The sequence below is a fragment of the Rhodococcus opacus genome, from assembly GCF_012396235.1.
In the GTDB taxonomy this organism is placed as follows: Bacteria; Actinomycetota; Actinomycetes; order Mycobacteriales; family Mycobacteriaceae; genus Rhodococcus_F; species Rhodococcus_F opacus.
Genome location: NZ_JAAXPA010000009.1, coordinates 115,344 through 173,014, shown reverse-complemented (window position 1 = coordinate 173,014; position 57,671 = coordinate 115,344). Strand labels below are relative to the sequence as shown.

Genomic DNA, 57,671 nt, shown 5'->3' with positions numbered 1-57,671 from the left:
CGAGACCCTCATCTGCGCGGTCGCCGAGGCGGCGCGGGCGCACCTGGACGCGCGATGGGTCGCGTTTGCCCTCGCCGACGGCATGCTGCCCGACGCCGGCCCACGCCGGCTCGTCCTGGGCCCGGACGCGACGCCGTTCCTCGTCGACAATGTCGAGGGCCCGCCGCTGCCGGACGAGGTCGTGACGTGTCTGGCCGACATCAGGTCCGCGCGCACCGGGGGCGCTCCCGTCATCGACGCGCACCATGCCTTCGTGCCGATCGTCCTCGAGGGTGGCGTCGTGGGAGCCTTCGCGGCCTGGACGGCCGAGCACCGCACGCTCGACACGACCGACGGCGCGGTCCTCAGCATCCTCGCGAGCCAGACCGCCGTGGCTCTGCAGAATTCGGCGCTCTACCAGCGGGGCCAGCTGCTGCTCGAGCGGGCCGAGCACGCATACTCGGAGGCGCGTCGTACCGCCTCCGATCTCGCGGTGCGCAACGCCGAACTCGAATCCACCCAGCGTCAACTCGGAGCGGCGCACCGGCACCAGGTCCTCGACGAGGAACGACACCGGATCGCGCGCGAACTCCACGACAGCGTGACGCAGGCGGTGCTGTCGGCGGGGATGCAGATCGAGGTGTGCCGGAGCGGTGTCCCGGACGACGAACGCAGCGAGAGGCTCGATCTTGCAAAGGAATTGACGCGCCGCGCCGTGGAGCAGTTGCGCTCGGCCATCTACGCGCTCAATCACTCCGGCGGCTCCGACCGGACGTCCCTGCCCGAGATGCTCGAGCAGCTCGGGGTGGTGCACATGCCCGACGAACTCGCGGTCACCGTCCGCGTCGGCGGCACCCCCGCCGAGCTGTCCAGCGACCGGGAACACGCGCTGCTGAGGATCGCCGGCGAGGCGCTGTTCAACGCGGCGGTCCACGCCAACGCGACGCGCGCCGTCCTGCGGCTCACGTATTCGGAAGATTCGGTGCTGCTCTCCGTCGCCGACGACGGAGACGGAGACCCCAAGCGGATGCGCCTGATGCTGCGGATGGCGGCGAACAACGACCTCGACGGCCACCACCGCGGGTTGGCGAACATGCAGGCCCGGGCAGCCGAATTGGGCGGCACTCTCGAAGTGGCGCGGGCCAGGATCGGCGGAGTCCGGGTGGCTGCCCGGATCCCGTTACATTCCGACAGTGAGGTGGACCGATGACCATACGAACCTCGGTGCGTGACCAGGCCGGGTCCGCCCGCCCCACCTCGGTGGTGAAGCTCGTGCTCGTCGACGACCACGCGATTCTCCGCCAGGGTCTGCGTTCGGTCCTCGAACGGGAGCCGGATCTCGAGGTCGTCGGGGAGGCGTCCTCCATGCAGGAGGCGCTGGCCGTCGTCGGAGACGTCGCGCCGGACGTCGTGCTGATGGACCTGAAGCTGTCGGCGGCCTCCGATTACGAGGGGCTGGCACTGTGCGCCCAGCTGTCCGCCGCGGACGGCAAGATGGGTCTGCTCGTGCTCACGACGTTTCTCGACGAGCAACTCGTCGTGCGCGCCATCCACGCCGGCGCCCGCGGATACGTGGTCAAGGACGTCGACACCACCGAACTGGTGCGCGCCATCCGCGCCGTGTCCCGCGGTGAGAGCGCGTTCGATTCACGCAGCGCGTCGGCCGTGATCCGCTCGCTCAACGGGCAGACGACGCCGCGGGACGGGCTCACCGAGCGTGAACTCGAGGTCCTGCAACTCCTGGCCAAGGGTCTGTCGAATGCGAAAATCGGTGAGCGGCTGTTCATTTCGGCTACGACGGTGAAGTTTCACGTCAGCAACATCATGCGCAAACTCGACGTCGGCCGCCGTGCGGAGGCCGTGTACGAGGCGGGCAAACTCGGTCTGATCTGATCCGGCCCCGTCGCGGCCGGGGCCGCGGAACCCGTCGTGGCCACCCGCGAACCGGCGTAGCGTCCCCATCATGGCTGCGATCTCGGTGGAGAATCTCGTCAAGACGTTCGGGCCGACCCGCGCACTCGACGGCCTCGACCTCGAGGTGGGGACGGGGGAGGTGCACGGATTCCTCGGCCCCAACGGGTCCGGCAAGTCGACAACCATCCGGGTACTGCTCGGCCTGCTGCGCGCGGATTCGGGTAAAGCCCGCCTCCTGGGTGGTGACCCGTGGCGCGACTCGGTGTCGCTGCACCGGCGGCTCGCCTACGTTCCCGGTGAGGTGAACCTGTGGCCCAATCTCACCGGCGGTGAGGCGATCGACCTCCTCGCGGGGTTGCGCGGCGGGCTGGACGAGCCGCGGCGCGCGGAACTCCTCGAGCGGTTCGAACTCGATCCGACGAAGAAGGCGCGCACGTACTCGAAGGGCAACCGGCAGAAGGTCGCACTGGTTGCCGCGTTCGCGTCGGACGTCGAACTGTACGTGCTCGACGAACCCACATCCGGGCTGGATCCGTTGATGGAGTCGGTGTTCCAGGACTGCGTCGAGGAGATGTCCGACGCGGGGAAGACGGTCCTGCTGTCGAGTCACATCCTCGCGGAGGTCGAGGCGCTGTGCGATCGGGTGAGCATCATCCGCGAGGGCCGGACGGTGGAGACCGGCACCCTCGCGGAACTGCGTCACCTCACGCGCACGTCGATCACCGCCGACACACAGCGGCCGGTGACCGGACTCGACGCCGTCGAGGGGGTCTACGACGTGCGAGTCGACGGCCTGCACACCCGGTGCGAGGTGGACACCAGCGCGATCGACGGGGTGCTGCGCCATCTGCTGACGTTCGGGATCACGTCGTTGACGTCGACGCCCCCGACACTGGAAGAGTTGTTCCTCCGGCACTACGGGGACGAACTGGCCCGGGAGGGCGAGAACCACCGGCGGGCCGAGTCCGGGACGCGGACGCCATGAGCACGGTGACGGCGCCGGCGACGGCGGGCCGCGGCCAGTATGCGGGGACCGCCCGGCTCGTGCGGCTCGCCCTGCGCCGCGACCGAATCCAATTGCCGGTGTGGCTGCTCGCTCTCGCAGCGCTGCAGGCATTCTCGGCGTCGAGCGTGCTCGGCCTGTATCCCACGGAGCCCGACCTGCGCAGTTTCGCGATGGCCACCGCGGCGTCGCCGGTCGCGCTGGCCACCAACGGTCTCGTGTCGGGGTACAGCGCCGGCGCCGTGCTCGCCTGTCAGATCGTCATGCCCCTGTCGCTGGCCGCCGGCCTGATGACCACCTTGCTGGTCGTGCGGCACACCCGCCAGAACGAGGAGACCGGCCGCGCCGAACTCGTCGAGGCCGCCGTGGTGGGCCGGAAGGCACTGCTCACCGCGGCCCTGGTGGTCGCGGTCGGAGCGAACCTCGCTCTCGGACTGCTCAACGTCGTGGTGCTGGTGGCGGCGGGTCTGCCACTGGACGGGTCGGTGGCGCTCGGCGCGGCCGTCGCCGGTGCCGGTATCGCGTTCGCGGCGATCGCCGCGGTGACGGCGCAGGTGACGGACAGTGCCCGCACCGCGAACGGACTCGCCGGGGCCGCCCTGGGCGTGGCATTCCTGTTGCGCGCGGTGGGGGACATGACGGGGACCGTGACGGACAACGGCACTCGGGTGGTGAGTGGCTGGCCGACGTGGGTGTCGCCGATCGGCTGGGCCGAGCAGGTCCGTCCGTACGACGACAACGCCTGGTGGGTGCTGGCGTTGCCCGCCGTGTTCGCACTCGCGGTCGGCTCGGTCGGCTTCGCCCTCACGGAGCACCGGGACATCGGCTCCGGGCTCGTGCCGACCCGCCCGGGCCCCGCCCGCGCATCCCGTTCGCTGCCGACGGCGGTCGGATCGGCGTGGCGGATGCAACGGACGATCCTGTTCTGGTGGGCATTCGGAATCGTCGTCCTCGCCGTGGTGTACGGCGCGATCGCAGACCAGATCGACGACTTCCTCGGCGAGGGCGAGCAGGTGGCCGACATGATGGAACAGCTCGGTGGCGGCACGACGAACATGGTCGACGCCTACTTCGCCGCCATCTTCGGCATGATGGCGATCGCGGTCGCGGGCTACGCCGTACAGGCTTTACTGCGGATGCGCGGTGAGGAATCGGCGGGGCGACTCGAACCCGTTCTCGCGACAGCGGTCTCGCGTCCGCGGTGGATGCTGGCGCACATCGGCCTGGTCACCGTCGGCATCGTCGTCCTGCAGGCGCTGACCGGGGCGGCGACCGGTCTCGCGTACGGTCTCGTGACCGACGACGTGCCGGGAAAGGTCGTGAACCTCACGGGGGCCGCCCTCGTCTTCGTACCGGCGATCGGGGTGGTCGCGGCATTGGCGGTGTTGGCGTTCGGCGGCGTTCCCGCCTGGGCGGCCGGGCTCTCCTGGGGTGCGCTCGCGGGCTGCCTGATCTTCGGATTCCTCGGATCACTGCTCGGGCTGCCTCAGGCGGTCCGCGATCTGTCGCCGTTCACACACGTCCCTCCTGTTCCCGCCGCTGAGGTGACGGCCACTCCGCTGGTCTGGCTGGCGGTGATCGCCGTCGTCGTGGGTGCGGTCGGAGTCGTGCTGTTCCGCCGGCGCGACCTCACGAATTCGTAGCGGCACAGGGAGGCTGGGTCGACGGTCGGCGCCGCAGGTCGGTGTCCAGCATGCGGATCAACTCGCCGACCCGTCCACCGCCACCCGGTGCCGCCGGAAAGCGTTCGAGCACGTCGACAACGACCGGTGTCGCACGATGCACCGCTTGTTCGACGTGTCCGGCACCGACGGTCCGGTCGTCACCGGCGACGAGCTCGGCCGCTCTGGCCGCGTGAGCGCCCGCCCCGAGAATGTGTTTGACCTGGGTGGCCTTGGGCAACGGATGCAAATAGGCGGCGCCTGCCGCAGACATCGCAGCCCACGCTGCGTCGCGCGCAGCCGCAGTGTCCGTGCCCTTGGCTGCCTCGAGCGCCGCCCACGCTGTGTCGCGCAGAGATTTCCCACGCTCGCCACCCCGCGCGAACTCCCACGCAGCAGTGATCGCGGCGCGGGGCCGCGAGTCGTGCGGCTGATCGGCCTCGAATACCGCGAGCACCACCTCCGCACATGCCGCGGCGAACGCGACGACCTCACGAAGTTCATGCTTGCTCAGAACGATCTCGCTCGCTTTCCCTGCCATGGTTCCATTTTCGACCATCGGGGCCCGTGCCGTTCCGCGCTTTCACGCTGTGCCGTCCCCGAACAGGGGCCGCACCTCGGCGACGACGTCGTACTCGGCAACCGCCGCCGAGAGCATTTCCGCGCCTTGCTCGTCGCTCGGACCGCTGCCGCGGAAGGTTTCGACCGCCGCGTGCGACTCCCAGCGCTCGAAGACGTTGATGCGACCGGGGTCGACCAGGTTGGCGGTGATCGCGAAGTCGAGGCAGCCTGCTGCGCTGCGTGCCTGTTCGACGACGCTCACGCAGCCTGCGAGATAGGACTCGCGCTGCTGGGGTGCGACGGTGATGTGTCCTGCGACGATGACCATGGGTTCGCTCCTCTTCCAGGCGTCTTCCTGTCGAGCCGGTCGGGTGTACTTCGAGCCGGGACTGTCTTCGCCACAGCACCTCTCATCCAGTACAGACTGCATGCGCGCGCGAAACTCATCGCGGTCGTTGTCGCCCCAGCACAGCAGATGTGACATGTCGGCCGCGTTGGGGGGCGACTAGCATGCCGGGCATGGGGTGGACTGACGATCTCCGCGGGCGGATGGATGAACTACTCGACGAGCACCGTGCCGCTCTGCGCGGCAGTCTCGACGGTCTGGACGACGAGCAGGCGCGCCTGCGTCTGGTGCGCTCGAAGACGACGCTGCTCGGATTGGTCAAACACGTCACCTACGTCGAGGGCGTGTGGTTCGACCAGGCGGTGACCGGTCGCTCGTACCGGGAGATCGGCATCGCGAGGACCCCCGACCAGTCGTTCACCCTCACCCGGGCCGACACCATCGCATCCGTGCTCGACGCCCACGCCGAACGCTGTGCCGCATCCCGGCGGACCATGGCCGGTCTGGCGCTCGACGACACAGTCGACGGCCGAGGCGAGCGCACCGTGTGGGCGCTGTACCTGCAGGTACTGCGTGAACTCGCCCAGCACGCCGGTCACGCCGACATCCTGCGCGAGCAGATCCTCACCGACCACATTCCGTGATCGCTGATGGTCGTGTGCACTACTGGGGGCGGATCGGATTGCAGCCGACGCTGACGTAGGTGACGATCCCCTCTTGCAGCCCGCAGGTAGTGAAGGCGCCCGTCGAGACGCCGGCCTCCCGCCACGGGGCACCGATCCCGCCGACGCACGATCCGGTCGACGGTGTCCTCGTCGGCACCCACAGGCCATCGCGGCGATAGCCCTGAATCCACGGAATGTGCGAGACACCTCCGGGTCCCGGAATCGCTCGTGGCGTCAGGCCGAAGCACTCGACGGTCCCGACGTGGACCGTGGTCCTGCCGGCGGGCACGTCGTACGCCGTGCAGTGCGAGGTGCCCGATGTGGGCGTGGTGCCGGTGTGACAGTCGGCCGAGGGTTCGGCCTGGGCGGGTGCGGCGGCCACCGCGACCACCGCGGCGGCGAGGGCGGATGATGCGGCCGCTCCGGCGAGGAACCTGCGGATCCTGTGGGTCATCGGATACTCCTTCGGGTCCGGCGGCCCCGCCTGACGATCGGGTCCGTTTGTTGCTTCTGTCGGTGCGGCATCGGATTTCGTTAGCTGAACCTTCGTGGCGCCGACTGTGAGCGCCGACCCGGGCGAAAGGGATCGAGGTTGGCGGACCCACCGGAGGAGGCGTAGGGGCGGGTGACGAAGTCCGGAGCGGTTCGACGGACCTGTCGGAAAGCGTCTATTGCTCGGGTCGCGTTCGGTTGCTAGAATCGAACAAAGTTTCGAACGGCCTTGGGGGAGGTTGGTTGTGGGGGAATTGGTTGCAGCGGATCTGGACGAGTTGCGTGCGTTCACGGCGCGGCTGCGATGCGTCGAGGTGGGTGGGGACGCGGGGTTGGGGATCGAGTGGCTCGATGCGATCGAGGCGTTGAAGTCGGTCGGGTGCGCGGTGCAGGCGGTGATCACCGATGGTGTCGCGACGAGTATTCGGGCGGACCGCAGGGCTCGGGGGTTGCCACGGGTGGAGTGGGACCGGGGTATCGCCTCGCAGATTGCTTTGGCGCGCAGAGAGTCCCCGAACCGAGGCGGGCGACATCTGGGTTTCGCGCAGGCTCTGGTGCACGAGATGCCGCACACCCTGGCCCTGTTGCGGTCGGGTCGGTTGAACGAATGGCGTGCGACGTTGCTGGTGCGGGAGACGGCGTGCCTGTCGGCGGTCGATCGGGCGATCGTGGACCGCCGGTTGTGCTCGGACCCGGCCATTCTCGACGGCGTCGGGGACCGCGGGCTGATCGCACGCGCGAAAACGTTGGCGGTGGAACTCGACGCCGCGGCGGTCGTGGCCCGGCACCGCAAGGCGGTGTCCGAGCGTCGGGTGACGACACGGCCGGCGCCGGATTCGATGGCCTATCTGAGCGTGTTGATGCCGATGGAGCAGGCGGTGTGTCTGCAGGCGACGCTGGGGCGGGATGCGGACAGTGTCATCGCCACCGGCAACAGTGGTGGCCGGACCCGCAATCAGCTGATGGTGGACCTGTTGTTCGACCGCGGCACCGGGCGGGCCGCTGCTGGTGGTGTTCCGGTGGCGGTGAACCTGGTGCTCTCGGACGAGGCCTTGCTGGCCGGCGGGCACGAGGCGGCACAGCTCCAGGGGTTCGGGCCGGTGCCGGCAGGCATCGCCCGGCAGTTGGTGGCGGACGCCGTCGATGGAGATACCGAGACGTCGTTGCGGCGGGTGTATTCGTGCCCGCAGTCGGGGGCGCTGACCGCGATGGAATCGCAAGCCCGCACGTTCCCGAAAAGCCTGCGAAAGCTGATCGACCTGCGGGATCGGACGTGTCGAACCCCGTGGTGCGATGCGCCGATCCGGCATCATGACCACATCCGCTCACGGCGGAGGTCTGGTGAGACAAGTGTGCACAACGGGTCCGGGCTGTGCGAGGCGTGCAACCATGCGAAGGAAGGCTACGGGTGGTCCGCCCGCCCCGTACACAACCCTGGCCGCACCCATCTCATCGACGTCGGCACCCCGACCGGGCACCACTACCGATCAACCGCGCCGCCGCTCCCGACCTCGGCGCATCTGTGGGCGTCGTGAGGTGGTCAGCAGTCGATGACGAGCCATCCGCCGTGGTGTTCGAACACCTCGAAGGGGCGTCCCGTCGATTCACCGAGCTTCGTGAGCGACGGAGTGTCGAAGGTGCGAATGTGTCCGTGGCAGGCCGTTGCCTCGTCCTCGTAGGGGACGGCGACGACAACCCTGTCGCGGGCAACGCGGAGGGCCTCGGATATCACTGCGGCCCCGATGTTTTCGTCGACATGTTCGAGGAGGTGGATTGCGGTGACGGTGTCGGCGCTGTCGTCGGGAACCGGCACGTGCGCGGCGTCGCACACGAGGGTGCGCAGATCGAGTCCGAGTCCCGGTGCCACGGCGTCGAGGAGGGTCATGGTGCCGGGCAGGATGTCGGTCGCCGTGACGGACCGGCCGGCGCGGGCGAGTCGGAGGGGAAGGAATCCGAAGCACGACCCGAGGTCGAGGACGGAGTCATGGACCAGTTGTTCTGCCTTCTCGTGGATCGGTGCGAAGTCGGCGGTGCCGTCGAGCAGTTCGTTCAGGGAGTTGCGGTAGTAGACGGTCCACGCTTCGAGCGCACCGTCGACGGTGGAGCGGACCAGTCCGACCATGGTCGATTCGAATTCGTCCTGACCGAAGTCGGCGTCCTCGATGGACGTGGTAACCGAGGCGACGAGTCGTTCGCTCAGATCTTCGGGTGTCAGGGCGTGCGTCACCCGCAGCTGCTCGCCGTCACGGGTGAGTGCGAGCGGCCCGGCTGCGACCCGCTCCACCGTGACGTGACCATGTGACCACAGCCCGGATTCGCACGGTGCGAGAGAGTCGAACGCGGGTGTGTCGAGAGTGGAAGTCATTCGAGGCAACCTTGCCGAGAGGTGATGGCGGGAGTGGGTCAGGTTCGGGAGTCGGGCTCGCCGAGGGAACTCAGCCCATCGTAGAGCGATTGCATTCCGCTGGCGAGTAGTTCGTTCAGTTCGAGCGAATCGTCGTCGAGCCACTGCTCGTACGCCGACATCGCAACGCCGAGTAGAAGATAACCGACTGTCCGCGGAACATGGTCGGTAGGTGAGGTTCCGAGCCGGCTCGCGACGTACTCGGCGATGACGTTGCGCCACCCTTCGTACATGACCACCGAATACGCCTGCAAGGCCGGGACTCGCAGGATCAGCCCCATGCGCTTGCGGTGGTTGATTTCCTCGCTCGCGGGGAACGCGTTGAACTGCAGGAGTGCTGCGGTGAGTCCGTCGACGATAGGGATGTCGTCGGGTTGCGCTGCGAGTTGGGCACGCATTTCGGCGAGGTGAGCGTCGAAGTCACCCCACGGGATCGCGTTCTTGGACGGGAAGTAGCGGAAGAGGGTGCGCCGGGCGATGCCGGACGCTTCGGCGACTTCGTCGACGCTGGTGGCGTCGAACCCCTGTTCCGTGAACAGTTCGATCCCGACGGTACTGATCCGATCCTGCGTCGTGGACGGGCGTCGCCCTATCCGACTGGATGGTTTTCGACGACTTCTCAATCTTCGTCCCCTCCTGATCTGTCATTCTGCACTCGATGCCATTACAGTGGTGAGGCGAGTCACAGGGACGGTCTCCTATGACGGGGAACATCCCTCCGGCTCGCGCCGTATCACCGAACAGTAGGAGGAAATCATGTCGGATCGCGACAACAACGTGCTGGAAAACGACTTGGTCGAGGAATCCCTGGTGGAAGAGGTCTCGATCGACGGCATGTGCGGCGTGTACTGATCATGTCCGCTCCAGCTTCTGCTTCAGTGGCCGGCAACGCCGGTATCGATCTCGATGTGGGCTGGAAGCTTCATCCGCAGGTGGCGCTGCGTCCCGAACCTTTCGGGGCGCTGCTCTACCACTTCGGGACGCGCAAGTTGTCGTTCCTGAAGAACCGCACGATCGTCGCGGTGGTCGAAGCGCTTCCCTCACACGCCGACGCCCGGTCCGCACTGCGGGCGCAGGGTATCGGGGACGACACTGCCGCGCAGTATGCGCGCGCGCTCGGCACGTTGGCCGAGTCGCACATGATCGTCCCCGCCTGACCAGCTCTCTCCACCCGACCAGAGGACACAGCCCATGACCTCCATGCTCGAAAGGCCTTCCGCCCCGGTCGGCCGCCTCGTCGACCAGTTCGAACTCGGTCTCGACGCCCCGATCTGCCTCACCTGGGAGTTGACCTACGCGTGCAACCTGTCGTGTGTGCACTGTCTGTCCTCCTCCGGCCGGCGTGACCCGCGGGAGTTGAGCACCGAGCAGTGCAAGTCGATCATCGACGAACTGCAGCGTATGCAGGTCTTCTACGTGAACATCGGCGGCGGTGAGCCGACGGTTCGCTCGGACTTCTGGGAGCTGGTCGATTACGCGACCGCCCACCAGGTGGGGGTGAAGTTCTCCACGAACGGGGTGAAGATCGACAAGAAGGTCGCCGCCCGGCTCGCGGCCAGCGACTACGTCGACGTGCAGATCTCCCTCGACGGTGCGACGGCCGAGGTCAACGACGCCGTCCGTGGTCCGGGTTCGTTCGCGATGGCGGTGCGGGCACTCGAGAATCTGTCCGAGGCTGGTTTCAAGGACGCCAAGATCTCCGTGGTGGTCACCCGGCACAACGTGTCCCAGCTCGACGACTTCAAGGCCCTGGCCGACAAGTACGGCGCCACCCTGCGTATCACCCGGCTGCGACCGTCGGGGCGTGGCGCGGACGTGTGGGACGAACTGCATCCCACGCAGGCGCAGCAGCGTGAGCTGTACAACTGGCTGGTCGCCAATGGCGAGGGCGTGCTCACCGGAGACTCTTTCTTCCATCTGTCCGCCTACGGCGATGCGTTGCCCGGTCTGAACCTGTGCGGCGCCGGACGGGTGGTGTGCCTGATCGACCCGATCGGCGATGTCTACGCCTGCCCGTTCGCGATCCACGAGCAGTTCCTTGCGGGAAACATCGTGGCGGACGGCGGTTTCCAGAAGGTGTGGCAGACGTCGGAGCTGTTCCAGGAGCTGCGGTCCCCGCAGACCGGCGGCGCGTGCAGCAAGTGCAACCACTACGACTCCTGCCGCGGCGGATGCATGGCCGCGAAGTTCTTCACCGGGCTGCCGATGGACGGCCCGGACCCCGAATGTGTGATCGGCAACGGCGAACTGGCGTTGGCTGCCGCGGGGGAGATCCCGAAATCCAGTGTCGACCACTCCCGCACCGGCCAGCGCCGGACTCCGCGGGCGCCGGTTCCGCTGACGCTGATGGTGCGTCCGCCGGCCAAGATTTGTGACGAGAACCCGCTTGCGGGCATGGACCAGACGTAAGTCGTCTGCCAGGTACGAGAGGTATTGCCATGGGTAAGAATCCGTTCTTCGAGACGGTGGCGGAGGCTCAGCGTCGCGCGAAGAAGCGCCTGCCGAAGTCGGTGTACGCGGCGCTGATCGCCGGTTCCGAGCGGGGCGTGACGGTCGACGACAACATCGCGGCGTTCGCCGAGCTGGGGTTCGCCCCCCACGTGGTCGGTCTGTCCGACAAGCGTGAGCTGTCCACGACCGTGATGGGACAGCCGATTTCGCTGCCCGTCGTGATCTCCCCGACCGGTGTGCAGGCGGTGCATCCCGACGGTGAGGTCGCGGTCGCCCGCGCGGCGGCGGCACGCGGAACGGCGATCGGTCTGAGTTCGTTCGCGAGCAAGTCGATCGAGGAGGTCACGGCGGCCAATCCTCAGACGTTCTTCCAGATGTACTGGGTCGGTACCCGGGACGTGTTGATCCAGCGGATGGAACGCGCCCGTGCCGCCGGGGCGACCGGACTGATCATCACCACCGACTGGTCGTTCTCGTACGGACGCGACTGGGGCAGCCCGGCCATCCCCGAGAAGATGGACCTCAAGGCGATGCTCCAGTTCGCCCCCGAGGGCATCAGCCGTCCGAAGTGGTTGTACGAGTTCGCGAAGACCCGCAAGATCCCGGATCTGACCACCCCGAACCTGGCGCAGCCCGGTCAGGAACCGCCCACGTTCTTCGGTGCCTACGGCGAGTGGATGCAGACGCCGTTGCCGACGTGGGACGACATCGCGTGGCTGCGCGAGCAGTGGGGCGGGCCGTTCATGCTCAAGGGTGTCATGCGGGTCGACGACGCGAAGCGCGCCGTCGATGCCGGGGTGACCGCCATCTCCGTGTCGAATCACGGCGGCAACAACCTCGACGGCACTCCGGCGCCGATTCGAGCGCTGCCCGCCATCGCGGAGGCCGTCGGCGACCAGGTCGAGGTGCTTCTCGACGGCGGTATCCGCCGTGGCAGCGACGTCGTGAAGGCCGTCGCGCTCGGTGCGCGGGCGGTGATGATCGGCCGCGCGTACCTGTGGGGCCTCTCGGCGAACGGTCAGGCCGGCGTCGAGAACGTCCTCGACGTCCTCCGTGGCGGTATCGACTCGGCACTGCTCGGGCTGGGTCATTCGTCCATCCACGACCTCACGCCGTCCGACGTCGTGATCCCGCCCGGATTCGCCCGTGTGCTCGGCGCCGAATCCTGACCGACGAACGGCGTAGATGTCTGCGCAATTGACAGACCCGATCACCCTGGCCGGACGCCACGCCCGGTCCAGGGTGCTTCTGGGTCCGCATACCACCAATCTCGGTGCGGGAAGAACGCTTTCACCGCGGCACGTCGCGTACTACGAACGTCGGGCGCGTGGTGGCGCGGGGATCGTCGTCACCGAGGTGGCGTCGGTTCATGCCTCCGACTGGCCGTACGAGCGCGCGCCGCTGGCGTCCGACTGCGTCGGCGGCTGGCGGGACGTGGTCGCGGCGTGCCGTCCGCACGGCACGCTGGTGCTGGCGGGGCTGGGGCACACCGGACTGCAGGGGTCGAGTGCGTATTCGCAGGCGGTGCTGTGGGGACCGTCGGGGATTGCCGACGTGATCTCCCGTGAGATGCCGATGCAGATGGGGCAGGCGGAGATCGACGGGCTCGTCGAGGGCTTCCGTGCCGCGGCATCCGCGGCCGTGTCCGCGAACGTGGACGGTGTCGAGCTCGACGCCGGACCGAGAGGGCTGCTGCGACAGTTCCATTCGAACCTCACCAACATGCGCGAAGACGGATACGGCGCCGACCCGCTGCGCCTCACCCGCGAGGTCCTCGCAGCCGTCCGCGACGAGTTGGGTCCCGGCCGGGTCCTGTCCCTGCGCCTGAGCTGCGACGAGGCGACGTCCTGGGCGGGGATCACGCCGTCGATCGCCGTCGGGCACGCACGGGAACTCGCCGGGGCTCTCGACCTGCTCGTGGTGGTCCGGGGCGGGCCGATGACGCCGAACGCCTACCGCCCCGACTTTCATCGGCAACCCGCGTTCAACACCGAACTCTGCCGGGACATCCGCGTTGCCGTCGCAGGCATGGTCCCGGTCGTTCTGCAGGGCAGCGTCGTCGATCCGGCCGATGCCCGGCGGGCGCTCGACGAGGGTGTCGCCGACGTCGTCGAGATGACGCGCGCCCAGATCGCCGACCCCGACCTCGTCGTCAAGATCCGTCGCGGTGCGGTGCCGCGGCCGTGCGTCCTGTGCAATCAGACGTGCCAGGTGCTCGACCCCCGCAATCCGGTCGTCACCTGTGTCGGTAATCCGACGGCCGGACACGAGACCGTCGATCCTGCCGAGGACAGCACTGGTGGGGCCACGGGCGCGGTGCTGGTGGTCGGCGGCGGTCCGGCCGGTCTCGAAGCGGCGCGAGTGCTGGCCCTCAACGGTCACAGCGTGACCGTGGCGGACGCGTCGGCCCGGCTCGGCGGGATTCTCCGGGCCGCCGCGGGTGCGCCGCACCTCACGGCGTTGGCCGACTGGCTCGAGGACGAATGCCGCAGGCTCGGAGTCGAATTCCGTCTCGGTACCGCTGTCTCGGACGCCGAACTCGACGCCGCGGAAGGTGAGGGCACGAGGATGATCCTCGCGACCGGCAGCAGGCCTCGCGCGTTGCCGTTCCCGGTCGAGGGGAGCGTCCGGTGTGTCGGCGTCGCGGACCTGCTGGACGCCGACGCGTCGACGGAAGGGCCGCACGTCGTCTTCGACCCGGTCGGCGGACCGGTCGGCGTGGCAGTCGCCGAATGGCTCGCGGCGCGGGGCCGGGAGGTGAGCATCGTGACCCAGGATTCCGTTGCCGGCTCACGACTCGGCATGACCGGGGACCTGGCCGACGCCAACACCCGTCTGCAACGAGCCGGGGTGACGCGCCACCTCGACAGCCGCATCGTGTCGATCGGCGACGAAGGTGTGCGCCTACGAAACCGGTACACCGCCGAAGAGTCGGTGGTGCCGTGCGCCGTGCTCATCGACTGCTCGCATCGCCTTCCCGAGGACACCCTCGGCTCGTCGCACACGGATGCGGTGCGGGTCGGCGACTGCGTGGCACCCCGCACACTGCTCGAGGCGGTCCGTGAGGGTCGCGCCGAGGCGCTGACCTGGACCGCACACGGACAGAACGAGTTCGACCACCATCCGTTCACCCTCGTCAACGAGAGATAGGACATTTCATGGGACAGTTCGACGACAAGGTCGCGTTCATCACCGGGGCTGCCCGTGGGCAGGGGCGGACGCACGCGGTGCGGTTGGCGCGGGAAGGTGCGGCGATCATCGCCGTGGACATCTGCGGGCCGGTGTCGGAGTACAACAGCTACGAGCCTGCGACGCCGGACGCCCTGGCCGAGACGGTGCGGCTCGTGGAATCCGAGGGCGGCAAGATTCTCGCCGAGCAGGCGGACGTGCGGGACAGTGCGCAACTGAAGGCTGTCGTCGACCGGGGAGTCGAACAGTTCGGCCGGCTGGACATCGTGATCGCGAACGCCGGGATCTGCAATTGGAGCCGCTTCTGGGAGATGCCCGACGAGCAGTGGGAGACGCTGATCGACGTGAACCTCACCGGCGCGTGGAAGACGCTGAAGGCTGCGGTCCCGGCGCTGATCGAGGGAGGTCGCGGGGGTTCGATCATCGTGATCAGCTCCGTCGCGGGTATCAAGCCGCTTCCGGGGCAGGCGAATTACGCCGCCTCCAAGTTCGGGCTCGTCGGACTCACCCAGACCGCGGCGAAGGAACTGGGCGAATACGGCATCCGGGTCAACTCCATTCATCCGTACGGGGTGAAGACTCCGATGGGCACCGATCCGGGCAGCCTCGTGATACTCGAGAAGCACCCGCACTATCTGTCGAGCTTCGGCACCATCCTCACCGACCACCCGCTGGCCGACACCGACGACATCACCGACGCGGTGCTGTGGCTTGCCGGCGACGGTTCGCGGAGGGTCACGGGCAGTCAGGTCGCCGTCGACATGGGCAACACCAAGGTGTGAGCACCTCCGCGTACCGCCACCTGTTCACCCGATTGCGCCTGGGGCCGCTGACCCTGCGCAATCGGGTGGTCTTCTCCGCGCACCTCACGGGGTACGCCGTCGACGGCCTGCCCACCGCGCAGCACGCCGCCTACTATGCGGCGCGCGCGAAGGGCGGTGCGGGCCTGATTATCTCCGAGGAGCACGCCACCCATCCGGGGGACTGGCCGTACGAGAAGGTGATTGCCGGCTACCGGCCGGAGGTCGTCCCGGGGTACCGGCGGATCACCGACGCGGTCCACGAGCACGGTGTCCCGATCCTGGCTCAGGTCAACCACAACGGCGGCCAGGGATCGAGCATGTACTCGCGGCGGCCGCTGTGGGCGCCGAGCGCCGTCCCCGACCCACTGTTCCGTGAAGTTCCCAAGGCGGTCGATCGGCGGGAGATCCGGACCCTCGTCGACGGGTACGCGCGCGTGGCCGAGCACTGTGTCCGAGGCGGATTCGACGGGATCGAACTGCAGTGCTCCCACTCGTCGCTGGTGCGCAGTTTCCTGGCCCCCGCCACGAACCAGCGCACGGACCGGTACGGAGGGTCGCTGGAGAACCGTGCCCGGTTCCTCCTCGAGGTCGTCGAGGCCGTGCGTGCCGCGATCGGTCCGGACCGCGCACTCGGGGTGAGACTCGCGGGGGAGGATCTGTTCGACGGTGGAGTCCGCCTCGACGAGGCGGTGGAGGTGGCCGCTCTGGTGGAGGCGGACGGCCGGGTCGACTACATCAACACGTCCATCGGCATGGCCACCGAGACGCTCCACATGATCGAGGCGTCCATGGCCGTCCCTCGCGGGTACGCGCTGTTCGTCCCGAACGCCATCCGGCGACGGGTCGGTCTTCCCGTGGTCGGTGTCGGCCGATTCTCGGATCCGCACCAGGCCGACCAGGCTCTGCACGAGGGACACTGCGACCTGATCGGGGTGGTGCGCGGCCAGATCGCGGACCCGGACTTCGCGGCGAAAGCCCTGGCCGGCGAAGAGGGAAACATCCGAACGTGCCTGGCGTGCAATCAGGAATGCATCGGACGCATGGGGCTGGGCCGGTGGCTCGGATGCGTTGTCAACCCGCGCGCGGGCAGGGAAGCGGTCCCGCTGCCCGAACCGACCGTTCGCGGCAGGCGGGTCTTCGTGGTCGGCGGTGGACCGGCCGGGTTGAAGGCCGCGGCGACCGCGGCGCAGCGGGGCCACGACGTGACGCTGTTCGAACGCGCGACTGTTCTCGGCGGCCAGGTCCGGACGGCCGCCGTCGTCCCGGGTCGCCGCGAGTTCCTCGACCTCGTCGTCGATCTGGAATCGGAATGCGTTCGGCGCGGTGTGGACGTGCGGACGGGCACCGACGCGACCGCCGAGACCCTGGTGCGGGGACGTCCCGACGTGGTGGTGCTCGCGACCGGGGCACGTCCGCGCCGTCCGCACTGGGCGGGTGCGTCGGGGCGGGTGGTGGACGTGCGGGACGTGCTGGAGGGTCGCGCGTGTCCGTCCGGGACGGTGCTGGTGGTCGACGAACTGGGATTTCATCAGGGCACGTCCGTCGCGGAGTTCGTCGCCGACGACGGGTGTGCCGTCACGATCTGCACTCCGGGGATGATCGTCGGCCAGGACCTGGGCATCACGCTGGACCTCGAGGGATGGAACCGGCGGGCGCACGGCAAGGGCATCACGCAGGTGACGGACGTGGTGCCGACCGGGTGCGACGTCGTCGACGGCGGGCGGCTCGAGGTCACGCTCCTGCATCACCCGACCGGTGAGCCGCGGCAACTCACCGTCGACTGGGTGGTCTCCTCGGCGCATCAGCAGCCGGAGGACGGGCTCTGGAAAGAGCTGGCCGACAGCGGTATCGAGGTTCATCGCATCGGCGACGCCCTGGCTCCGCGCCGCGCGCATTCCGCCGTCATCGAGGGGGAGCGGGTGGCGCTCGCGCTCTAGTGCGAGCAGCAGCCGGTTCCGCGTCGCCTAGCATCGGGGGATGCCCCATTCCGGACACCTCGACGACGCGGTGTGGCCCGAACTCGCATCCCGTGTGTCGACGGTCGTCGTCCCGGTCGGCTCGCTCGAGCAGCACGGACCGCATCTGCCGCTCGACACCGATACCGCCATCGCCGACGCCGTGTCCCGCGCGCTGCCGCACGTGCTGGTGGCACCCCCGATCGCCTACGGCGCCAGTGGCGAGCACGAGGGGTTTCCCGGGACCGTGTCGCTCGGGGCTGAGGCGCTGGAGGCCGTGTTGGTCGAGTACGGCAGGTCCGCGTGCCGGTGGGCCGACCGTGTGCTGTTCGTCAACGGGCACGGCGGAAACGGGCCCGCATTGGTCAAGGCTGTCGCCTTGCTTCGGTACGAGGCTCGCGATGTGGCCTGGGTGCCGTGTGCGGTTCCCGGGGCGGACGCCCATGCCGGGCGTACGGAAACGTCCTTGTTGCTACACCTTTCACCTGGTCGGGTGAGGTTGTCCAGGGCTGAAGTCGGTAATACGGAACCTGTTGCGAGGTTGATGCCAAGACTGCGCGAAGGCGGTATGGTCGCCGTGTCGGCCAACGGCGTGCTCGGTGACCCGACGGGCGCAACGGCCGCGGAGGGGGCGCAGATCTTCGGCGTACTCGTCCACACAGTCACCAAGGCACTGGCCCGGTGGGAACCGGGCCCCGATGGAAGGCTCCGGTGGGAACCGGGCGCCGATGGGAGGCTCCGATGACCCGCACGGGCGTCCTCGAGTTGCCGAGGGCGGATTTCCGGCATGCCCACGCGACTAATTTCCAGCATGCCCTGCCAGCGCTCTCCGATCCGCATACGATCGACTGATGCGCCAAGCTCGACTTCCCGATGGATTCGGGATCCGAATCGACCCCAAGGTACGCGCATATTCCGGAGGTCGAGTGTTGATCGGCGGTTCGCCGACTCGGATGCTGAAGCTGGCGCCCACCGCGGCGGCCATGATCGGAGACGGCTACCTCGAGGTCGTCGATCCGCAGTCCGCGGTCGTCGCACGCCGCCTCCTCGATTCGGGGGTCGCCAACCCGCGCCCCATGAGTACTCCGTCCCCCCGGGATGTCACCGTTGTCATTCCGGTGAAGAACAACGCGTCCGGGCTGCATCGGGTGCTGGCCTCGCTCCGCGGACTCGAGGTTGTCGTCGTCGACGACGGCTCCGACGTCCCGATCGTCGCCCCCGCGCTGCAGAACGGGTGTGGTGGCCACGTCACCGTCCTGCGCCACGAGACTGCCAAGGGGCCGGCCGCTGCCCGGAACACCGGTCTGCGTTACGCCGCAACTCCGTTCGTGGCGTTTCTCGATTCCGACGTCCTGCCGCGCACCGGCTGGATCGAGGTCATGCTCGGCCACTTCAGCGATCCCGCCGTCGCACTCGTCGCTCCGAGGATCGTGGCGCTCGAACCCGAGGCGAGCACACTCGCGCGGTACGAGCACGCCCGCTCCTCCCTCGACCTCGGACGCAAGGAGTCCGCGGTCCAGTCCGGCGGCCCGGTGTCATACGTCCCGAGCGCTGCGATGATCGCCCGTCGCGAGGTGCTCGACGAGTTCGGCGGCTTCGACGAGTCCATGCACGTGGCGGAGGATGTCGACCTGTGCTGGCGACTCCAGGAGTCCGGCTGGCGACTGCGATACGAGCCCGTGGCCCACGTTGCGCACGATCACCGTGTGACGTTCGGAAAGTGGTTCGACCGCAAGCTGTTCTACGGCACCGGTGCGGCGCCGCTGGCGGCGAGGCACTCGGGCATGGTTCCCCCGCTGTCGATGTCGCCGTGGACGTTCTTCGCGTGCCTCGCCGCCGCCACGTGCACCCGGCTGGGCCTGCTCGGCGCCGTCGCCACAGTCGCGATGATGGTGCTGCGCCTGCGCCGCATGTTCACGGGCCTCGACCAGCCGACCCGCATCGCCGCGATCCTCGCGGCGCAGGGCTTCGCCGGCGGTGCCTGGCAGCTGGCGTCCGCAATGTGTCGTCACTACTGGCCCATCACCCTGCTGGCGGTGCTGCTCTCGAAACGGATTCGCCGCATCGCGCTCGCGATCGCCGTCGCCGAGGGCGTCGCCGACTGGGTGACTCACCGGGAGCCCGGAGGGCTGGGACCCGTGCGGCACACGGTGTTCAAGCGGATCGACGACGTCGCGTACGGCGCCGGGCTCTGGAAGGGCGCCATCACCGCCCGCGACCTCGACGCATTGAAGCCCCGGTTGAAGTCGTAGTGGCCGATCCGATTCGCGCCGCCGACGTCGTAGTCGTCGGCGGCGGTTCGAGCGGATGTGTGGTGGCCGCTCGGCTCAGCGAGCATCCCGGACGATCGGTCCTGCTCCTCGAGTCCGGACCCGGCTACCGGTCGGTGGCCGACTGTCCCGTGCTCGACTACCGGACACTGCCGGTCGGTCCGGGCAGCGCGTTCGCGGAGACGTACGGCGTGGAGTTGGCACCGAGCGTTCCCTCGGCCATGGTGCGTGGGCACGTCCTCGGCGGTTCGGGCGCCGTCAACGGCGCCTACTTCGTCCGTGGGACGGAAGCGGATTTCCGGCACTGGCCCGCGTCGTGGTCGTACGAGAACGTGCTGCCCGTCTTCCGGGCGCTCGAGCGTGACGCCGACTTCGACGATTCCCGGCACGGCACGACCGGGCCGATGCCCGTTCGCAGGCAGCCCGCCGAACGGCTGAGCGAGATCAGTGCGGCATTCCGCGCCGCGGCCCTCGGCGCGGGACATCCCGAGGAACCGGACAAGAACGGTGCAGGCGTCGGCGGGATCGGTCCGGTGCCCCTGAATGTCGACGGCGGCCGCCGTGTCAGCACGGCGGTGGCGTACCTGCTGCCGGCGTGGGAGCGGCCCAATCTGACGGTCGAAGCGAATTCCGACGTCATCCGAATCCTGTTCTCCGGTAACGAGACCATCGGAGTGGAGGTGGAGTCGGACGGCGTGCGGCGCACGGTCCGCACCGGTCGGGTCGTGCTGGCGGCAGGTCCCGTCGAAACCCCGGTGCTGCTGATGCTTTCGGGAATTGGTCCGGAAGAACACCTGAAAGACAACGACATTCCTGTCATACTCGACGCGCCCGGGGTCGGCAGCGACTTCAGCGACCACCCCGAAGTGGCTCTGCCGTACCGTATCCGGGACACGCTCCGTCGCAGCGACACCAGTCCGGTCGTCGAAACGGTGCTGAATGTCGGCGACCTCGAGATCCGTCCGTACACGGCGCCGTTCGACGTGCTCGTCCCCGGATCCGGGCAGCCCGACCCGGTCCTCGGGATCGGGCTCATGGTGACGGACAGCCGGGGCGACATCCGGCTCACGTCGCGGCACCGCCGGGACCGTCCCCGAATCGAATACCGCTACGCGCAATCGGCCGCCGACCGCCGGGCGCTGCGCGAGGGGCAGGCCATCGCACTGGAACTGCTGTGTTCGCCGGAGCTCGGTCCGTTCGTCGTGCCGCTGTCGGAGGAGGTGTCCGACCGCTCGGTGCTCGCGCATCTGGGGACGTCGCTGCACCTGTGCGGCAGTTGCCGGATGGGCGGACGCGACGACGAGGGGGCGGTGGTGGACGAGTGGTGCAACGTCCGCGGAATTGAAGGGCTGACCATCGCCGACACCTCGGTGTTCCCGGTGGTCCCGAGCCGTGGGCCGCACGCCACGGCGGTGATGGTCGCCGAGCGCGTCAGTACCTTCCTGGGGGAGTGACCGAGGGGGCGACACGGGCCCGTGTGATGTGGGTTACAGTAGGCAGAGACGCCGTGGAGGAGTTCGATGCAAAGTCAACCGCCCACAGGGGGCAATCCGTGGGTCGCCGTGCGCCCGGGAGACGACGTCGCGATGCTGGCACGCAGGGTGTCGTCGGCGCATCAGTTGTTCGTCGAGCGTCACGCACCCTCCGGTCGTGCCCCGGACGGTGAGGGAAATTCCGTCCGTTCCGTCATCCTCGACTCGTGGATGCGCAGCACCAGCAAGGGAGTGAACCCGGACGGGTCGGCCCGCGCGGTCGATCTGGCGGCCGCGGATCTCGCCACGTACCGGGCGTCGCACCCGATGTCGATCATCCGCCCGGTGGTCCGCAAGCTTCTCGTCGAGGACGCCGCCGACACGGGGCTGCTCGTGGCCATCACGGACGAGAAGGGCCAGCTGCTGTGGGTCGAGGGCGATTCGTCCGCCAAGGACCGCGCACTGGAGATGAACTTCGTCGAGGGCGCCGACTGGAGTGAGGACACCGTCGGCACCAACGCCCCGGGTACCGCGCTGGCGCTCGACCATTGTGTGCAGATCTTCGGTGCCGAGCATTTCAGCCGCTCGGTGCACGACTGGAGTTGTTCGGCGGCGCCCGTCCACGACCCCGCGACCGGGCTGATCGTCGGGGCGATCGACATCACCGGTGGTCCGCGGGTGGCGGTGCCCGAGGTGCTCTCGCTGATCAGGGCGACCGTCGCGGCCGCCGAGGCGGAGTTGCGACTGCACCAGCTGCGTTCACCGCACCCGCTCGTCGAGACGGTACTGCGGTTGGAGGTGCTGGGATCGGGACGGCCGACTCTGGTTCGTGGGCCCGAACGCATCCCGCTGTCGCAGCGGCACGCGGAGATTCTCCTGCTCCTGGCGGAGCACCCCGAAGGCCTGAGTTCCGACCGCCTCGCGGTGCTGCTCGACGAGAACGAACTCGACGCCGTCACGATCCGTGCCGAGATGTCGCGCCTGCGTAAGGTTTTCGGTCCCGCAAACCTCGGTTCGCGGCCCTATCGGCTGCTCGCCGAATTGACGTCGGACGTCCGGCAGGTCCGCGGAGCCCTGGATCGCGGCGAGCTCGCCGCCGCCCTCGACGTCTACTCGGGACCGGTCCTTCCCGGGTCGGAGGCGCCCGGGGTCGAGGATCTTCGCGACGAGTTGCGGGCACGCGTCCAGGCGGCGCTGCTGCGCGAGGGTGATCAACGGTTGCTCGCCAAATGGACCACGTCCGTCCACGGCCGCGAGGACGTCGCCGCATGGGAGGCGTATCTGGCAGGCCTCGACCCGCGTTCGCCCCTGTATTCCCAGGTCAAGTCCAGGATCGATCTGTTCGATCAGCAGTACGCAACGTAGTTGCAACGGTACGGTCCCTAGTGTTGTGAGTCACACCCAGTTCCACCCGAGTTTCACGACACCAGGGAGTTATCGATGACCGTGTATGCCCGCCCGGGTTCGCCGGACGCCGTCATGTCCTTCCAATCGCGTTACGACAACTGGATCGGCGGCCAGTGGGTTGCGCCCGTCAAGGGCCAGTACTTCGAGAATCCGACACCCGTCACCGGGCAGCCGTTCTGTGAGGTCGCGCGTTCGACGTCCGAGGACATCGAACTTGCGCTCGACGCCGCACACGCTGCGGCTCCGGCCTGGGGTAAGACGTCGGTGGCCGAGCGCGCCATCATCCTGAACAAGATCGCGGACCGCATCGAGGAGAACCTCGAGTCCATCGCGCTCGCCGAGTCCTGGGACAACGGCAAGCCGATCCGCGAGACCCTGAACGCCGACATTCCGTTGGCCATCGACCACTTCCGCTACTTCGCCGGCGCGATCCGGGCGCAGGAAGGCGCACTGTCGGAGATCGACTCCGACACCGTCGCCTACCACTTCCACGAGCCGCTCGGCGTCGTCGGCCAGATCATCCCCTGGAACTTCCCGATTCTCATGGCCGTGTGGAAGCTCGCTCCCGCACTCGCCGCGGGCAACGCGGTCGTTCTCAAGCCGGCCGAGCAGACCCCGGCGTCGATCCTGCACCTGATCTCCGTCATCGGCGACCTGCTGCCCGCCGGTGTGCTGAACATCGTCAACGGCTTCGGTGTGGAGGCGGGCAAGCCGCTCGCCTCGAGCCCGCGGATCCGGAAGATCGCGTTCACCGGTGAGACCACCACGGGTCGGCTCATCATGCAGTACGCGTCGCAGAACCTGATCCCGGTCACCCTCGAACTCGGTGGCAAGAGCCCCAACATCTTCTTCTCCGACGTTCTGTCCTCCAACGACGACTACCAGGACAAGGCGCTCGAGGGCTTCACCATGTTCGCCCTCAACCAGGGCGAGGTGTGCACCTGCCCGTCGCGTTCGCTGATCCAGGAGGACATCTTCGACGAGTTCCTCGCGATGGCGGCCATCCGCACCAAGGCCGTCCGCCAGGGCGACCCGCTCGACACCGACACGATGATCGGCGCGCAGGCCTCGAACGATCAGCTCGAGAAGATCCTGTCGTACATCGAGATCGGCAAGGGCGAAGGCGCCAAGGTCGTCACCGGCGGTGAGCGCGCCGAACTCGGCGGCGATCTGTCCGGCGGCTACTACGTGCAGCCGACGATCTTCACCGGTCAGAACAAGATGCGGATCTTCCAGGAGGAGATCTTCGGTCCCGTCGTCTCCGTCACGTCGTTCAAGGACTACGACCAGGCGATCGAGATCGCCAATGACACGCTGTACGGCCTCGGCGCCGGCGTGTGGTCGCGGGACGGTGGCGTCGCCTACCGGGCCGGACGTGACATCCAGGCCGGCCGCGTGTGGACCAACACGTACCACCAGTACCCCGCGCACGCCGCGTTCGGTGGCTACAAGCAGTCCGGCATCGGCCGCGAGAACCACCTGATGATGCTCGAGCACTACCAGCAGACGAAGAACCTGCTGGTCAGCTACGCCCAGAAGGCTCAGGGCTTCTTCTGATGGACGCAGCCCGGGCGCCTCAGCGCCTGAAGGCAACCGCCGGGGCGGTGGAGCTTCTCCGCCGCCTCGGCGGTACCCACGGGGCGCTGATGATGCATCAGTCCGGCGGGTGCTGCGACGGCTCCGCGCCGATGTGTTACCCCGACGGTGAATTCATCGTCGGCGACCGCGACGTGCTGCTCGGCGTCCTCGACCTGCGTCTCGGTGTCGGGGAGACCCCGTCCACCCGGGCCGAGGGTGCCGATGCCGTGCCCGTGTGGATCTCCGGTTCGCAGTTCGAGGCGTGGAAGCACACTCAGCTGGTGCTCGACGTGGTGCCCGGTCGCGGATCGGGATTCAGCCTGGAAAGTCCCGAAGGCATGCGCTTTCTCAGTCGTGCACGTGCCTTTACCCCGGAGGAGAACGCCAGCCTCGCCGCGGAGGAGGTCATCGTGGGCCAGCAGTGGGAGCAGGGCTGGAGGCCCGCGCCGTCCCCCGAACCGCAAGTGGTCGCCGAAGCCGTCGACGCATGTCCCGTGCCCGCCCGCCGCCCGGTCCCGTAGCACCCGAAGCGCGCTACGACCCAGGTTTTTACGTCGCGGTCACGTTCTGCTGACACGACGTGTACACAACTCGTTCACCATTGGCCTCGGCCGTTCGATTCCGCTCCCCGAGCGGTGCGGGCGAGGCACCATTCGGATCGACGTAGGGGACGGAATGTCACTCGTAGAACCATCCAAGAATTCCGGAACCGGTCAACATCACGATGCTGCCGATTTCCACTCGGAAGACAGCAGCTATCTGGAAAAACGCACGCTCCGCAAGGGTTCGGCGGGCTGGGTGCTGCTCGCCGGCCTCGGTGTCAGCTACGTGATCTCCGGCGACTACGCCGGATGGAACAACGGACTGGCCGAGGGCGGATTCGGCGGCCTGCTGATCGCCGGTGTCGTCATCGCGGGCATGTACCTGGCCATGGTGCTGGGTATGGCCGAGATGTCGTCCGCCCTGCCCGCCGCAGGCGGCGGTTACACGTTCGCGCGGCGCGCACTCGGGCCGTGGGGCGGATTCGCCACCGGCACGGCCATTCTCATCGAATACGCGATCGCGCCCGCCGCCATCGCGACCTTCATCGGCAGCTACGTCGAGTCACTGAACCTGTTCGGTATCACCGACGGGTGGTGGGTGTACCTGGCGGTCTACGCCATCTTCATCGGAATCCATCTGACCGGCGCCGGCGAGGCACTCAAGGCCATGTTCGTCATCACGGCGATCGCACTGGTCGGTCTCGTGATCTTCGCGGTCTCCGCGATCGGTCTGTTCGACGCGGGCAACCTCACCGACATCGCCGCGACCGATGCGGTGGGCGCGTCGAGTTTCCTGCCCTTCGGCGCATTCGGAATCTGGGCGGCCGTCCCGTTCGCCATCTGGTTCTTCCTCGCCGTCGAAGGCGTGCCGCTGGCCGCGGAGGAAGCCCGCGAGCCGGAGAGGAACGTGCCACGCGGAATCATCATCAGCATGCTCATCCTCATCGTCACGGGGGCAACTGTCCTGTTCCTTGCCACCGGAGCGCTGGGTGCCGAGAGCCTGTCGACGTCCGGCAATCCGCTCGTCGAAGCGCTCGGTGACGGAACCGCGGCGAAGGTCGTCAACTACATCGGACTGGCCGGCCTCGTCGCCAGTTTCTTCTCGATCATGTACGCCTACTCGCGGCAGACGTTCGCGCTGTCCCGCGCCGGCTACCTCCCGACGAGTCTGTCGATCACCAATTCGCGGAAGGCGCCCACGCTCGCCCTCATCGTGCCGGGTGTCATCGGGTTCGTGCTGTCGCTCACCGGTGAGGGCGCGATGCTGCTGAACATGGCGGTGTTCGGCGCGGCCGTCAGCTACGTGCTGATGATGGTCAGCCACATCGTCCTCCGCAGGCGTGAACCGGAGATGAAGCGCCCGTACCGCACCCCGGGCGGCATCGTCACCACGTCGTTCGCGCTCGTCATCGCGGCCGCCGCGGTGATCGCCACCTTCCTCGTCGATCCGGTCGCCGCACTCTGGACGCTGATCGCGTTCGCGGCCTTCATGGCGTACTTCGGCCTGTACAGCCGCCATCACCTCGTTGCCAATTCGCCCGACGAGGAGTTTGCTGTTCTTGCGAAGGCAGAGGAAGAACTCGAATGACCACCTACAGTCACGGAGTCGCGGGAACCGGGTACACGTTCGACGGTCTCGTCGACCTGATGGCCAAGGCGACACCGCTGCGCAGCGGAGACGAACTGGCCGGGTGCGCGGCGTCCTCCGACGCCGAACGCGCCGCCGCGCAGTGGGCGCTGGCCGACGTCCCGCTCGGCACGTTTCTGAACGAACTCGTCGTTCCCTACGAGGACGACGAGGTCACGAGGCTCATCATCGACTCGCACGACCGGGTCGCGTTCGGCGAGATCTCCCATCTCACCGTCGGCGGCCTGCGCGACTGGCTGCTGGACGTCGCGGCGCGGGACGGTGCGGCCGAGACGTTCCGCCGCGTCGCCCCGGGGCTCACCCCGGAGATGGTCGCGGCGGTCAGCAAGATCATGCGCAACCAGGACCTCATCGCGGTCGCGCGGGCCGTCACCGTCACCGCGGGGTTCCGGACGACGCTCGGCGTACCGGGACACCTGGGAACCCGGCTGCAGCCGAACCATCCCACCGACGACCCGCGCGGAATCGCGGCCGCCACGCTCGACGGCCTGCTCCTCGGCTGCGGTGACGCCGTCATCGGAATCAACCCGGCCACCGATTCGCCGCACGCCACGGCGGAACTGCTCCACTTGCTCGACGACATCCGTCAGCGCTTCGACATTCCGGCGCAGTCGTGCGTGCTGTCGCACGTGACCACCACGATGGGCCTGATCGAGGAAGGTGTCCCCGTCGACCTCGTGTTCCAGTCCATCGCCGGAACTCAGGGCGCCAATTCCAGTTTCGGCGTGAACATCTCGCTGCTCCGTGAGGCCAACGCGGCCGGCCGGTCCCTGAAACGCGGCACCGTCGGCGACAACGTCATGTATCTCGAAACCGGTCAGGGTTCGGCGCTCAGTGCGGGCGCCCACCTCGGAACGGGTGGCAGGCCCGTCGACCAGCAGACCCTCGAGACCAGGGCGTACGCGGTGGCCCGTGATCTCGAACCGCTGCTCATCAACACGGTGGTCGGGTTCATCGGTCCGGAGTACCTGTACGACGGCAAGCAGATCATCCGGGCCGGGCTCGAGGATCACTTCTGCGGAAAGCTCCTGGGCCTGCCGATGGGTGTCGACGTCTGCTACACCAATCACGCCGAGGCCGACCAGGACGACATGGACACGCTGCTCACCCTGCTCGGGGTGGCAGGCGCGGCCTTCGTCATCGCGGTACCCGGCGCGGACGACGTCATGCTCGGGTACCAGAGTCTGTCGTTCCACGACGCGCTGTACGCACGTCAGGTGCTCGGACTCAGACCGGCACCGGAATTCGAGGACTGGATGCGCCGTCTCGGCATGGTCGACGACGCGGGACGGGTCCTGCCGGTCGACGCCGCGGCGTCGCCGCTGCGGGCGCTGACGGTGGCACGATGAGCGATCCTGTGGTGCACGACTTCTGGGCGGAACTGCGGGCCACGACGCAGGCGCGTATCGGACTCGGCCGCACCGGTGACGCCCTGCCCACGCAGCGCGTCCTCGAGTTCCGGTCGGCGCACGCCGCCGCACGGGACGCCGTCCACCAGCCGCTCGACGCGGAGGCGCTGGCCGAACAGGTCGAGACCGTGGGCCTGGGCAGGCCCGTGGTCGTCACGAGTCAGGCGTCGGACCGCAGCGAGTACCTGCGTCGGCCCGACCTGGGCCGCACACCGGCAGACCTGTCCGCGGTACCCGCGGGAACGGCCGAGGTGGGATTCGTCCTCGCCGACGGGTTGTCGCCCCGGGCGCTCACCGATCACGGGGTCTCCCTGCTGTCCGCTCTGGTCGACGAGTTCGGCGGGACGTATTCGCTGGCGCCACCGGTGATCGCGACCCAGGCCAGGGTGGCGCTCGGAGACCACATCGCGCAGGCGCTGGGCGTGCAGACCCTCGTCCTGCTGATCGGGGAGCGGCCCGGATTGTCGGTGGCCGACAGCGTCGGCGTCTACCTCACGCACCTCCCACGTCCCGGACGCACCGACGCGGACCGGAACTGCGTGTCCAACATCCACCCGCCCGAGGGGCTCGGCTACGAACTCGCAGCCCGCGTCGTGGCGGGTCTCGTGTCCGGCGCCAGGAAACTGGGCCGGTCCGGAGTGGAGTTGAAGGACACCTCCCGCGCGGATGCGCTCGCAGCCCCCTCGGAGATCCTCGAACTGTAGTCGTGTTATCTAAAGGGCGGCAGGTCCGACCGGGCCTGCGGAGAACCGCCCTGGACGGGGTGTGACGAGGAGAGATCTATGGCCTTCGCTGGCAATGTGGACGAGTTGGCCCTGCTGCAGGCGGTCCGGTTGAAAGAGCAGGTCAGCGCGGCCGTTCTGGCCGAGCATCTCGGTGTGAGCGCCGCGTCCGCGCAGGCCGCCTACGACGCGCTGCTGACCCAGGGCAAGGCGCAGGAAGTGTCGGACGGCCGGATCGGGCTCACCGAGGCCGGACACTCGGAGCTCGAGGATCAGCTCGACGCCGAGCGGGTGTCCATCGACGAGGACTCCATCGCGGAGGTGTACGAGAGCTTCGTGCCGTTCCACGAGGAGTTCGTCGGACTGATCGATTCGGCCGACGCCGATCAGCTGGCCGACCTGGACCGCCGGGCGTCGGTCGTGTTCGACGACCTGTCGGCGTTCGTACCCCGGTTGTCCCGCTACCAGGACCTGTTCGCCGACGCTCTCGCGAAAGTCGCGGCGGGGGAGTCGAAGTGGATCTCGGAACCCGTGATCGACTCGTACGCCACCGTGTGGACCGAACTCCGCAAGGAGCTGCTCGGCGCGTCCGGCACCGCCGAGTGACGTGACACGCGTCACCACCCCCCTATCCGGGGGTGGTGACACAGTGAGCCGGATCACTACTTTTCCTCTCATCCGGGATACGCCCACCAGGGTGTTCCCCACGGACCACGGAGGAATCGAGTGACCACAGTCTCCAACTCGGGTGCGGGCGCCCCCCACGCCCCCACACCGGTGCGCCAGGGCGGTACCAGCGTCCGCAAGGTGGCCGTCGCCAGCGGCATCGGCACGACCATCGAGTTCTACGACTTCTTCATCTACGGCACCGCCGCAGCCCTGGTGTTCCCCACGGTGTTCTTTCCCGCGCTCGGCTCCACCGCCGGCACCGTCGCCTCCTTCGCGACCTTCGCCGTCGCGTTCGTCGCCAGGCCCGTGGGTGCCATGCTGTTCGGCCACTACGGTGACCGGATCGGACGTAAGAAGACTCTGATCTCCACGCTCATCCTGATGGGTGTCTCGACGTTCCTGATCGGCCTGCTGCCCGGTGCCGAGACGATCGGGGTCGCGGCCCCGATCCTGCTGGTGCTGCTGCGTTTCGGTCAGGGATTCGCGGTCGGCGGCGAGTGGGCGGGCGCCACGCTGCTGACGGCGGAATACGCACCCCCGGGCAAGCGCGGCCTCTACGCGATGTTCCCGCAACTCGGCCCCGCGGTGGCCTTCATCCTCTCCAGCGCCACGTTCCTCGTCACCGGCACCCTGCTCGGCGACACCAACGAGGTCTTCCTCGAATACGGGTGGCGGATTCCCTTCCTGTTCAGTGCCGTCCTGGTCGGCATCGGCCTCTACATGCGGCTGGCGATCGAGGAGACGCCGGTGTTCCGCGCGGCCCAGCAGGCCGACCGTGCCGACGCGACCCCGCGGACCCTCCCGCTGATGGACGCCTGGCGGTACCAGACCAAGGAGATCCTCCTCTCGGCCGGCGCTCTCGCCACGCTGTTCGCGTTCTTCTACATGGGCACAGCGTTTCTCACCAGCTACGGCACCAAGACCCTCGGGTTCAGCCGCCCGTTCGTGCTGACGGTCGGGATCGCCTCGGCCGTAGTCTTCGGACTCACGATCGTCGTCTCCGCTCTGTACTCGGACCGGATCGGGCGTCGGCGGGTCATCATGATCTCCTGCGGACTGGCCGTCGTGTGGGCGCTCGCGCTGTTCCCGCTGCTCGACACCGGTTCACCTGTGGCGTTCACGATAGGCGTGATGGTCACGCTCGCCATCTTCGGAATCGCCTACGGCCCCTGCGGGGCTCTGCTTCCGGAAATGTTCCAGACGCGCTACCGCTACACCGGCGCCGGCCTCGGCTACAACCTCGCCGGCGTGCTCGGCGGCGCCGTGCCGCCGCTGATCGCCGCACCCCTGGCGTCCGCGTACGGCAGCGCCGCGATCGGCGTCATGCTCGCCGTCCTCGGCGTGGTCAGCCTGCTGTGCACGAAGGCCCTGGTGGAAACGAAAGACGACGCGCTCTGACAGAGCCGGCGAGGGGTGTCCGGACTTCGCACAGATATCGGCGCCCCTCGCCGTGCAGTATGCCCTGGATCACATCAACCAAGAGTAAGTTCGACCGCGGAAGGGCCTCCGGGTCCGCCCGTCCCGTAGGTGCCCGAACGGGCTCCTGGAGAGGAAGAGTGATGACAACCCCGCTTCCCAGCTATACCAACGGCGTGTGGGACGCCCCGATGCTCGGCGACACCATCGGAGACAACTTCGACCGGACGGTGGCAGCCCACGCCGATCGTGACGCCCTGGTCGACCGGCCCTCGGGGCGGCGGTGGACGTACGCGGAGTTGAGGCGGGACGTCGACGCCGTGGCGGTGGGGTTGCTGAAGCGGGGTATCGGGAAGGGCGACCGGGTGGGGATCTGGGCGCCGAACTGCCCGGAGTGGACCCTGATCCAGTTCGCGACGGCCAAGATCGGCGCCGTGCTCGTCAACATCAACCCCGCTTACCGGGCGCACGAGTTGAAGTACGTGCTCGATCAGGCCGGTATCCGTCTGCTGGTGTCGGCGCCCGAGTTCAAGTCCTCCGACTACGCGGGCATGATCGAGGAGGTCCGGCCGCAGTGCCCCGACCTCGAGAGGGTGGTGCTCCTCGGCAGTGCCGAGTGGAGCAAGCTGGCGTCGGACGGCATGGCTGCGCACGCCGCCGACCCGTCCCTGCTGCCCGCCGCGCAGGCGGCCCTGTCCTCGGACGACCCGATTAATATCCAATATACCTCGGGGACAACCGGATTCCCCAAGGGTGCGACGCTCAGCCATCACAACATCCTGAACAACGGATACTTCGTCGGCGAGCTGTGCCACTACACGGAGAACGACCGCGTCTGCATCCCGGTGCCGTTCTACCACTGCTTCGGTATGGTCATGGGCAACCTGGCATGCACGAGTCACGGCGCGACCATGGTCATTCCGGGGCCCTCCTTCGACCCGAAAGCCACGCTGCAGGCCGTCGAAGCGGAGAAGTGCACGTCGCTGTACGGGGTGCCGACGATGTTCATCGCCGAACTCGCCGAACCGGACTTCGCATCGTTCGACCTGTCGAGCCTGCGGACCGGAATCATGGCCGGATCACCCTGCCCGGTGGAGGTGATGAAGCAGGTCATCGAACAGATGGGGATGGCCGAGGTCTCCATCTGTTACGGCATGACCGAGACGTCCCCGGTGTCGCTGCAGACCCGGTCGGACGACACGATCGATCAGCGCGTGTCGACGGTCGGCCGCGTCGGTCCGCATCTCGAGGTCAAGATCGTCGATCCGGCAACAGGATTGACCGTTCCGCGGGGCACACCGGGTGAACTCTGTACCCGGGGCTACTCGGTGATGCTCGGGTACTGGAACAACCCGGAGAAGACCGCGGAAGCAATCGACGCCGGACGGTGGATGCACACCGGCGACATCGGTGTGATGGATTCCGACGGCTACGTCGCGATCACCGGGCGGATCAAGGACATGGTCATCCGCGGCGGCGAGAACGTCTATCCCCGCGAGATCGAGGAGTTCCTGTACACGCATCCGGACATCCTCGATGCCCAGGTCATCGGGGTGCCGGACGCGAAGTACGGCGAGGAACTGATGGTGTGGGTGCGGATGAAGGACGGTGCCGAACCCCTGGACGCGGCGAAGGTACGCGAATTCTGCACCGGCAAGCTCGCCCACTACAAGATCCCGAAGTACGTGCACGTCGTCGACGAGTTCCCGATGACCGTGACGGGCAAGGTGCGCAAGGTCGAGATGCGCGAGCAGTCCCTCGACCTGATCGGGCGCACCTGACCCGCCTCGTCACCTGGTCCGCAGCAACGTCGCGACGGGGGTGAGCGCGAGAATCTCGTTCAGTCCCTACAGCGCGCGTTCCGGTTCGGGCGTCGACACGGGGCGGCTCTTCACCCCAGCGCCCCGGCGATCGCGTCGAGCCCGGCGGCCGCACACGCCTGATCCCGCATTCCGTCGGGAGCGCCGCCGACGCCGATACCCGCGATCGACCCGCCGGCCGACTTCACGCTCACCCCGCCGGCGAGGAACAACGTGCCGGGAAGGTCGGCGACCGTCGCGCCGTCGCCTTTGGCCCGTTCGCTCAGATCACTGGTGTTCGCGCCGAACGCGGCAGCGGTGTACGCCTTCTGGCGGGCCGCCTCCACGGTGTGCTGAGCCGCGTTGTCCCCGCGCAACATGGCCTGCACGTTGCCGGCGCGATCGACCGCCGACACGGTGACGAAGCCGAGCCCGTCGGCCTGGCACTTCGCGAGCGCCGCCTGCGCGGCGGCCTGCGCAGTGCCGATACCGAGACGGTTCTGGCTCACCACGCCGTCCACACCGTCGATCGGGGCCGGCGCAGCGGCGGCCGCGACCGGAGTGGACGCCGGACTGGCCTCGTCGGACGCGGACGTGCCGCACGCCGAGGTGGCGACGATCGCGGCGAGCGGGACGGTGATCGCCAGAATGCGGGGCAGGCGGTGGAAGGTGCGCATCGGAAGGCCTTTCGGGAAGTGACGAGCTGACCTGACCAGCCTGGCCCGGCGGTGCCGGTGACCGCATCGGGCCGACGGCGCTCCCGAACTCATCCGTCCGGCCCCGGCAGATCATCCGAACGGTTGATCCGCGACCCACGGCAGATCCGTAGGATCAATCGACGTGACGACACCTGTGGACGGAGTGGACAGGTCGGACGGCGCGGGTCTGCGCGGCCCGCTCGCTACCGCCATCCATGTGTCGTTCTACGTCCTCCTCGCGACGTCGACGGCGCGATATCTGACCTACCACGGAGTGAGCGGGCAGTTCGTCGTAGTGGTCGCGTTGATTGCCGCGCTCGCCGCGTTGTACACGGTCACCGCCGTGGTCGCACGGCGGGAAGGCGTATGGGAACCGTGGGTGTGGCCGGTCCTGACGACGTGGGCGGTGCTCGTCTGGCTCGCGCCGAGTTTCGCCTGGTGCGCGTTTCCCATGTTCTTCCTGTGCACGAGGGCGTACCCGAGCCGGATCGCGTACCCGGTCGTCGGGGTTCTCGCCGTGCTCACGTCGCTGGCGTTCTTCACCTTCTCCGGCCGCAGCGAGTGGGCGGTGCTGGTCGGACCGCTGTGTACCGGAGCGCTGATCGTCATGGCGTACAGCCAGATCGAGCGGGACGGCCGGGAACGGGTGCGACTGCTCCGCCAGGTGGCGGAGACCCGGTCCCGGCTCGCGGAGACCGAGCGGGAGGCGGGAATGCTCGCCGAACGCGAACGACTGGCCCGCGAGATCCACGACACCGTGACACAGGGACTGACCAGCAGCCTGCTTCGGCTCGAGGCGGCCGAGCAGATCTGGGCACAGGCAGATCCGCGGACGGAGGCGCGGGCACGCGAGGACGTCCGCGTGGCGACCGGAACTTTGCGCGAGAACCTGGCGGAAACGCGCAGTCTCGTGCACCATCTCGCGGCGCCCAACCTTGAATCCCAGCCGCTCGACGCGGCACTGCTCGCTGCCGCGCGTACCCACCACCCGAGGGCGGAGCTCCGGATCGTGGGTACTCCGATCGCGATTCCGGCGGAGGTGACGCACGCGCTGCTGCGGATCACCCAGAGCGCCGTGTCCAATATTGCCCGGCACGCGCACGCCGAGACCGTGGGTGTCACGTTGACGTATCTTCCGGACGCCGTCGTGCTCGACATCTTCGACGACGGCGCCGGTTTCGAACCCGCGCCCGCCGGAACTCTTTCGGCGCGCGGCGGATACGGCCTGCGCGCGATGCGCGGTCGCGTCGAGCAACTGGGCGGCACGTTCACCGTCGAGAGCGCACCGGGCGAGGGCACCGTGGTGGCCGCTCAGATACCGTGCGCGCGAGGAACCGCGGCATGACGACCGTGACCGTGCTGCTGGTCGACGACCACGTGGTCGTGCGCGCCGGACTGCGAGCGCTACTCGACTCGCAGCCGGACATCGAGGTGATCGCCGAGGCGGGCACGGGGGAGGAGGCGGTCGACGCCGTGAGCACATTCGGCCGCAGCTCGTGACGATGGATCTCGCCCTCGGCACCGGTATCGACGGGGTGGAGGCCATTCGCCGCATCCGGCAGGTCGATCGGAACCTGCCGGTGCTGGTGTTCACGACGTACGACACGGATGCCGACGTGGTGCGCGCCATCGATGCCGGTGCCATCGGATACCTCCTGAAGGATTCGACGCCCCAGGAGATCTTCGCGGCCGTGCGCGGCGCGGCCGCCGGCCAGAGTGTGCTGTCGCCGCCCGTCGCCTCGCGACTACTGCAGCAGATGCAGCGCCCCGAGGAGGCTCTCACACCGCGGGAGGCCGAACTGCTGACTCTGCTGGCCAAGGGCATGACCAACAAGGAGCTCGGCAAAGCCCTCTTCATCAGCGAGGCGACGGTCAAGACCCATCTCGCCCACATCTACGCGAAGCTCGGTGTCGACACCCGGGCCGCAGCGGTGTCCGTAGCCCTGCGACGGCAGGGCATTCGCTGAACCGAGGGGGTTCACAGCGGTACGCCGCATGAACCTTTTGGCAACGATTTGCCGAAGCCCTGTCGAACGGGTGTCCAGGTGGTTATGTTCGAGATGAGCGGTGACCTTCCGCTCGCACCATGAATTGCGTGTTGAGAGGACAAGGGCCATGGTCGGCAACATCATCGGCACCATCATCTTCGGTGCGGTCATCGGCGTTCTGGCGCGTCTCGTGATTCCGGGAAAGCAGGCGATGGGGTGGGTCATCACCGTCGTGCTCGGCATCATCGGCGCGCTGATCGGGTACTGGGTGTGGGAGGGGCTCCTCGACAAGGGAGACACCGGCGGCATCGACTGGATCCGGTGGGTCATCAGCATCGCCGTGGCGGCCGTGCTGACCCTCGGATACACCTCGATGACGAGCAAGAACAGGGTGTAGACGGCACATCGCACCGTCACGAGGAGGGCCCCGTCCGGTCAGGGCGGGGCCCTTCTGCGGCTTCGCCGCCCGTGAGTACTTGTTAACCGCGGGCGGTTAACAAGTACTCACGGGCGCAGGCAGAGAAGCGTCATGTCGCGCAGCACTTTCCGGGTGCGCGAGGGGGTGGTGGGATCGGCGCTGTGCGGGGTCGAGTTGATGAGCCCGAACGTGGCGTGCGCCTTGGTGCGGGCGTCCGTCTCGTCCAGTGACGTGTCCACTTGCAGAAGCACCTTCACCCAGATCTCCACGTAGCGCCGCTGCGTCTGCCGGACCTCCCGGCGGGCCTCGGCGGGCAGGCTCTCCAGGTCTCGGTCCTGGATGCGAATGAGGTCGGGTTCCCCGAGCGCGAAGTCCAGGTGGAAGTCGATCAGACCCTCCAGGGCCGCTTCCGGGGAGGCGGCCTCCGCGACGACGAGCGACCCGCCCTCGAGCAGTCGCGTGCTGATCCCGACGAGCAGTTCGACGAGCACGGCGTCCTTGTTGGGGAAGTGCCGGTACACGGCGGGGCCGCTGATTCCCGCTGCGGAACCGAGGTCCTCGAGGCGGACGCCGAGGAAGCCCCGTTCGGCGATGAGGCGGGCGGCGGCCTCGAGCAGTTGGCGGCGACGATCCGCCTTCATCTGCTCCCGGCGCGTGATCGGCGCTTCGGCGCCGTCGACGTCTGTGGTCATCGCCTTGCTCTTTCTCGGATGTGGTCTGGACAACTCAGTTAATCACAGTTATCTTAGATTCAGTTATCGAGTATTAACTCACTCGGCACGCGCGTCAAGACGAGAAGGCGGCAGGATGGCACTGAGCGGAACCACTGCACGGGAGGGCTACCGGGCAGAGCACACGAAATTGGTGGACGAGCTGAAGTCGAGGCTGGCCGTGGCCGCGCTCGGCGGCAGCGAGAAGTCGCGCGAGCGGCACGTCGGCCGAGGCAAGCTCCTGCCCCGCGACCGAGTGGACACCCTGCTCGACCCCGGCAGCCCGTTCCTCGAGATCTCCCCGCTCGCGGCGAACGGCCTGTACGACGACGAGTGCCCCGGAGCGGGCGTCATCGCCGGCATCGGCCGGGTGTCCGGCCGGGAATGCGTGATCGTCGCCAACGACGCGACCGTCAAGGGCGGCACCTACTACCCGATGACGGTGAAGAAGCACCTGCGGGCGCAGGAGATCGCGCTGCAGAACCAGCTGCCGTGCATCTACCTCGTCGACTCCGGCGGCGCGTTCCTGCCGAGGCAGGACGAGGTGTTCCCGGACCGCGAGCACTTCGGCCGCATCTTCTACAACCAGGCCACGATGAGCGCGCAGGGCATCCCGCAGATCGCGGCGGTCCTCGGCTCCTGCACCGCCGGCGGCGCCTACGTGCCCGCGATGAGCGACGAGGCCGTCATCGTCCGCAACCAGGGCACCATCTTCCTGGGCGGTCCGCCGCTGGTGAAGGCTGCCACCGGTGAGGTCGTGACAGCGGAGGAACTCGGCGGCGGCGACCTGCACTCGAAGGTCTCCGGCGTCACCGACCACCTCGCGGAGGACGACCAGGACGCGCTGCGGATCGTGCGGAACATCGTCGCGACCCTCGGCCCGCGTGCCGAGCGGCCGTGGGACGTGATCAGCGCCGTCCCCGCGTCGGCGCCGCAGACCGACCTCTACGACGTGGTCCCCACCGACCCGCGCACCCCGTACGACGTCCACGAGGTCATCGACCGGATCGTGGATGGCGCCGAGTTCCAGGAGTTCAAGGCGGAGTACGGCAAGACCCTGGTCACCGGTTTCGCGCACATCGAGGGCCACCCGGTCGGCATCGTCGCCAACAACGGCGTGCTGTTCGCCGAGTCCGCGATGAAGGGCGCGCATTTCATCGAACTGTGCGACAAGCGCAAGATTCCGCTGGTGTTCCTGCAGAACATCGCCGGTTTCATGGTCGGTCGCGACTACGAGGCGGGCGGCATCGCCAAGCACGGCGCCAAGATGGTGACCGCGGTGGCGTGCGCCCGGGTTCCCAAGCTGACCGTCGTGATCGGCGGCTCCTACGGTGCGGGCAACTACTCGATGTGCGGGCGGGCGTACTCGCCGCGGTTCCTGTGGATGTGGCCGAACGCCCGGATCTCCGTGATGGGCGGAGAGCAGGCGGCGTCGGTGCTGTCGACGGTGCGCAGCGAGCAACTCGACAGCGCGGGCAACCCGTGGTCGGCAGAGGACGAAGAAGCGTTCAAGGCGCCGATCCGCGAGCAGTACGAGGCGCAGGGCAATCCGTACTACTCGACGGCCAGGCTGTGGGACGACGGCATCATCGACCCCGCCGATACCAGAACTGTTCTCGGACTGGCGCTCTCGGTGTGTGCGAACGCACCGGTCGAGCCGGTCTCCTACGGCGTTTTCCGGATGTGAGTGGAATGACTGAAATGACTCGGATAGATACCGTCCTGGTAGCCAACCGCGGCGAGATCGCGGTGCGCGTGATCCGCACACTGCGGGCCATGGGAATCCGCTCCGTCGCCGTGTTCAGCGAGGCGGACCGCGACGCGCGGCACGTCCGCGAGGCCGACACCGCGGTGCTGCTCGGTCCCGCCGCGGCGCGGGAGAGTTACCTCGTCATCGAGAAGGTGATCGCGGCTGCGCAGGCCACCGGCGCGCAGGCGATCCATCCCGGTTACGGGTTCCTGTCGGAGAACTCCAAGTTCGCCGGGGCCTGCGCGGACGCGGGGATCGCGTTCCTCGGTCCGTCCGCTCACGCCATCGAGGTGATGGGCGACAAGATCACCGCCAAGAACGCGGTGGCGAAGTTCGACGTGCCCGTCGTCCCCGGCATCGCCCGCCCCGGCCTGTCCGACGACGAACTGATCGCGGCCGCAGGCGACATCGGCTACCCCGTCCTCGTCAAGCCGTCGGCAGGCGGCGGCGGCAAGGGCATGCGTCTGGTGGAGGAGCCGGGCGCACTCGCCGAGGCACTGCGCAGCGCGCGGCGTGAAGCGGCGTCGGCGTTCGGCGACGACACACTCTTCCTCGAGCGATTCGTGCTGCGGCCCCGGCACATCGAGGTGCAGATCCTCGCGGACGGACACGGGAACGTCGTCCACCTCGGCGAGCGCGAATGCAGCCTGCAGCGTCGCCATCAGAAGGTCATCGAGGAGGCGCCGTCGCCGCTGCTGGACGAGGCGACACGCGCCCGGATCGGCGAGGCCGCCTGTAACACGGCGCGCAGCGTCGACTACTCGGGAGCGGGAACGGTCGAGTTCATCGTCTCCGCCGACAAGCCCGACGAGTTCTTCTTCATGGAGATGAACACCCGGCTGCAGGTCGAGCACCCGGTCACCGAACTCGTGACGGGCCTGGACCTCGTCGAGTGGCAGGTGCGAGTGGCCGCCGGTGAGCGTCTCGGCTTCACCCAGGACGACATCACCCTCACCGGTCATGCCATCGAAGCCCGCGTCTACGCCGAGGATCCGAGTCGCGGATTCCTCCCCACCGGTGGACTCGTGGCCGACGTCGTCGAACCCGCCGGCCCCGGTGTCCGGGTCGACTCCGGGCTGCAGCCCGGCACGGTGGTCGGCAGCGATTACGACCCGATGCTGGCGAAGGTCATCGCCCACGCCGACGACCGCGCCGGTGCGCTGCGGAAGCTGGACCGGGCGCTGGCCGGCACCGGTGTGCTGGGAGTGGTCACCAACATCGAGTTCGCGCGCTTCCTGCTCGCCGATCCCGACGTGGTGGCCGGTAACCTCGACACCGGTCTGCTCGACCGACGGCTCGAGGACTTCGTCGCGGCGGAGGCCACCGATGCCGCCCTGATCGCCGCTGCGGCTTTCCGCTGGTTGCAGCGCTGGCCCGAGCGGGCACAGGCCGATCCGTGGGACGTTCCCAGCGGCTGGCGGGTCGGGGTTCCCGCACCCACCAGCATCCGGTTGTCCTCTGCCACCCGCACCGACCACGTGCGGATCACCGGCAGTCCGGCCGAGGCCACCGCACAGGTCGAGGACGGCGACACCCTGTCCCTGACGGCGGCGCTCGACGCAGCCACGCTCTCCGTGGTGATCGACGGCAGACGCGAAACCTACCGGGTCGCCCAGACCGACGGGCACATCTGGCTCGCCGGTTCCGACGGCACGACGATGCTGCGTGAGGTCCGTGAACTCAGTGTCCGCACCGGCGACGTCCACGCCGGCGAGGCCGAGATCACCAGCCCCATGCCCGGATCCGTCATCGCCGTCGGCGCCGAGGCGGGCGCCCACGTCACCGCAGGCCAGACGCTCGTCGTGGTCGAGGCGATGAAGATGGAGCACTCGCTCACCGCCCCCGTCGACGGCGTCGTCGACATCCTCGTCGCACCCGGTGACCAGGTGATGGTCGACCAGCTGCTCGCACGAGTCACCCCGGACACCGACACCACCGACACCACCGACACGAAAGAAGATGCGTCATGACCGAATTCCTTGCCACCGGCCAGCTTCCCGACGAGTACCAGCAGTTGGCGAAGACCGTCGCAGATTTCGCCAAGAACGTGGTGGCACCGGTCGCGGCGGAACACGACGCCAACCACACGTTCCCGTACGAGGTGGTGTCGGGGATGGCCGACATGGGCCTGTTCGGCCTGCCGTTCCCCGAGGAGTACGGCGGAATGGGCGGCGACTACTTCGCCCTCTGCCTGGCACTCGAAGAACTGGGCAAGGTCGACCAGAGTGTCGCGATCACCCTGGAAGCCGGTGTGTCGCTGGGTGCGATGCCGATCTACCGGTTCGGCAACGAGGAGCAGAAGCAGGAGTGGCTGCCGCAGCTGACGAGCGGCAAGAGCCTGGCCGCGTTCGGGCTCACCGAGCCGGGCGCCGGAAGCGATGCCGGCGGGACGAAGACCACCGCGAAGTTCGACAGCGGCGAATGGATCATCAACGGCAACAAGCAGTTCATCACCAACTCCGGCACCGACATCACCAAGCTCGTCACCGTCACCGCGGTGACCGGCACGAAGGACGGCAAGAAGGAGATCTCCACCATCCTCGTGCCGACGTCGACGCCGGGCTTCACTGCCGAGCCGGCGTACAACAAGGTCGGCTGGAACGCCTCCGACACCCACCCGCTCACGTTCTCGGACGTGCGCGTTCCCGAGGAGAATCTGCTCGGCGAGCGTGGCCGCGGGTACGCGAACTTCCTGCGGATCCTCGACGAGGGACGCATCGCCATCGCCGCGCTCAGCGTCGGCGCCGCCCAGGGATGCGTCGACGAGTCGGTCAAGTACGCCAAGGAACGGGAGGCGTTCGGACGGCCCATCGGACACAACCAGGCCATCGCGTTCAAGATCGCCCGCATGGAGGCGCGCGCTCACACCGCGCGCACGGCGTACTACGACGCCGCCGCCCGGATGTTGTCCGGCAAGCCGTTCAAGAAGCAGGCCGCCATCGCCAAGCTCGTCGCCTCCGAGGCCGCGATGGACAACGCCCGCGACGCCACTCAGATCCACGGCGGCTACGGATTCATGAACGAGTACACCGTGGCCCGGCACTACCGGGACAGCAAGATCCTGGAGATCGGCGAGGGCACCACCGAGGTGCAGCTGATGCTGATCGCGCGGGAGGCAGGCCTGTGACCGCCACGACCGAGCCGAAGCGAATCGTTCAGCGGGGCCTGTGGTTCGAGGAGTTCGAGCTGGGAGCGGTGTACGAGCACCGGCCCGGCCGGACCGTCACCGAGGCCGACAACGTCTTCTTCACGACGCAGACGATGAACACCCAGGCACTGCACCTGGACGCCGCGTACAGCGAGAACACCCAGTTCGGTGAGCGCCTCGTCAACTCGATGTTCACCCTCTCGACGCTGGTCGGGTTGTCGGTGGCGCAACTGACGCAGGGGACCATCGTCGCGAACCTGGGGTTCTCGGAGATCAGTTTCCCGAAGCCGTTGTTCCACGGCGACACGCTGTACGCGGAGACGAAGATCGTGGACAAGCGCGAGTCGAAGAGCAGGCCCGGCGAGGGCATCGTCACCCTCGAGCACACCGGCCGCAACCAGAACGGCGACGTGGTGGCGATCGCGGTCCGCAAGACCCTCGTCCAGAAGAAGCCGTCATGAGCTGGGAACTGCCCGGGCCCGCCTGGCTGTTCTGCCCGGCCGACCGGCCCGAACGGTATGCGAAGGCGGCTGCAGCAGCCGACGTCGTGATCCTCGACCTCGAGGACGGGGTGGCGCCCGCGGACAAGGAAGCGGCGCGGGTCGCCCTGATCGACACCCCGCTGGATCCGGATCGCACGGTGGTGCGGGTCAATCCGGTCGGGACCGAGGACCACGAGCGCGATCTGCTGGCACTCGACGGCACCCGCTACACGAGGCTGATGCTGGCCAAGTGCGAGTCCGCCGACCAGGTGCTGTCGCTGGCGCCGCGTGAGGTGATCGCCCTCGTCGAGTCGCCGCTCGGTGCGCTCGCGGTGAGCGAGATCGCGCTGGCGGCGAGCACGATCGGCGTGATGTGGGGCGCCGAGGATCTCGTGGCGGCGATGGGCGGCAACTCCAGTCGCCGCGAGGACGGCAGCTACCGTGACGTCGCCACCCACGTGCGGTCGTCGACACTGCTGGCCGCCAAGGCGTATCACCGGCTCGCCCTGGATTCCGTCTATCTCGACATCAAGGACCTCGACGGGTTGCGCACCGAAGCAGTCGACGCCGTCGCCGTCGGATTCGACATCAAGGTGGGCATCCACCCCAGCCAGGTCGCGGTGATCCGGGAGGCGTACGCGCCGTCCGACGAGGACGTCGACTGGGCGACGCGGGTTCTCGCCGCTGTCGCCGACGAGCGAGGAGTCTTCGCGTTCGAGGGAAAGATGGTGGACGCACCGGTCCTGCGTCACGCCGAGGCGATTCTGCGCCGCTCCCAGGTCGAGTCGAAGGGGACAAGCACGTCCGAGTCCCCTCGGTAGGCGGCGAAAGAGCGCGGAACGGCCGCGCTCTCGGGGAAGATGGTGCCCATGACTGCCGATCCGCAATGGGTGCCCACCGAGTCCGACGTGCGCGACGCGGTCGTCACCGACTTCGCCCGGTTCGTCGCCCGGCGTCACGGCGCCCGGGTCGACGACTACCGGGCGTTGTGGCGCTGGTCGGTCGCCGATCCGGCGGCGTTCTGGCAGGACGTGTGGGACTACTTCGAGATCCGGTCCGCCACCGACCCCGGACCGGCCCTCGCGGACGGTGCGATGCCGGGCGCCGTCTGGTTCCCCGGGGCGACGCTCAACTACGTCGACCACGTCTTCCGGAACGCCCGCCCCGGAACACCGGCGATCCTGTACGCGGGTGAGGGCGCTACCGACATCTCCGTCGGGTGGGACGAGTTGCGGTCCGCGGTGGCGGGCCTTGCCGCGACTCTCCGCGAGCACGGAGTCGGGGTCGGTGACCGGGTCGTCGGCTATCTCCCCAACATTCCCGAGGCCGTCGTCGCGTTCCTCGCGACGGCGTCGCTCGGTGCCGTATGGGCCGCGTGCGGACAGGACTACTCCGCGCCGGCCGCGCTCGATCGACTGGGTCAACTGGAACCGAAAGCGCTGATCACCGCGGACGGCTACCGGTTCGGGGGCAAGGAACACGATCGGCTCGCGGCGTCGGCCGACCTGCGCAGCGGATTGTCGTCGCCGGCTCTCACGGTGGTCGTGCCGCACCTCGATCCGGACGCCGTCGTCGACGGCACTCTCACCTGGGCGGAGGCCACCGGCCGGGACGCCGCACTCGAGCCCGTCGCCGTCCCGTTCGACCATCCGTTGTGGGTGGTGTTCTCCTCGGGAACCACGGGCCTGCCGAAGGGCATCGTGCACGGTCACGGTGGCGTTCTCCTCGAACACGTGAAGTCGCTCGCGCTCCAACTCGACATCGGCCGCGACGACACCCTCTTCTGGTACACCAGTCCCAGTTGGATGATGTGGAACTTCCAGACGGCGGGACTGCTGGTGGGGGCCACCATCGTCTGTTACGACGGGAGTCCGTCCTATCCGACGCCGGATGCGTTGTGGGCCTTGGTGTCACGTCTGGGTGTGACCGTGGTCGGCACCAGCCCCGGCTATGTTCTCGCGTGCGACAAGGCGGGGGTGGTCCCTGTACGCGAGCACGACCTGAGCACGCTCCGCGCGGTGGGGGTGACCGGGTCCACGCTGCCGGCGGCGTCGTCACTGTGGTTGTCCGAGAACGTCGGTCGCCGCGTTCCTGTTATGTCGATCACCGGTGGGACCGACGTGGTGTCGGCGTTCGTCGGGGGAGCGCGGAGTGTGCCGGTTTGGCCGGGGGAGCTGTCCGCCCCGTGTCTGGGCGTCGCCGTCGACGCGTTCGACGAGTCGGGGCAGCCGGTGCGAGGCGAGGTGGGTGAACTGGTCGTGACGGCGCCGATGCCGTCCATGCCGGTGTCGTTCTGGAACGATCCGGACGGAAAGCGTTACCGTGAAGCATATTTCGATGTGTTTCCCGGAGTGTGGCGGCACGGCGACTGGATCACGATCACCGATCGCGGGACCGTCCTGATGCATGGAAGGTCCGATTCCACATTGAACCGCAATGGAATTCGGATGGGTAGCGCCGACATCTACCAGGTGGTGGAAAAGCTCCCGGAGGTCGCGGAGGCGCTTGTCGTCGGTGTGGATCTGGCGGACGGGGGATACTGGATGCCACTGTTCGTGGTCCTGTCGGAGGGGACGGAACTCGACGACGCGCTGAAGCAGCGTATCCGCGGAGCGATTCGTGAGCAGGCCTCTCCCCGGCACGTGCCCGACGACATCATCGAGGCCCCCGGCATCCCGCACACCCGGACCGGCAAGAAACTCGAGGTGCCTCTCAAGCGCATATTCCAGGGTGCGGACGCGGACCGCACGGTGGACCGCAGCGCCGTGGACGACCCCGACCTGCTCGACTGGTTCGCGCGGCACGGACGCTGAGCGGCGAGTCCGTTGATGTCAGTGTCGTTGGGGTGACAACGGGAAGGTTAGTCTTACTTTGGTTACTTGTTGGTAGAGGTCTGCGGTCCGACGTCCGCGCAATCGGCGAATGTGAGAAATCTCCCGTCTGCCTGCGGCCGGTCGCGCCGCGGCGATCGCGACTAATCGGACATCGGCAGTGTCGCGCAGCGGGAGGACGTTCCAGATGCTGGGATGTCGCCGTGTCGCCGTCGATGTGCATCTCTTCGGCGGAGACGTCTTCGTTGTCCTCGTGGCAGGTCAGCGGGCGATCTGACGGCGCCCGGGTGCTCACCTGAACGTCCAAGTTTTCGTTCGATGCGGCTCGGCGACGGACCTGGTCGATTATTCCCTGTGCGCAACTCCGGGTGTTCTTCGTTTTGAGACCTGCGCGGGGCTTTGGTAGACACGGTGGTTGGCAAAAACTGCGGTCACGGGGGGGCAGTAAGTGTTCAACGCCGCGGTCGGTCACCAGATCGATTGCACCGTGCACGGATAACAGTCGGGAGGCGGAACATGAAACTGGATACGACAGTTGTACACCTAGTGAAATTCCGACTCTCGGTACGGTATCCACGTTCTGGTTGTACACAGTGTCTGGAATGTGGTTCGGCCTGTTGAATATGTGCGCGTCGAAGATCGAATTCAGGCCTGATTCTGGAAGTATCGAGGGTTGGGTACGTCACACCGGCGCCGGTAACGGCAGTGGATCCGACACCGATGTAATTCCCGGCGCAACCGCAGAACCGTACGAACCGAAATCGTCACCACCGAGGGAGAGGAGGCCGAAGCGATGAGCGCGACGAAGTTTCGCTGCTCCACCAGCGCCGTAGACTCGGCTCTCGACTCGGAGGATGACGAGCACCGATTGGGTGGCCGCTTGTTGGATCGATGAGAGAACGGAGCCACGTATGAACCCGCTCACCGTAAGTAGTTCGGGATGTAAGGGCCTTGGAGTGTTCAGCGTCGCAGGCAATCGGGTTTCGGACGATCGTCTGACATCGACTCCGAGTGTGGTGGAACTCTTCGATCAGCGCAGGGCGTCCCATGCCCGGCACGTCCCCGCTACGCGAGATGCTTCGAACCGGCAAGGCCTGTTCATGTGATGGCGTTCATCGGAGAACCGGCCCACGGCGAAGTCCGTGGGACCGAGAGCTACGAATCACCAAAGACACAGGCGGCAGTCGCCACGCGTTCGAGAACGGAGTAACCCTTGGGGTCGGGACAAGCAGCGGGTAGTAGCGGTGCTCCGGAAGGGGCGTTTCCGCTGTCAGCTGCGCAGCGAGGCATCTGGTTCGCGCAACACGCGATGGGCGACGTTCCTCTCACCATCGCCCAGTACATCGAGCTTCGCGGTGACATCGACCTCGATCTGCTGACCGAGGCCACGGTCCGTACCGGCCGGGAGTTCGGTTCCGGCTTCCTCCGCCTCGTCGAGATCGAGGGGATGCCCTACCAGTACGTCGACAAGTCCCTCGACGACGCCATCACCTATGTCGACCTCCGCGCCGAGAACGATTCCGTCGACGCCGCCGAGAAGTGGATGCGGGCCAACTACAGCGCCCCCGTCGACCTCCTCGAGGACCGCCTCGTCGTGGTCTACCTGCTCCACGTCGGGGAGAATCACTACTTCTGGTTCTGCCGCATCCATCACATCGCGCTCGACGGCTTCGGCGCGATGGCGCTGATCGCACGCATCGCCGAGATCTACACCGCCCTGGTCGAGGGCACCGAGCCGCCGGCCTGCCGCGCGGAGGACCTGGTCCGGATCGTCGAGGACGAGCAGCGGTACCGCAACTCCGAGCGGTTCGCGAAGGATCGCGAATACTGGGCCGAACGCACCGCGCACCTGCCCGAGGCCCCGAGCCTCGCCGGTCGTGCGGCCATGGTGGGCAAGTTCGCGCGGCTCTCCTCCGAGGCACTGCCCGAGTCCACCGCCACCCTTCTCGACGAGGCTCTCGGCGGCAGCAACGCCAGCTCCGCGCCCATCGTGGTGGCCGCATTCGCCGCGTACCTGGCCCACATGACCGACCGCACGGACGTCGTCCTCAGCCTCCCGGTCTCGGCGCGCACCACCGCCACGTTGCGCCGCTCCGGCGGAATGGTGTCGAACATCGTTCCGCTCCGACTCCAGATCACCCCGGAGATGACCGTCCCCGAGCTGGTCAAGAGCGTCCAGATCGAGCTCACCGGCGCCCTGCGCCGCCAGCGGTACCGGCACGAGGACATCCGCCGGGACGCCGGAGCGCCCCAGGGGCAGCGTGGCTTCTTCGGTCCCTCGATCAACATCATGATGTTCCACAGCGAGATCAAGCTGGGGACGGTCACCGGACACCAGAACGTCCTCACCACCGGACCGGTTGAAGATCTCTCGCTGAACATCTACCAGGGTGTGGCGGGCAGCAAGATCCACATCGACTTCGAGGCCAACCCCAACCTGTACTCGGCGGACGAGCTGGACCGTCACCACAGCCGCTTCTTCGACTTCTTCGAGCGCTTCCTCGGAGCCGGCGACGATGCTTCGGTGTCGGATCTGGCCGCGATGAGCGACGAGGAACGCGGACAGGTCGTGACCGGGTGGAACGGTGATGTCGTGTCGCCGCCGGCGGGGACCGTCGTCGACCTGTTCGACGCCCAGGTCGCGCGCACGCCCGACGCGACGGCACTCGTCTTCGACGGCGAGGAGCTCACGTACGCCGAGTTCGACGCGCGGGTGAACCGTCTCGCCCGGACGCTGATCGGCAGGGGAGTGGGTCCGGAGACGAAGGTCGCGCTCGCGATCCGCCGCTCGCTCGACTCCATGGTCGCGATGTACGCCGTCGTCAAGGCGGGCGGCGCATACGTGCCCCTCGACCCCGACCACCCCGCCGAGCGCACGGCGTACGTGCTCGAGAGCGCCCGCCCGCTGTGCATCCTCACGGTCACGCGGGACCACCTCGCCTTCCCTGCCGATCAGGACGTCGTGGAGATCGACGCCCTGGATCTGCGCGGCGTCCCGGCGGGCCCGATCCGCGACGACGAACGGCTCGCCGATCTGCGTCCGGCCAACCCGGCCTACGTCATCTACACGTCCGGGTCCACCGGACGTCCGAAGGGTGTGGCGGTGAGTCACGCTTCGGTCCTGAACCAGGTCAGGTGGATCGCGTCGCGCTACGCGCTCGATGCGGACGATGTCGTGCTGCAGAAGACCCCGACGACGTTCGACGTGTCGGTGTGGGAACTGTTCGCCGCACTCGCTTCCGGGTCGCGCCTGGTGATCGCCGCGCCCGAGGGGCATCGCGATCCCGCCTACCTCGCCGACGTGATCGCGCGCGAGAAGGTCACCGCGACGTCGTTCGTCCCGTCGATGCTGTCGGTGTTCGTCGCCGAGGCCGACCGCGAACAACTCGTCAGCCTGCGCGTCGTTCTCGTTGCGGGAGAGGCGTTTCCGCCTGCCGTCGCCGCAGCGTTCCGCGCGAAGTCCGACGCCGGGTTGCACAATCTCTACGGCCCCACCGAGTTCACCGTGCACGCCACCGCGGGAGAGGTGGAGCGGGAGACCCTCCACACGATTCCGATCGGCACCCCGGTGTGGAACACCGAGGCGTACGTGCTCGACGGCCACCTCCGGCCCGCTCCCATCGGATCCGCGGGAGAGCTCTATCTCGCGGGAGCCCAGGTCGCGCGCGGCTACGAGGGCCGGCCGGAGCTCACGGCAGAACGCTTCGTGGCCAATCCCTTCGGCGCCGCGGGAACCCGCCTGTACCGCACCGGCGACCTCGTCAAGTGGCGCGTCGACGGCAGCATCGAGTACCTCGGTCGCACCGACTTCCAGGTGAAGGTGCGCGGCCTGCGCATCGAACTGGGCGAGATCGAGGCCGCGATGTCCTCGTATCCCCATGTGGCGCAGTCCGTTGCGGTCGTCCACGACAGCTCCCTGGGGCAGCGGCTCGTCGGTTACGTCGTCCCCGAACCCGATTCGGCGCTGGACGTCGAGGATCTGACGGTCCACGTCGGCCGTGCGGTGCCCTCGTACATGGTTCCCGACGCCGTCGTGGTGATCGCCGAGATGCCGGTCGGCGCGAGCGGCAAGCTCGACCGGAAGGCCCTGCCCGAACCCACGTTCGCGGCGGAGTCCAGTGAGTACGTGGCCCCTCGCAGCACCATGGAGGAGTCGATCGCAGGACTGTTCGCCGAGGTTCTCGGTCTGCCACGGGTCAGTGTCGGCGACTCGTTCTTCGCGCTCGGCGGCGACAGCATCGTCTCGATCCAGCTGGTGTCCCGCGCGAAGGAAGCCGGTGTCCTGTTCACGGCCCGCGACGTCTTCGAGCGCAAGACCGTGGCCTCACTCGCCGAGGTCGCGAAGTCGGCATCCGAATCGGCGACGGTGCACGTCCTCGAGGAACTGCCGGGCGCCGGTATCGGCACGATGCCGCTGACACCGGTCGTGCACTGGATGACGGAGCTGGGCGGCGACTTCCACCGCTTCTCGCAGTCCATCCTCCTGGCACTGCCGCCGAAGGTGGACCGCGACCGCCTGGTGCGCACGCTGGCGGCCGTCGTCGATCGCCACGACGCTCTGCGTTCGTCGCTGCGCCGCACCGACTCTCCGGCCGGATGGTCGCTGGAGGTCGCACCGATCGGCTCCGTCGACGTCGACCGGCTCGTCGATCGCGTCGAGTTCAGCGAGGGACCCGGCACCGACTCGTTCGAGGCGCTTGCCGCGCACGCCCTCGAGCGCACGGTGGACACGTTGGACCCGGCGACCGGCAGCGTGGTGCGTTTCGTCTGGTTCGCGCCCGCTGAGGACTCCGGAGATCTCGCACCGCGGGACGGCGAGGACGGCGACAGCGGGGAGGGTGAGAGCACCCCGCAGTCGGGACGACTGCTCGTCGTGATCCACCATCTCGCCGTGGACGGGGTGTCCTGGCGAGTGCTGGTGCCCGACTTCGCGTCCGCGTGGGCGCAGATCGCCGCCGGGGCGGACCCGCTGCTCCCGGCGGTCGGCACCTCGGTCCGCCGCTGGGCGCACGGCCTCGCCGACAACGCCCGGAGCGCCCGCCGCGTGGCCGAACTCGACTACTGGCGCACCACCCTCGACGGTGCGGACCCGCTGATCGGTTCGCGGGCCCTCGACGGCCGCGATACGGTCTCGACCACCGGCCGGGTCCGCCTCGAGGTCCCGGCCGACGTCACCGACGGTCTGCTGACCGACGTGCCGCGCGCGTTCCACGGCGGTGTCAACGACGGTCTCCTCACCGCCCTCGCCCTGGCCGTCGCGGCATGGCGCGCGGAACGCGGCGTCACCGAGACCTCGACCCTCGTGCACCTCGAAGGTCACGGCCGCGAGGAGACGGTGCTGCCCGGCGCCGATCTCTCCCGTACGGTCGGCTGGTTCACCAGCATGTTCCCGGTCCGGTTGTCGGCCCCCGGCGTCGACGTGCGCGACGCCCTCGCCGGCGGTGCGGCCGCAGGTCAGGCCGTCAAATCGGTGAAGGAACAACTCGCACGGGTACCCGAGCACGGCATCGGCTACGGAATGCTGCGATTCCTCAACGCCGAGACCCGCGCGGTTCTCGCGGCGTTGCCGAGCCCGCAGATCAGTTTCAACTACCTCGGTCGGGTGTCGGTGGGCGAGATCCCCGACGCGTTCCGGGCGGCGGGCTGGGTGCCCGACACCGACACGATGGAGCTGACCGGTACCCGCAACAGCGAGATGCCGGTGCACTTCGCCCTCGACATCAACGCGATGATCGTGGATGTCGAAGGAGAACAGCGGCTTTCGGCCACCGTCGACTTCCCCCAAGGTGTTCTCACCGACTCCGAGGTCGGCGAGCTCACCGGCCTGTGGACCCGCGCGCTCGAAGGGCTCGTCGAACACACGAGGCGGCCCGGAGCCGGTGGCCGGACGCCGTCGGACCTCGACCTCGTTTCCCTGAGTCAGAGCCGGATCGACACCCTCGAGAGCGACTACCCCGCGCTCGCCGACGTCTGGTCGCTGGCCCCGCTGCAGGTAGGCTTGCTGTTCCACGCGTCGCTGGCCGGTACCGCCACCGACGTGTACACCACCCAGCTCGTGATGGACCTGGGCGGATCCGTCGACACCGACCGCCTCCGCCGCGCCGCGGAGTCGCTCGTCGCGAGGCACCCCAACCTGCGCACCGCGTTCGTCGCGGGCGACGACGGCACCGGCATGCAGGTGGTCGTCGACCGGGTGGACGTGCCGTGGACGCACGTCGACCTCTCGGCCGCGTCCGAGTCCGAGTCCGACCGTGCTGCGGAACTCGAGGCGCTGATGCTCGCGAACCGGACCGACCGGTTCGACATGACCGCACCGCCTCTCGTGCGATTCCTGCTGGTCGAGACGGGCGAGGACCGCTACCGGTTCGCTGTCACCAACCACCACATCCTCCTCGACGGCTGGTCGCTGCCGATCCTCATCCAGGATCTGCTGACCCTGTACGCGGTGGACGGCGACGCGCTGGCACTGCCGCAGCCGCGTCCGTACCGCAGCTACCTCGAGTGGCTGTCCGCGCAGGACCCGCAGGTGCCCGTGGCCGCATGGGCGAAGGCCCTGAGCGGCATCGAGGAGCCCACCCTCCTCGCACCCGCGCACGCGGAGACCGCCCCGACGCTCACCCCCGGTGAGCTGGTGATCGACCTGCCGGACGACCTGCTCGCCGACATGACCGCGCGCTCGCGCGAACTCGGCGTCACCATGAACACCCTCGTCCAGGCCGCGTGGGGAATCGTGCTGGGCAGGCTGACCGGACGGGACGACGTGGTGTTCGGCACCACCGTCTCGGGTCGTCCGCCGCAGGTGCCCGGCATCGAGTCCATGCTCGGGCTCTTCATCAACACCCTGCCGGTGCGGGTGCGCGTCCGGGCCGGCGACGCCGTCCGCACCCTGCTCGACCGCATCCAGCACGAGCAGACCGAGTTGCTCGATCACCATCACGTCGGGCTCACCGACATCCAGCAGGGACTCGGCCTCGGCGCGCTGTTCGACACGCTGATGGTCTACGAGTCCTACCCGCTCGACCGTGAGGCGCTCACGAAGAGCAGCGACATCGAGGGTCTCCGCGTTCTCGACGTGACGTCCAACGACGCCACCCACTACCCGCTGGCGATCGTCGCGATGACCGACCCGCGGCTGCACCTCACGGCCAAGTTCCTTCCCGAGATCTTCGAGGCCGCCGAGGTCGAGGAGATCATGGAGCGGGTCGTCCGCGTGCTCGGTGCGCTGTCCGGGGACGTCGACACGCTCGTCGCGGACATCGACATCCTCGCTCCCGGCGAGCGTGCGTCCCTGCTGGCGGCGCACGGCACCGATGCCGTCGCACCGCTGTCGCTGCCGGAGATCCTCGCCGCGACCGCGGCGGAGAACGGCGAGCGCACGGCTCTCGTCGCGGATGGCGAATCGCTCACCTACGCGGAACTCGACGCGCGCTCGAGCCAACTGGCCCGGGTTCTCGTCGATCGCGGTGTGGGGCCGGAAACGTCTGTGGCGCTCGGGATGACGCGCTCGCTGCACTCGGTGATCGGAACGTGGGCAGTGGCCAAGGCCGGCGGCACCTTCGTGCCCGTCGACCCCCGCTACCCGTCCGAGCGCATCGCACACATGGTCGCCGACTCCGGCGCGATCCTCGGCCTGACCGTGGCCGCTCAGCGGGACACCCTTCCCTCGGGCGTCGAATGGCTCGCCCTGGACTCGTCCGAGTGCGACGCGCTGTGCGCCCCGAAGTCGGCGGAGCCGGTGACGGATTCCGAGCGGACCGCGCCGGTACGGCTCGACCACCCGGCGTACATGATCTACACGTCCGGTACCACCGGTCTGCCCAAGGGTGTCGTCGTCACTCACACCGGGCTGGCCAACTTCTCCGCCGAGCAGCGCACCCATTACGGGGTGAGCCCGTCGGCACGGACCCTGCACTTCGCGTCCCCGAGCTTCGACGCGTCCGTCCTCGAGCTGCTGCTCGCCTTCGGTTACGGCGCGACGATGGTCGTTGCCCCCGCCGACCTGTACGGCGGTGAGGAACTCCGAAACTTCCTCGCGGACAACGAAATCACCCACGCCTTCGTCACACCCGCCGCGCTCGCGTCGGTGGAGCCGGCCGGACTCGACCGGCTCGAGGTCGTCGTGGTCGGCGGCGAGGCGTGCCCGCCGGAACTGGTGGAACGCTGGGCGCCGGGGCGCCGGATGTACAACGGTTACGGACCCACCGAGGCCACCGTCATGAGCAACGTCAGCAACCTGCTGGTGCCCGGGAGCCGGATCGAGATCGGCGGTCCCGTCTGCGGTGTCACCGTCTACGTTCTCGACGAACTGCTGCGCCCGGTACCCGTCGGCGTGGCAGGGGAGTTGTACATTGCGGGCCCCGGTCTCGCTCGCGGTTACCACGACCGACTCGGCCTCACTGCCGAACGATTCGTCGCGAACCCGTTCGGCGAGAACGGCAGCCGGATGTACCGCACGGGCGACATCGTCCGGTTCGTCGTCGACCACGGGCACCGCGCCGGTTACGGCGTGGAGTACGTGGGCCGCAGCGACTTCCAGGTGAAGGTCCGTGGTTTCCGGATCGAACTCGGCGAGATCGACGCGGCGCTGGTCAAGCACCCGGACCTCGAGTTCGCGGCCACCCTCGGCACATCGATGCCGTCGGGTTCGACCGCCCTCGTGTCGTATGTGCTGCCGACCGCGGGCGCCGCGGTGGACGTGGCCGAGGTGACGCATTTCGTCGGCGACACGCTGCCGGCGCACATGGTGCCGAGCGCGGTCGTCGTCCTCGACGAGATCCCGCTCACCACCGCAGGCAAACTCGACCGGAGGGCTCTGCCCGAGCCCGACTTCGACGCCCTGCAGGGCGAGATGATCGAGCCGCGCACGCCCACCGAGGAACTGGTCGCCGGTGTGCTGGCCGACGTGCTCGGGCTCGCGAAGATCAGTGTCGCCGAGTCGTTCTTCGACCTCGGCGGCAACTCGCTCGTGGCGACGAAGGCGGTCGCCCGGCTCAACGCTGCCGCGGGCACCCGTCTGGGTGTGCGCGAGCTGTTCGAGGCGCCGACCGTGGAACGGCTCGCGGTCAAGGTGGCCGAGCAGGCCGGAACGGGCTCCGACCGGCCGGTCCTCATCGCGCGGCCGCGCCCGGAGCGGGTTCCGCTGTCGATGGCTCAGCAGAGCATGTGGCTGATGAACCGGTTCGACACGGCGTCCTCGGCGTACAACATCCCACTCGCCGTGCGTCTGTCCGGTTCGCTCGACATCGACGCGATGTCGGCGGCCGTGTCGGATGTGCTCGCGCGGCACGAGTCTCTGCGGACCGTGTTCCCCGACTCCGGCGACGGCCCGTACCAGCAGGTCGTCGACACCGAGCAGGTTCCCTTCGACCTGACGCCCGTCCCGGTGAGCGAGGCCGAACTCCACACGGCCCTCACCGAATTCGCCACCGAGGGATTCGACGTGACGGTCGCGCCCCCGCTGCGTATCCGGTTATTCGCAACGAGCGAGAACGAATTCCTGCTCGTCCTCGTCGTGCACCACATCTGCGCCGACGGGGCATCGATGTCGCCGCTCGCGCGCGACGTCATGGTCGCGTACAGCGCGCGCACCGCCGGTGCCGCTCCGCTGTGGCAGCCGCTGCCGGTGCAGTATCCCGACTTCGCGCTGTGGCAGCGCGAGGTCCTCGGCGACCCCGCCGACACCCAGTCGCTCGCGGGCAAGCAGATCGCGCACTGGGCCGACACCCTCGCCGGGGCACCCGAGCTGATCGATCTTCCGCTGGACCACGCACGCCCGGCCAGGCAGTCGATGCGGGGCGATTCGATCGACTTCGCGATCACCCCCGAGTTGCGGCGCGGCCTCGAAGCGGTCGGCAAGGAACGCGGTGCCTCGCTCTTCATGGTGACGCACGCGGCATTGACGACGCTGCTGTCGCGGCTGAGCAACAGCGACGACATCACCGTCGGCACCCCGCTCGCCGCACGCAGCGATCAGGCGCTCGACGACCTGGTGGGCATGTTCGTCAACACCCTGGTCCTGCGCACCCATGTGCGGCCGGGGGATTCGTTCGCCGATCTCGTCGAACGGGTCCGCGAAGGCGACCTGGCCGCGTTCGGCAATTCCGACGTGCCGTTCGAGAAGATCGTGGAGGCACTGCGGATCCGACGCTCGGCGGCATACTCGCCGCTGTTCCAGGTGATGCTGTCGTTCCAGAACAACCGGATGGATGCGCTCGAACTGCCCGGGCTGACCGTGCGCGTGATCGAGGACATGGCGCAGGGCGCCAAGTACGACCTCACGTTGACGATCACCGAGAAGGCCGACGAGTCGGGTGAACCGGCAGGCCTCGGCGCCCGGTTCACGTTCGCCACCGACCTGTTCGAGCGCAGCACCGCGGAACGGATCTCCGAACGGTTCGTGCGGATCCTCGAGGCCGTCGTCACCGATCCCGATGTCGCTGTGGGCGACATCGACATACTCACCGAACACGAGAGAGCAAAGTTGAGCCAAGCGCGACCTGCCCGCACGATGACAGTTCGCGAGCTGCCGCAGCTTCTGGCCGCTGCGGTCGAGGTCGCCCCCGACGCCGTCGCGGTCGCCCACGACGGTATGCAGGTGACGTACCGCGAGTTCGACGAGCGGCTCCGCTTGATGTCCGCGCCGCTGTCGGAGCGGGGGATGGGTCCGGACGCGATCGTCTCCGTGGTGCTGTCCGGTCTGGTTCCCACGATCATGATGGCCCCGCCGTCCGAGGACGGGAAGGACGGCTTCGGCACCATTCTCGACCAGGTCATCGCGGACGCGCACGCCCTGGTCGGCGACATCGAGATCGCCGTGCCCGCACCGGAAATCGTTGCGACGCCGGAGGTGGAGGTCGCCGAAACGTCGGGATGGCCGCTCGAACTCTTCGTCACGCGCTGGCAGGAGTGGGTCGAGCGCGACCCGCTGGCCCGCGCCGTCGTGGCGGGCGGCGTCGAGACCACCCGCGGTGAATTGAACCGCCGGGCCAACCAGCTCGCACGCGAACTGCTGTCCCGTGGTGTCCGCCCCGACGACGTCGTCGCACTGCTCACCCCCCGTTCGGTCGAATGGGTGATCGGGATGCTCGCCACCTGGAAGGTCGGCGCGGCGTACTCCCCGTTCGACCAGAAGTGGGGAATGGAGCGGATCACCGGCCTCATCGAGGACAGCGGCACGCGGACCGTGGTGGCCACCCGGTCCTGGAGCGGGCTCACCGAGGCACCCACCGGGAACTCGGCGCTCGACGACCCGATCGTGCTCGACGACCCCGAGACGGTGCGTCACCTCGAAACGCTGGACGGCACCGACTTCCCGCACGACCCGTGGTCGGACGAGCATGCCGGCCAGCGCCTCGGACACGTCATCTCGACGTCGGGGTCGACCGGACGGCCCAAGCCCACGATGGTGCCGATGCTGGGCCTGTCCAACAACTATCAGTCGTACCAGTGCGACCTCCGGGTGAAGGACGGCACCGGACTACTGATTGCGAATTCCCCGCTGTTCGACCAGACCCAGAAGAACATCTGGGTGGGTCTCGCGTACGGCGGTGTGCTCCACCTCGCCGACGACGGCTTCGATCCGGGACCGATTCTCCGCATGATCGGCACGGGCGAGGTCCAGATCACGAACCTGGCACCCAGTGCGTTCGAGGTTCTCACGGAACTGGATACCGACGGTGTCCTGCCCAATCTGAAGGTCGTCCTCCTCGGCGGTGAGATGCTGCGACCGGCAGCCTGCACGGCGCTGATCGGCACGGACTCGCGCCTCCTCAACAACTACGGCCCGACCGAGGCATCGGTCACCTGTTCCTCGTACGAACTGGACCTCACCACCGAAGACGCCGAGTCGTGGCCCGTTCCGTTCGGCGCCGCGTTCCGCGGTGTCCGGTACCACGTGCTCGACGGCCGGATGCGCCCCGTGCCGCCGGGAGTGACCGGTGACCTCTACATCGGCGGCCAGGTCCTGGCCCGCGGGTACGGCAACATGTTCGGCACCACCGCGTCACGATTCGTGGCGAACCCGTTCGAGGGGCCCGGTGCCCGCATGTACCGGACCGGTGACCTCGTCCGCGAGCGTGCCGACGGCGGGCTCGTGTTCGTGGGACGCAGCGACTTCCAGGTGAAGATCCGCGGTCTCCGGATCGAACTCGGCGAGATCGAATCCGCACTCAACGCGACCGACGTGGTGCAGAAGTCGGTGGTGGTCGTCCACGACAGCGAGCAGGGTCCCCGGCTCGTCGCATACGTCACCGCGACCGCAGGCGCCGAACTCGACGTCGATGCGACGCTCGACGGATTGCGGCACGTCCTGCCGTCGCACATGATCCCGGACACGGTGATGGTGCTCGACGAGATGCCGCTCAACGCGAATCTCAAAGTCGACCGCAAGGCCCTCCCGGAGCCGGTCTTCGCCACGAGCACGGTTGAATTCGTCGCACCGCGCACCCCGCTCGAAGAGGTCGTCGCCGGCATCTTCGGTGACGTGATCTCCGCGACGCGGGTGAGTGTCGACGAGTCGTTCTTCGATCTGGGCGGCAACTCACTCAGCGCCACCCGTGTCGCTGCCCGTGTCACGTCCGCGACCGGCACCGAGGTCGGGATCCGTGATCTGTTCGACGCTCCGACCGTTGCCACCCTCGCGAAGCTCGTCGAGGACCGGGCCCACCACGGTTCCACCCGGCCTGCACTGGTCGCGGGCGAGCGCCCGCGGGAGTTGCCGCTGTCGCTCGCGCAGCAGCGGATGTGGTTCCTCAACCGTTTCGATCCGTCGTCGCCGGCGTACAACGTTCCGCTCACCGTGCGACTGCGCGGCGAATTGGACGTCGCCGCACTGGCTGCGGCGCTCTCCGACGTCGTCGCGCGGCATGAGGTGCTGCGGACCGTGTTCCCGGACTCCGATTCCGGTGCGCACCAGGTGATCCTGCCCGCCGCCGGCATCGACCTCGCTCTCGAGCCGGTCGACGTCCGCGAGGACGACCTGCGGGACCGGATGTTCGAATTCGGTTCCACCGGCTTCGACGTCACCGACACGATCCCGGTCCGGGCCCGCCTGTTCCGGCTCGGCGCGACCGACCACGTGCTGGTGCTGGTCATGCACCACATCGCGTCCGACGGCGCGTCCACGCTGCCGCTGGCCCGCGACGTCATGACGGCCTACGCGGCCCATCTGGACGGGACGCAGCCCGCGTGGCCGGCGCTGCCCGTTCAGTACGCGGACTACGCGCTGTGGCAGCGGGACGTGCTCGGCTCCGAGGACGACCCCGATTCCCTGGCCGCGGCGCAGATCGACTTC

41 protein-coding genes and 1 pseudogene (2 of these 42 cut by a window edge) are annotated in these 57,671 nt (G+C 68.2%); 35 read left to right on the top strand and 7 right to left on the bottom strand.

All coding sequences use genetic code 11. The features are described from left to right. The 4 genes from HGB39_RS14730 to HGB39_RS14715 form a co-directional block, all read left to right on the top strand. Positions 1-1,189, top strand: the 3' portion of a protein-coding gene (locus HGB39_RS14730) for a MadS family sensor histidine kinase (protein WP_005569462.1). 152 nt of this gene lie to the left of the window's left edge; 1,189 of the gene's 1,341 nt are visible here — the last part of the coding sequence; its start codon lies off the left edge, out of view; the stop codon is at positions 1,187-1,189. Beyond that, positions 1,186-1,872, top strand: coding sequence for a MadR family response regulator transcription factor (locus HGB39_RS14725; RefSeq protein ID WP_005253789.1), 687 nt, complete (start codon positions 1,186-1,188; stop codon positions 1,870-1,872). The genes HGB39_RS14730 and HGB39_RS14725 overlap by 4 nt, the downstream gene beginning before the upstream one ends. A 70-nt stretch (positions 1,873-1,942) precedes the next feature. Beyond that, on the top strand, positions 1,943-2,878 hold the full coding sequence (locus HGB39_RS14720; protein ID WP_054245409.1) for an ABC transporter ATP-binding protein: 936 nt from the start codon (positions 1,943-1,945) through the stop codon (positions 2,876-2,878). Beyond that, positions 2,875-4,539, top strand: coding sequence for an ABC transporter permease (locus HGB39_RS14715; protein WP_005561195.1), 1,665 nt, complete (start codon positions 2,875-2,877; stop codon positions 4,537-4,539). Before HGB39_RS14720 ends, HGB39_RS14715 begins: the two co-directional genes overlap by 4 nt. Here HGB39_RS14715 and HGB39_RS14710 read toward each other — a convergent pair. Both HGB39_RS14710 and HGB39_RS14705 read right to left on the bottom strand, forming a co-directional pair. Continuing rightward, positions 4,526-5,098 (bottom strand): putative immunity protein, encoded by a 573-nt coding sequence (locus tag HGB39_RS14710; protein ID WP_005561193.1) that lies wholly within the window; start codon positions 5,096-5,098, stop codon positions 4,526-4,528. The genes HGB39_RS14715 and HGB39_RS14710 overlap by 14 nt on opposite strands. A gap of 42 nt (positions 5,099-5,140) precedes the next feature. Continuing rightward, a complete protein-coding gene (locus tag HGB39_RS14705) occupies positions 5,141-5,446 on the bottom strand; it encodes a putative quinol monooxygenase (RefSeq protein WP_005561192.1) in 306 nt (101 codons plus the stop codon). Between the two features lie 191 nt (positions 5,447-5,637). Here HGB39_RS14705 and HGB39_RS14700 point away from each other — a divergent pair, with 191 nt between their 5' ends. Beyond that, positions 5,638-6,108 (top strand): DinB family protein, encoded by a 471-nt coding sequence (locus HGB39_RS14700; RefSeq protein WP_240960578.1) that lies wholly within the window; start codon positions 5,638-5,640, stop codon positions 6,106-6,108. A 19-nt stretch (positions 6,109-6,127) separates the two neighbouring features. Here the strand turns inward: HGB39_RS14700 and HGB39_RS14695 are convergent, their stop codons facing one another. Next, positions 6,128-6,583 carry a hypothetical protein gene (locus tag HGB39_RS14695; RefSeq protein ID WP_064080996.1) on the bottom strand — a complete coding sequence of 152 codons (456 nt, stop codon included), beginning with the start codon at positions 6,581-6,583 and terminating at the stop codon, positions 6,128-6,130. A 283-nt stretch (positions 6,584-6,866) separates the two neighbouring features. Between HGB39_RS14695 and HGB39_RS14690 the strand changes: the two genes are divergently transcribed. Then, positions 6,867-8,156, top strand: a complete 1,290-nt coding sequence (locus tag HGB39_RS14690) for an HNH endonuclease (RefSeq protein ID WP_005573050.1) — start codon at positions 6,867-6,869, stop codon at positions 8,154-8,156. 5 nt (positions 8,157-8,161) lie between these two features. Here HGB39_RS14690 and mftM read toward each other — a convergent pair whose 3' ends face one another. Both mftM and mftR read right to left on the bottom strand, forming a co-directional pair. Further along, positions 8,162-8,986, bottom strand: coding sequence for a mycofactocin oligosaccharide methyltransferase MftM (gene mftM, locus HGB39_RS14685; protein WP_005573049.1), 825 nt, complete (start codon positions 8,984-8,986; stop codon positions 8,162-8,164). Positions 8,987-9,024: 38 nt separating this feature from the next. Continuing rightward, positions 9,025-9,648, bottom strand: a complete 624-nt coding sequence (gene mftR, locus HGB39_RS14680) for a mycofactocin system transcriptional regulator MftR (RefSeq protein ID WP_005253797.1) — start codon at positions 9,646-9,648, stop codon at positions 9,025-9,027. 133 nt (positions 9,649-9,781) lie between these two features. Here mftR and mftA point away from each other — a divergent pair, with 133 nt between their 5' ends. The 19 genes from mftA to HGB39_RS14585 all read left to right on the top strand — a co-directional run bounded on the left by mftA (position 9,782) and on the right by HGB39_RS14585 (position 32,337). Then, a complete protein-coding gene (gene mftA, locus HGB39_RS14675) occupies positions 9,782-9,877 on the top strand; it encodes a mycofactocin precursor MftA (RefSeq protein WP_005573048.1) in 96 nt (31 codons plus the stop codon). 2 nt (positions 9,878-9,879) lie between these two features. Next, entirely contained in the window at positions 9,880-10,182 is a 303-nt protein-coding gene (gene mftB / locus HGB39_RS14670; protein ID WP_080578158.1) for a mycofactocin biosynthesis chaperone MftB, read from the top strand. A gap of 34 nt (positions 10,183-10,216) precedes the next feature. Next, entirely contained in the window at positions 10,217-11,434 is a 1,218-nt protein-coding gene (gene mftC, locus HGB39_RS14665) for a mycofactocin radical SAM maturase (protein WP_005573047.1), read from the top strand. A gap of 29 nt (positions 11,435-11,463) precedes the next feature. Further along, positions 11,464-12,645, top strand: a complete 1,182-nt coding sequence (gene mftD, locus HGB39_RS14660; RefSeq protein ID WP_005239478.1) for a pre-mycofactocin synthase MftD — start codon at positions 11,464-11,466, stop codon at positions 12,643-12,645. Between the two features lie 16 nt (positions 12,646-12,661). Next, complete coding sequence (locus HGB39_RS14655; RefSeq protein WP_064080480.1) at positions 12,662-14,626, top strand: mycofactocin system FadH/OYE family oxidoreductase 1; 1,965 nt, start codon at positions 12,662-12,664, stop codon at positions 14,624-14,626. Positions 14,627-14,634: 8 nt separating this feature from the next. After that, positions 14,635-15,447: a mycofactocin-coupled SDR family oxidoreductase gene (locus HGB39_RS14650; RefSeq protein ID WP_005571403.1), complete on the top strand. Its 813-nt coding sequence runs from the start codon at positions 14,635-14,637 to the stop codon at positions 15,445-15,447. Next, positions 15,444-17,405, top strand: coding sequence for a mycofactocin system FadH/OYE family oxidoreductase 2 (locus HGB39_RS14645; RefSeq protein ID WP_054245403.1), 1,962 nt, complete (start codon positions 15,444-15,446; stop codon positions 17,403-17,405). The genes HGB39_RS14650 and HGB39_RS14645 overlap by 4 nt, the downstream gene beginning before the upstream one ends. Before the next feature lie 40 nt (positions 17,406-17,445). Continuing rightward, on the top strand, positions 17,446-18,168 hold the full coding sequence (gene mftE / locus HGB39_RS14640) for a mycofactocin biosynthesis peptidyl-dipeptidase MftE (protein WP_005571400.1): 723 nt from the start codon (positions 17,446-17,448) through the stop codon (positions 18,166-18,168). Positions 18,169-18,274: 106 nt separating this feature from the next. Then, positions 18,275-19,675, top strand: coding sequence for a mycofactocin biosynthesis glycosyltransferase MftF (mftF, locus tag HGB39_RS14635; protein WP_005571398.1), 1,401 nt, complete (start codon positions 18,275-18,277; stop codon positions 19,673-19,675). Continuing rightward, positions 19,675-21,147 (top strand): mycofactocin dehydrogenase MftG, encoded by a 1,473-nt coding sequence (gene mftG, locus HGB39_RS14630; RefSeq protein ID WP_005571395.1) that lies wholly within the window; start codon positions 19,675-19,677, stop codon positions 21,145-21,147. Before mftF ends, mftG begins: the two co-directional genes overlap by 1 nt. 66 nt (positions 21,148-21,213) lie before the next feature. Continuing rightward, positions 21,214-22,530 carry a sigma-54-dependent transcriptional regulator family protein gene (locus HGB39_RS14625; RefSeq protein ID WP_005239497.1) on the top strand — a complete coding sequence of 439 codons (1,317 nt, stop codon included), beginning with the start codon at positions 21,214-21,216 and terminating at the stop codon, positions 22,528-22,530. A 75-nt stretch (positions 22,531-22,605) separates the two neighbouring features. Then, positions 22,606-24,129, top strand: coding sequence for an aldehyde dehydrogenase (gene adh, locus HGB39_RS14620; RefSeq protein WP_005253809.1), 1,524 nt, complete (start codon positions 22,606-22,608; stop codon positions 24,127-24,129). Further along, positions 24,129-24,671: a DUF779 domain-containing protein gene (locus HGB39_RS14615; RefSeq protein WP_005572049.1), complete on the top strand. Its 543-nt coding sequence runs from the start codon at positions 24,129-24,131 to the stop codon at positions 24,669-24,671. The genes adh and HGB39_RS14615 overlap by 1 nt, the downstream gene beginning before the upstream one ends. A gap of 154 nt (positions 24,672-24,825) precedes the next feature. Further along, the gene (gene eat / locus HGB39_RS14610; RefSeq protein WP_064080479.1) at positions 24,826-26,280 is read left to right on the top strand and encodes an ethanolamine permease; all 1,455 of its coding nucleotides are present in this window, start codon (positions 24,826-24,828) and stop codon (positions 26,278-26,280) included. Then, positions 26,277-27,689: an ethanolamine ammonia-lyase subunit EutB gene (locus HGB39_RS14605; RefSeq protein ID WP_005253813.1), complete on the top strand. Its 1,413-nt coding sequence runs from the start codon at positions 26,277-26,279 to the stop codon at positions 27,687-27,689. The genes eat and HGB39_RS14605 overlap by 4 nt, the downstream gene beginning before the upstream one ends. Further along, complete coding sequence (gene eutC, locus HGB39_RS14600; protein WP_005253814.1) at positions 27,686-28,453, top strand: ethanolamine ammonia-lyase subunit EutC; 768 nt, start codon at positions 27,686-27,688, stop codon at positions 28,451-28,453. The genes HGB39_RS14605 and eutC overlap by 4 nt, the downstream gene beginning before the upstream one ends. 78 nt (positions 28,454-28,531) lie before the next feature. Then, the gene (locus HGB39_RS14595; RefSeq protein WP_005253815.1) at positions 28,532-29,077 is read left to right on the top strand and encodes a hypothetical protein; all 546 of its coding nucleotides are present in this window, start codon (positions 28,532-28,534) and stop codon (positions 29,075-29,077) included. A 120-nt stretch (positions 29,078-29,197) separates the two neighbouring features. Then, positions 29,198-30,538, top strand: coding sequence for an MFS transporter (locus HGB39_RS14590; RefSeq protein WP_005253816.1), 1,341 nt, complete (start codon positions 29,198-29,200; stop codon positions 30,536-30,538). A 161-nt stretch (positions 30,539-30,699) separates the two neighbouring features. Beyond that, complete coding sequence (locus tag HGB39_RS14585) at positions 30,700-32,337, top strand: AMP-binding protein (RefSeq protein WP_005253817.1); 1,638 nt, start codon at positions 30,700-30,702, stop codon at positions 32,335-32,337. A gap of 110 nt (positions 32,338-32,447) precedes the next feature. Here the strand turns inward: HGB39_RS14585 and HGB39_RS14580 are convergent, their stop codons facing one another. Next, a complete protein-coding gene (locus HGB39_RS14580; protein ID WP_064080478.1) occupies positions 32,448-33,032 on the bottom strand; it encodes a GlcG/HbpS family heme-binding protein in 585 nt (194 codons plus the stop codon). 163 nt (positions 33,033-33,195) lie between these two features. Between HGB39_RS14580 and HGB39_RS14575 the strand changes: the two genes are divergently transcribed. The 3 genes and pseudogenes from HGB39_RS14575 to HGB39_RS14565 all read left to right on the top strand — a co-directional run bounded on the left by HGB39_RS14575 (position 33,196) and on the right by HGB39_RS14565 (position 35,438). Beyond that, positions 33,196-34,398, top strand: coding sequence for a sensor histidine kinase (locus HGB39_RS14575; RefSeq protein WP_043794277.1), 1,203 nt, complete (start codon positions 33,196-33,198; stop codon positions 34,396-34,398). Then, positions 34,395-35,020 (top strand): annotated as a pseudogene (locus tag HGB39_RS14570) (response regulator). Before HGB39_RS14575 ends, HGB39_RS14570 begins: the two are co-directional and overlap by 4 nt. 148 nt (positions 35,021-35,168) lie before the next feature. Then, positions 35,169-35,438, top strand: coding sequence for a GlsB/YeaQ/YmgE family stress response membrane protein (locus tag HGB39_RS14565; protein WP_005575191.1), 270 nt, complete (start codon positions 35,169-35,171; stop codon positions 35,436-35,438). Between the two features lie 107 nt (positions 35,439-35,545). On the opposite strand, the gene HGB39_RS14560 is transcribed toward HGB39_RS14565, so the two are convergent. Continuing rightward, positions 35,546-36,151 carry an SACE_7040 family transcriptional regulator gene (locus tag HGB39_RS14560; protein WP_005253821.1) on the bottom strand — a complete coding sequence of 202 codons (606 nt, stop codon included), beginning with the start codon at positions 36,149-36,151 and terminating at the stop codon, positions 35,546-35,548. 115 nt (positions 36,152-36,266) lie between these two features. Between HGB39_RS14560 and HGB39_RS14555 the strand changes: the two genes are divergently transcribed. The 7 genes from HGB39_RS14555 to HGB39_RS14525 form a co-directional block, all read left to right on the top strand. Next, a complete protein-coding gene (locus HGB39_RS14555) occupies positions 36,267-37,856 on the top strand; it encodes a carboxyl transferase domain-containing protein (RefSeq protein ID WP_005575193.1) in 1,590 nt (529 codons plus the stop codon). A 14-nt stretch (positions 37,857-37,870) separates the two neighbouring features. Beyond that, complete coding sequence (locus tag HGB39_RS14550) at positions 37,871-39,889, top strand: acetyl/propionyl/methylcrotonyl-CoA carboxylase subunit alpha (protein WP_005575195.1); 2,019 nt, start codon at positions 37,871-37,873, stop codon at positions 39,887-39,889. After that, positions 39,886-41,046: an acyl-CoA dehydrogenase family protein gene (locus tag HGB39_RS14545; protein WP_005253824.1), complete on the top strand. Its 1,161-nt coding sequence runs from the start codon at positions 39,886-39,888 to the stop codon at positions 41,044-41,046. Before HGB39_RS14550 ends, HGB39_RS14545 begins: the two co-directional genes overlap by 4 nt. Further along, a complete protein-coding gene (locus tag HGB39_RS14540; protein WP_005575196.1) occupies positions 41,043-41,528 on the top strand; it encodes a MaoC family dehydratase in 486 nt (161 codons plus the stop codon). Before HGB39_RS14545 ends, HGB39_RS14540 begins: the two co-directional genes overlap by 4 nt. Then, complete coding sequence (locus HGB39_RS14535) at positions 41,525-42,370, top strand: HpcH/HpaI aldolase/citrate lyase family protein (RefSeq protein WP_005575198.1); 846 nt, start codon at positions 41,525-41,527, stop codon at positions 42,368-42,370. The genes HGB39_RS14540 and HGB39_RS14535 overlap by 4 nt, the downstream gene beginning before the upstream one ends. A gap of 48 nt (positions 42,371-42,418) precedes the next feature. Further along, entirely contained in the window at positions 42,419-44,362 is a 1,944-nt protein-coding gene (locus HGB39_RS14530; RefSeq protein WP_054245392.1) for an acetoacetate--CoA ligase, read from the top strand. Positions 44,363-45,689: 1,327 nt separating this feature from the next. Next, positions 45,690-57,671, top strand: the 5' end (the start) of a protein-coding gene (locus HGB39_RS14525) for a non-ribosomal peptide synthetase (protein WP_064079817.1). 21,771 nt of this gene lie beyond the right edge of the window; only the first 11,982 of its 33,753 coding nucleotides appear in the window; the start codon lies at positions 45,690-45,692; its stop codon lies off the right edge, out of view.

Bases quoted from the DNA above. Each gene is read 5' to 3' on its own strand.
- HGB39_RS14725 (WP_005253789.1), top strand. From the start codon at position 1,186: ATGACCATACGAACCTCGGTGCGTGACCAGGCCGGGTCCGCCCGCCCC.
- HGB39_RS14720 (WP_054245409.1), top strand. From the start codon at position 1,943: ATGGCTGCGATCTCGGTGGAGAATCTCGTCAAGACGTTCGGGCCGACC.
- HGB39_RS14715 (WP_005561195.1), top strand. From the start codon at position 2,875: ATGAGCACGGTGACGGCGCCGGCGACGGCGGGCCGCGGCCAGTATGCG.
- HGB39_RS14710 (WP_005561193.1), bottom strand. From the start codon at position 5,098: ATGGCAGGGAAAGCGAGCGAGATCGTTCTGAGCAAGCATGAACTTCGT.
- HGB39_RS14705 (WP_005561192.1), bottom strand. From the start codon at position 5,446: ATGGTCATCGTCGCAGGACACATCACCGTCGCACCCCAGCAGCGCGAG.
- HGB39_RS14700 (WP_240960578.1), top strand. From the start codon at position 5,638: ATGGGGTGGACTGACGATCTCCGCGGGCGGATGGATGAACTACTCGAC.
- HGB39_RS14695 (WP_064080996.1), bottom strand. From the start codon at position 6,583: ATGACCCACAGGATCCGCAGGTTCCTCGCCGGAGCGGCCGCATCATCC.
- mftM (WP_005573049.1), bottom strand. From the start codon at position 8,986: ATGACTTCCACTCTCGACACACCCGCGTTCGACTCTCTCGCACCGTGC.
- mftA (WP_005573048.1), top strand. From the start codon at position 9,782: ATGTCGGATCGCGACAACAACGTGCTGGAAAACGACTTGGTCGAGGAA.
- mftB (WP_080578158.1), top strand. From the start codon at position 9,880: ATGTCCGCTCCAGCTTCTGCTTCAGTGGCCGGCAACGCCGGTATCGAT.
- mftC (WP_005573047.1), top strand. From the start codon at position 10,217: ATGACCTCCATGCTCGAAAGGCCTTCCGCCCCGGTCGGCCGCCTCGTC.
- mftD (WP_005239478.1), top strand. From the start codon at position 11,464: ATGGGTAAGAATCCGTTCTTCGAGACGGTGGCGGAGGCTCAGCGTCGC.
- HGB39_RS14655 (WP_064080480.1), top strand. From the start codon at position 12,662: ATGTCTGCGCAATTGACAGACCCGATCACCCTGGCCGGACGCCACGCC.
- HGB39_RS14650 (WP_005571403.1), top strand. From the start codon at position 14,635: ATGGGACAGTTCGACGACAAGGTCGCGTTCATCACCGGGGCTGCCCGT.
- mftE (WP_005571400.1), top strand. From the start codon at position 17,446: ATGCCCCATTCCGGACACCTCGACGACGCGGTGTGGCCCGAACTCGCA.
- mftF (WP_005571398.1), top strand. From the start codon at position 18,275: ATGCGCCAAGCTCGACTTCCCGATGGATTCGGGATCCGAATCGACCCC.
- HGB39_RS14625 (WP_005239497.1), top strand. From the start codon at position 21,214: ATGCAAAGTCAACCGCCCACAGGGGGCAATCCGTGGGTCGCCGTGCGC.
- adh (WP_005253809.1), top strand. From the start codon at position 22,606: ATGACCGTGTATGCCCGCCCGGGTTCGCCGGACGCCGTCATGTCCTTC.
- HGB39_RS14615 (WP_005572049.1), top strand. From the start codon at position 24,129: ATGGACGCAGCCCGGGCGCCTCAGCGCCTGAAGGCAACCGCCGGGGCG.
- eat (WP_064080479.1), top strand. From the start codon at position 24,826: ATGTCACTCGTAGAACCATCCAAGAATTCCGGAACCGGTCAACATCAC.
- HGB39_RS14605 (WP_005253813.1), top strand. From the start codon at position 26,277: ATGACCACCTACAGTCACGGAGTCGCGGGAACCGGGTACACGTTCGAC.
- eutC (WP_005253814.1), top strand. From the start codon at position 27,686: ATGAGCGATCCTGTGGTGCACGACTTCTGGGCGGAACTGCGGGCCACG.
- HGB39_RS14595 (WP_005253815.1), top strand. From the start codon at position 28,532: ATGGCCTTCGCTGGCAATGTGGACGAGTTGGCCCTGCTGCAGGCGGTC.
- HGB39_RS14585 (WP_005253817.1), top strand. From the start codon at position 30,700: ATGACAACCCCGCTTCCCAGCTATACCAACGGCGTGTGGGACGCCCCG.
- HGB39_RS14580 (WP_064080478.1), bottom strand. From the start codon at position 33,032: ATGCGCACCTTCCACCGCCTGCCCCGCATTCTGGCGATCACCGTCCCG.
- HGB39_RS14565 (WP_005575191.1), top strand. From the start codon at position 35,169: ATGGTCGGCAACATCATCGGCACCATCATCTTCGGTGCGGTCATCGGC.
- HGB39_RS14560 (WP_005253821.1), bottom strand. From the start codon at position 36,151: ATGACCACAGACGTCGACGGCGCCGAAGCGCCGATCACGCGCCGGGAG.
- HGB39_RS14555 (WP_005575193.1), top strand. From the start codon at position 36,267: ATGGCACTGAGCGGAACCACTGCACGGGAGGGCTACCGGGCAGAGCAC.
- HGB39_RS14550 (WP_005575195.1), top strand. From the start codon at position 37,871: ATGACTCGGATAGATACCGTCCTGGTAGCCAACCGCGGCGAGATCGCG.
- HGB39_RS14545 (WP_005253824.1), top strand. From the start codon at position 39,886: ATGACCGAATTCCTTGCCACCGGCCAGCTTCCCGACGAGTACCAGCAG.
- HGB39_RS14535 (WP_005575198.1), top strand. From the start codon at position 41,525: ATGAGCTGGGAACTGCCCGGGCCCGCCTGGCTGTTCTGCCCGGCCGAC.
- HGB39_RS14530 (WP_054245392.1), top strand. From the start codon at position 42,419: ATGACTGCCGATCCGCAATGGGTGCCCACCGAGTCCGACGTGCGCGAC.